Genomic DNA, 55,643 nt, shown 5'->3' on the forward strand with positions numbered 1-55,643 from the left:
GTCGCCGGTGTAGCCGGCGTCGCGCACCCAGGTGCCGATGGTGGCGAAGTCCACCACGCCGTCGCCCATGTAGCCGCGGGACAGCAAGGGATCGGCCGCGATGGGCATGTTGAAGTCGCACACCTGGTAGGAGGCAATGCGGTTCTCCCGGCCGGCACGCTCAATCTGCGCCTTCAGTTCCGGGTCCCACCAGACGTGGAAGGTATCGACGGCGACCCCCACCGTTGAAGCGTCGAAGGGCGCTGCGAGGTCCAGGGCCTGGCCCAGGGTGGAAATGAGCGCCCGGTCCGCGGCGTACATCGGGTGCAGGGGTTCCAGCACCAGGCGGACGCCGTGGTCCCGTGCGAAGGGAACCAGGTCGGCCAGCCGGTCCGCCACGCGCTGCCGTGCCGCCACCACGTCCTTCTCCCCCGGCGCCAGGCCGCCAACCACCAGGAACAGTTCTGTGGTGTCCAGTGCCACCGCCTCGAGGATGGCCGCGCGGTTGTCAGCGAGCGCGGCGGCCTGGCCTTCGGCGTCCGCCGCCGTGAGGAATCCGCCGCGGCACAGGGATGAAACCCGGAGCCCGGCGTCCTTGATCAGGCGGGCGGCCTTGTCCAGGCCGGCTTCCTCCACCCGGTCCCGCCAGGGGCCGATGGCCGGAATACCGGCGTTGACGCAGCCCTCGACAACCTGGGCAAGCGTCCACTTCTTGGTGGTGGCACTGTTGATGGAAAGGCGGGAGAAGTCGCTCATACTCCCACCCCGTTGATGCGCAGATAGTCGGACATCCGGAATGCAGCCAGTGCGGGGTCCTTCAGCAGGCCGGCCTGATCGGCCAGTTCGAAGGTCCTGGCCAGGTGGCAGACCGAGCGGCCGGAGTGCAGCCCGCCCACCATCTGGAAACCCGGCTGTTTGCCGTTGAGCCAGGACATGAACGCAATGCCGGTCTTGTAGTAGAACGTGGGGGCGCTGAAGATGTGCTTTCCCAGTTCGCGCGTGGAGTCCAGGATTTCGCGCGCCTTGGCGGCGTTCCCGGCCTCGTAGTTCTGCAGGGCCACCGAGGCTGCCGGGTAGATGGCCGCGAAGATGCCCAGCAGGGCGTCCGAGTGGTGGGTGCCGTCGCCGTCGATCAGCTCCGGATAGTTGAAGTCGTCGCCCGTGTAGAGGCGCACGCCCTCGGGCAGCACCGCGCGGAGGGCAACCTCGTGGCTTGCATCGAGCAGCGAGACCTTGACGCCGTCCACCTTGTCCGCGTTGTCCCTGATGAGTCCCAGGAAGGTTTCGGTGGCCGCGGGAACGTCATCCGAACCCCAGTAGCCGGCGAGGGCGGGATCGAACATGGTGCCCAGCCAGTGCAGGATGACCGGCTGGTCCACTTCCTGCAGCAGGGTGGAGTACACCTTCAGGTAGTCCTCGGGACCGCTGGCAACCCTGGCCAGGGCGCGGGAAGCCATGAGGATGACCTTGGGTCCGGCTTCGGTGATGACGGCGATCTGCTCACGGTACGCCTCGAGGACGGCCTTGATGCCCGCTTCGCCGGAGGGCAGGGCGTCCATGTCCAGCTGGTCTGTGCCGGCGCCGCAGGCGACCAGGTCCCGGACGGATTTGCCGGCGGTGGCAGGGTTGTTGGCGGAAACCACCGAGGCTGCCTCCACTCCCGTGCGTTTGATGAGCTGCTGCGTCGCGGCCCAGTCCAGGCCCATTCCGCGCTGGGCGGTGTCCATGGCGTCGGCTACGCCCAGCCCGTAGGACCACAGTTCGTGGCGGTAGGCCATGGTGGCGTCCCAGTCCAGGCGGGCGGGAGCACCGGGAGTGTTGTCTGCCAGGACCTCGGGGATGACGTGGGCTGCTGCGTAGGCGCGCCGTGCGGTCAGGGGTGCGGTGGGCCGGGTCCAGCTGGTGCCGCCCTGGAGGCGGTATTCCCGGGTGCCGCCGTCTTCGGAGGGAAGGATGAGGGAAGTCATTAGAGGGTGATCTCCGGGATGTCGACGGTGCGGCGTTCATCGCTGGACTGCAGGCCGAGTTCGGCGAGCTGGACGCCACGCGCCGCGGACAACAGGCCGAAGCGGTGCTCCCGGCCAGCCACCACGTCGCGGAGGAACTCTTCCCACTGCAGCTTGAAGCCGTTGTCCAGTTCTGCGTTGGCCGGAACTTCCTGCCACTGGTCACGGAAGGATTCCGTGACGGGCAGGTCCGGGTTCCACACCGGCTTGGGGGTGTGCGCGCGCTGCTGGGCCACACACTTGTTCAGGCCGGCGACAGCGGAACCGAGCGTGCCGTCCACCTGGAATTCCACCAGTTCGTCACGGTACACGCGGACAGCCCAGGAGGAGTTGATCTGGCCGATGACCTGGTCCCCTGCGGGTGTTTCGAGTTCGAAGATGCCGTAGGACGCGTCGTCGGCGGTGGCCTTGTATTCTTTGCCCGCCTCGTCCCAGCGGGCGGGGATGTGGGTGGCGGTCTTGGCGTTGACGCTCTTGACCTTGCCGATGATGCCCTCGAGGACGTAGTTCCAGTGGCAGAACATGTCAGTGGTCATTCCGCCGCCGTCTTCCTTGCGGTAGTTCCAGGACGGACGCTGGGCCGCCTGGATGTCGCCTTCGAAGACCCAGTAGCCGAACTCGCCGCGGATGGAGAGGATGCGGCCGAAGAAGCCCTCGTCCACCAGGCGGCGGAGCTTGACCAGGCCGGGGAGGTACAGCTTGTCGTGGACCACGCCTGCCGTGACGCCGGCTTCCCTGCCGATCCGGGCCAGCTCAATGGCTTCCTCGAGGGTTTCGGCCGTGGGCTTTTCGGTGAAGATGTGCTTGCCGGCCCGCATGGCCTTCTTCAGGGTGGCAGCGCGCAGGCTGGTCATGGAGGCATCGAAGACGACGTCGACAGTGGGGTCGCTGATCACGGCGTCCAGGTCGGTGGTCCATTCGGAGACCTTGTGCTTTTCCGCAAGTTCGCGGATCTTGGCCTCATTGCGGCCCACCAGGATGGGTTCAACCTGGACCCGGGTGCCGTCCTCCAGGGTGAAGCCGCCGGCGTCGCGGATGGGAAGAATGGAGCGCAGCAGGTGCTGGCGGTAGCCCATCCGGCCGGTAATGCCGTTCATGGCGATGCGGATTGTTTTGGTTTCGAAGCCCATGTGTCCTCCACGGTGAGTGAGCAGTGTGTTCAAGCTGACTGGGAAAGCGCGTTCCCACTGCTTCAATGATGCACGGCGGGCTTTCACTTGGCAAGCGCTTTCCGGAAGTAGTTTGAACTGCCATAATGTGCTTAGCCTTTGAGCCCGTTCGACGACCAGGAGATGCAGTGGCTGCAAGTACCCTTACCGAGGTGGCGCGCCTGGCCGGCGTCTCGCCCGCCACCGCTTCGCGCGTGCTGAACGGCTCGGCCCGGAAACCGGGCAAGGACATCGCCGAACGCGTGCGGCAGGCAGCGGATTCCCTGGGCTACATCCCCAACGCGCAGGCGCAGGGCCTGGCAAAGTCCAGTTCCGGCCTGATCGGGCTGATAGTCCACGACATCGCCGACCCCTATTTCGCCGCCATCGCCAGAGGCGTGCAGGAAGCCGCCCGGGAACAACGCAAAATGGTGCTGCTCGCCACCACCGGCGGCGGCCCGGCCGAGGAGAAGGAAGCGGTGGCCGCTTTCGCGGCGCGCCGCGCAGACTCCATTGTGATCGCCGGCTCACGTTCCTGTCGTGACGAGGACCGGGACGGCAACGCCGAACTGGCCGCCGAACTTGACCGGTACTGCCGCAACGGAGGGCAGGTTGCCGTGGTGGGACATCCGGTCGTGGGTGCAACCGCAACAGAGGGGTACCACGTCGTCAAAGTCCCCAACCAGGAGCTTGCCCGGCAGCTTGCCGCGGGACTTGCGGAGGGCTGGGACGGTGACTTCGTCATTGTGGGCGGCCCTGAAGGACTCCTGACCTCGGATGACCGGGTCCGGGGCTTCCAGGAGGGACTGGAGCGCGCCGGGCGCCGGCCGGCAGAGGTGCTCCGGACAGGGTTCAACCGGTCCGGCGGATACGACGCAGGACTTCAACTGGCCGCCAGGATCAAGGCGGACCGGTCCGGGGACGCCCCGGCACCCAGGCTGTGCATCTTTGCCGTCAACGACGTCATGGCCATTGGCGCCGCGGCGGCGCTGCGGTCCGAGGGGCTGCGGATTCCGCGCGACGCCGCCATCGCCGGCTTTGACGACATTGAAACCCTCCGGGACTTCCGGCCGGCGCTTTCCACGGTCCGGCTGCCCCTGGAGGACATCGGGCGCATTGCCACCCGGGCCACCGGCCCGCAGGCCCACGCCGAAGAGGCGGAAGGTGCCGCTGCGGACGGCATCACCGGCGAAGTCACCCTGCGGCGCAGCACGGAAGCGGCAGCCTGATGGCACCACGGGGGCTGACAACGGTTCCGGCGTGCCGGGAAGCCGATGGCGTACGTCCCGCCATCCTGGTGCTGCCGGGCGGGGGCTATGCCCGCCAGGCCGACCATGAAGCGGAGCCGGTGGCGCAGTGGCTTGCCTCGCTGGGGATCCATGCCTTTGTGCTCCGCTACCGGGTGGCCCCGGACCGGCATCCCGCTCCACTGGAGGACGCCAAAGAAGCCATGCTGCATATCCGGAACGGGCAGCACGGGCTCGCCGTGGACGCGGGCCGCGTTGGCGTCCTGGGGTTCTCCGCCGGCGGTCACCTGGCCGCTACCCTCAGCACGGCGGCGGCCACCGGAAACCAGGACCTTGACGTTCCCGCGGCCGTGCCGGACCTTTCGGTACTTTGCTACCCCGTCGCGTCCCTGACGCACGAAACGCATGAGGGATCGGTTCTGAACCTCCTCGGCGACGCACCGCCGTCGGCCCTCCTCACGGCACTCTCCGCGGAGTTGAACGTCACGCCCGGCACCCCGCCGGCGTTCCTCTGGCACACGGCCGACGACGAGGCAGTCCCGGTCAGTAACAGCCTCAACTACGCCAGGGCGTTGATTGCCGCGGGGGTTCCGGCGGAACTGCACGTCTTCCCGGAAGGACGGCATGGGCTGGGACTGGCGGCCGGCGAACGGGGGCCGGAGCAGTGGACGTCACTGTGCGCAGCGTGGCTGGAGCGTGCAGGGTGGGCGAACTCCCCCGGCGGAGCAGCAGGGAACTGAAGCGGGCCCGGCCGGCTGGTTACCCGGCCTGCGGGGTCAGTGCCCTGATGGTCCACTCCGCTGAATGTGATGCGCCGGGCTGCAGGTGGACCAGGTCGGTGCCTGAATGCAGTGCGTCCGGCGGGCAGGTCATGGGCTCGACAGCCAGGCCCAGGCGGTCCGGGCCCACCGGCTTGTCCCCGGTGTGCACCTGGACCCAGGGCCACTCCGCCCCCCATTCCAGTTCCACTCCCGTTCCCGATGGATCCAGCACCCGGACCCGCGCCAGGCCGTGGCCATCGCGGGAGATGTCCGTAAACGCGTGGTCGATCTTCACGTCTCCCAGCCGCCGCGGCGAGCGGAAGTCGAAGGCTCCCCCGCCCACCTGCCGCATGCCCACGGGAAGCAGCCGGTCCGGCGTGACCTCAAGATAGGCATCGGCCGGAAGTTCCAGGGACCAGTCATCCAACGGGGACGGACCGGCCACCAGGTAGGGGTGCGGGCAAACCCCGTACGGCGCGGCGGCGGAGCCGGTATTGACGGCCCGCACCGTGCCGCGGAGCCCGTCACCGGAAAGCGAATAGGTAACGGTAAGGTCCAGCTCGCCCGGGTATTCCGGCCCGGCGGGGATGCGGCAGCCCAGGACTGCCCGGTCGGCCGCTTCCTCCAGCACTTCCCAGGGCTGATGGATGGCCAGCCCGTGCAGCGCGGCCCCACGTTCGGGTTCGTTGACTGTGGCGGCGTAGGGCTTGCCGGCGTAGGCGTAGGTGCCGTCGGCGAGCCGGTTGGGCCAGGGCGCGCAGATGACTCCACGGTAATCGGGAATATTGCCTTCGGGCGCAAAGCCCACCACCAGGTCCCGGTTCCCGTGGCGCAGTTCGCGCAGCGCCCCGGCACGCCGGGTGACGACGGCGGAATAGGGTCCGTGGGCCAGATGGACGTCGGTGCCGGGCATGGATTCCCCCAGGTTCGGTATGTGTGTTAGCGCTCACTAGCGTACCGCACCTTCACCTGTCGCGGGTGGCTAGAGTTGCCTCATGGAAACGGCCGCCGACCAGGACCTCATCGCGGCCGTCGGCGCCCAGGCCTACATGAAGTCCGCGATCCCCTTCCTGGGCGTCCGGGTTCCTGACGTGCGGCGCATTGTGGCGCGTGCTGCGGCAGACTTTCCGCCCGCCTCGCCTGCGCAGCTGCGCGCCACAGTGCTGGAGTTGTGGCGCACCTCCGCGTTCCGGGAGGAGCGGTATGCGGCCATAGACCTGACGGGAATCCGGTTGGTTGCCCGGGATCTGGAGATGCTGCCCGTCTACGGGGAAATCATCCGCTCAGGGGCGTGGTGGGACTTTGTGGACGGCGTGTCCGGACGCATCTGCGCCCTGCTGCAGGCACACCCGGTGGCGGTGTCAGCCACACTTAGGGAGTGGAGCCGCGATCCGGACCTTTGGATCCGCAGGGCCGCCATCACCTCCCAACTGTGCGCGAAAGGGGCCACCGACACCGCACTGCTCGCCGCCGTGATCGAGCCGAACCTGGCGCACCGTGGGTTCTTCATCAGGAAGGCCATCGGCTGGGCTTTGCGTGAATACGCCAAAACGGATCCCGGGTGGGTGGAAGCTTTCGTGGTCCGTCACTGGGACGCCTTGAGCCCCTTGTCCCGCAGGGAGGCCTTGCGCAGGATCACCTCCCCGCGAGAGCCGCAGTAGGTACGCCGCGGGCTGTGCCGGGTACGGCTAGATCACGGGGCGTTCGACGACGGGCTCGTGCGTTTTCCGGAACAGCGTCCGGGTTCCGGGGTCCCAGAAGATCAGGTACAGGGCGAACAGGAGGGCTGTCAGCGCCGCGGCGATCCTGGCCAGGGCAAGGGCGAAACCCAGATCCTGGGTCTGCAGGTAGGGGAAGACGTCCAGCTGGTCCGAGATGGCGTAGATCATGAAGAACGACACTACGAAGTACAAGGCCTTGACCTGCCAGTCATTGCGGATCCCGGTCACGGCGAAGAGCGGGATCAGCCAGACAACGTACCAGGACTGGATGATGGGGGCCAGCAGCACCACGGCGGCGAAACCGAGGGCCAGCCGGCGCATCAGCCGGTCGTAGTCCCCCTTGAAAATCTGCCAGGCGACGATGCCCACGGCAAGCAGCTTCCCGGCGTCGAACACCCAGCCTGCAGGCACGGAGCCGTCCAGTCCGAACGCATTGGCCAGGGACCCCACCACCATGCCGAGCAGTCCCACCGGGGCGTACCAGATGGAGATGCTGCCTGGAGCGGACAACCCGTTGATCCAGCCGAAGCCGAACCCGTTGACCATGCTCATCGCGGTCAGGAGCGCCAGGCTGATGCCGGCCGTCAGGGCCCAGAAGGCACCCTTCCGCAGCCAGCCTGCGCTCTTCCCTGCCCACAGGAGGCCGATGAACGGCAGGAAGACGATGGTGATGGGCTTCACGGCGATGGACAGGGTCACCAGCACGATGCCCCGGACCTCCCGGCGGGTGGCGGAGTAATAGAGTCCTGCCAGGGCCAGCCCGATCATCAGGGAATCGTTGTGGACGCTGGCGATGAAGTTGGTCAGGAACAGCGGGTTAGCCACGGTCAGCCAGAGGGCCCGGTGCGGGTTGACCCCATGCAGCTCGGCCAACCGGGGCACGTAAATGACGCACAGCACCACACCGGCCAGTGCCACCAGCCGGAACAGCATGACGCAGGCCTCCGGCTGGACATTGGTGGCCCACACCACGAACTGCTCGATCCACAGGAACAGCTGCCCATAGGGAACCGGGGCTTCGGTCCACATTTTGTCTGCGCCGAGCTGGAAGTAGTTGGACAGGGCGGAGATGCCGTTCTCGTAGGGGTTGAAACCCTCCACCATCAGGCGGCCCTGCCCGATGTAGGCGTAAACGTCGCGGCTGAAGAGCGGCACGCTGAACATCATGGGGAGCCCCCACGCCATCACTGCGGCCAGGGTGGCGCGCCGGGCCTGCGGTCCCCATACACGGACCTTCTGGCCGAGCCGCAGCCAGGCGCGGACCAGCAGCATGCCCCCAGCTGCCACCAGGACAATGGACAGAGCCACGCCGGGGGCCTCAGTGCGCATCCAGATGAAGAGGGGCATTCGGCGCAGTTCCGAGACAGGGGCCAGCCAGCCCACGCCGAAGGATCCAATGACCATGAACATGGAGCCCAGGAAACCGGCGAGCAGGGATGAGCGTGGATTGTCCACCTCGGCACTGCCCGTTCCGGCAATGCCGGCCGCCGCCATCTCCCCCGTTGCGGGCACAGGCGCCGTCATCTCAGGATCGTCCAATCTTCTTTGCGTTTGCCGCGGTTTGCCCGGCGGACCGGGCGGTGCCGGCGGAGGGTGGTTCAGGGCGGAGGGGCGACCCGCCGCGTACCCGAAATCCTAGCATCGGCAAGGCGCCCGGAGGTGTAACGGTAGGCTGGTCCGGTGCCTATATCTAACGAACGAATCGTCTGGATCGACTGCGAAATGACCGGTCTGGACATCAAGAACGACGCCCTCATCGAGGTGGCAGCCCTGGTCACCGATTCGGAACTGAACATCCTGGGCGACGGCGTTGATGTGGTCATCAAACCCGACGACGCCGCGGTGGCCCAGATGTCCGACTTCGTCCGGGACATGCACACCAAATCCGGGCTCCTGGCGGAGCTTCCGCACGGCAGGACCATGGAGGAGGCGGAGGCCGCGGTCATGGAGTACATCTCCGCCTGGGTTCCGGACCCGCGCAAAGCACCGCTCGGCGGCAATTCGGTGGGGACGGACCGGGTGTTCCTCTCGCGGGACATGCCTGCCGTGGTGGAACACCTCCACTACCGGGTCATCGACGTCAGCACCATCAAGGAGTTGTCGCGCCGCTGGTACGCGCGCGCCTACTTCCAGTCCCCGGCGAAGAAGGGCGGCCACCGCGCCCTCGGGGACATTAAGGATTCGATCGATGAACTGCGGTACTACCGGGAAGCCGTGTTCGTTCCCGCGCCCGGGCCCGACAGTGCCACGGCCCAAAAGATCGCCCGGGGGATCACCGCCGGCGGGCCGGTTGAAGAGCCGGGCAAGTGATCTGCGCCATGTTCCCGTGAAATTTTGCTTCAAAAGGCTAAAAGTGGACAAAGCACCCCTTTCGAGCAGGTACGCTATTTGAGTTGCGTTTCCAGGGAGCCGGTAAAGCGGATTTCCCTTGAGGCACATGGTGGGCGTAGCTCAGTTGGCAGAGCGCCTGGTTGTGGTCCAGGAGGTCGCGGGTTCAACCCCCGTCGCTCACCCTCACGGGGCGGCACATGCAGCCGTCAACAAAGGAGGCCGCACCGGATATCCGGTGCGGCCTCCTTTTTTGTGCCCCACCGGGGTACGTGCAGGAATACCGGGGACACCGCGAAATTTTGAAGGACAACTGATATGACCGTTCTGCCAATCACCATATGGGGCGAGCCTGTCCTGCACCGGCGCGCGGCCGAGGTCGAGGTCTTCGACGATGAACTGCGCACCCTGATTGCCGACATGTTCGAAACCAACGAGGCTGCCCATGGTGTGGGCCTCGCCGCCCCGCAGATCGGCGTGGGCAAGAGGATCTTCGTGTACAAGTACGCCAACGACGACGACGCTCCCCCAAGCGGCGTACTGGTGAATCCTGTCCTGACCCTGTCGAAGGTTTCCGGCGCCGCTCCCGACCCCGACGAGGAGGAAGAGGGCTGCCTGTCCTTCCCCGGTGAGCAGTATCCGCTCAAGCGGGCCGAGTGGGCACGGGTGGAAGGGTTTGACGGCTTTGGAAACCCGGTCAAGTTCGAGGCAACAGGCTGGTTCGCCAGGGTGATCCAGCACGAATACGACCACCTGGACGGCAAACTGTATGTCAACCGGCTGATCGACCGCTATTCCCGCAGGGCCATGAAGCAGGCCAAGAAGAACGGCTGGGGCGTGCCGGGGCTGACGTGGATGCCAGGAGTGGACCCGGACCCGTTCGGCCACTGACACCTTCCCGCCGCTGAACCCGTTCCGGGCCGGACCGTCAGCGGGCCGTGATGGTTTCCTGCCCGGGGCAGGAGCCGAGCACCTTCTTCATGGCGTCCTTCTCAGCTGCCGTCACCCATAGCCCGTAGGCGGCCTTCACGGAAATCTGCCGGGCCACGTAATGGCAGCGCAGCGCAGTGTTCTTCGGCAGCCAGGTGGCGGCGTCACCGGCACTCTTCTGCTGGTTCGCCGCCCCGTCCGCCGCAATGAGGTTCAGCGGATCATTGGCCAGGCTCTGGCGCTCCTTCGGCCCCAGGCCCTGGGCTCCCTTTTGCCAGGCGTCACCCAGCGCCACCACATGGTCGATCTGGACGGCACGGCTGCTTTCGGAACCGCGGCGGAAGTCCACGTCCTGGCCGGTATAGGGCTCCCGCAAGTGGCCCGCCGTCACCTTGCACGTGGAGCCTTCGGAGAACACCACGTCGGCAAGGTCCCTGCGAAGGATGTCGTTGCGGGTATCGCAGCCGTTCCGGTCAACGTCCAGCCACGCCTGGCCGAAGGCCTCCCGGCTGTAACCGGTGTTCGGTGCACGGCCCTTCACAGCCAGGCCGTCCAGGGCGGCGAGGGCTGTGCCCGCCGGCACGGGGTTGGGTTCCTGGACCGGTTTCATCCAGGCGGCGTTGAAGACGGGCGCCTCCGTCGGTCCCTCCGGCGCCGGCCCGCCGGCCGCGAACTGTCCCGCGGTAAAGAACCAGGACAAGGCGGCGACGACGCATACAGCCGCCGTCACGAGCAGCGCCCACGCCTGGCGGGAACGGCGGCGGGCGCGTCGGTAGGCGGACCAGCTGACGGTCATGGCGTTGACGCCGGCAGGGGAAATTCAGGCACCCCAAGAGCCTAGGACAAAGGGCTTGCCCGTCCTCTGATATCCACACTGTTGAGGACGAGTGATGTCTCACACGTCCATGGCCACCGCCGTCGGGTTACTGCTCCCTGGTGACCCTTCGAAGGTCTTCCTCGGCAATGGCAAGCAGTCCCTCGAGCTGGCGCACGCGGTCCTCGCTGACATCCCCGGCCTTATGGGCGGCGCGGGCACGTTCGAGCAGCCGGACTGCTTCCTTATGGTTTGCCTTGGCCACGTCCAGGGCATGTTCGAGGGTGGTCTCGTGCTGAAGTGTCGATTCGTTGTCCATGCCACCAGTGTGGTCCCGTTTCCCGGCTGATTCCAGAGAACCAGCCGGGAATTCCCGGGACGGCTGCGGAATTGGTCAGACGGCGATGGCGGCCAGGGCGGCGGCGCTTTCCTTGGCGGGGAACGACGGCGGGTTCACGCCGGCCATTTCCTCCATGACGCGCACCACCTGGCAGCTGTAACCGAATTCGTTGTCGTACCAGACGTAGAGGACCAGGTTCTTGTCGGTGGAGACCGTGGCGAGTCCGTCGACGATACCTGCGCGGCGGGAGCCGACGAAGTCGGTGGAAACAACCTCGGGTGAGTCGATGTAGTCGATCTGCTTGCGGAGGTCCGAGTGCAGCGACATTTCACGCAGGTAGTTGTTGACCTCGTCCTTGGTGGTGCCGTTTTCCAGGCTGAGGTTCAGGATGGCCAGCGATACGTCCGGGGTGGGGACGCGGATGGAGCTGCCGGTCAGCTTGCCGAGCAGTTCGGGCAGGGCCTTGGCCACCGCCTTGGCGGCACCGGTTTCCGTGATGACCATGTTCAGGGCTGCGGAGCGGCCGCGGCGGTCACCCTTGTGGAAGTTGTCGATCAGGTTCTGGTCGTTGGTGAAGGAGTGGACGGTTTCCACGTGCCCGTGCACCACGCCGAACTTGTCGTTGATGGCCTTCAGCACCGGGGTGATGGCGTTGGTGGTGCAGGATGCCGCGGAGACGATCCGGTCTGAATCGTTGATGTCGCGGTGGTTGATGCCGTGGACGATGTTCTTGAGTTCGCCCTTGCCCGGTGCGGTCAGGAGGACCCGTGCCACGCCCTTGCTCTGCAGGTGCTGGGAAAGCCCCTCGGCGTCGCGCCAGCGGCCGGTGTTGTCCACCACCAGGGCGTTGTTGATGCCGTAGGCGGTGTAGTCGATCGTGGCGGGGTCGTTCGAGTAGATCACCTGGATCTGCACGCCATTGGCGGTAATGGTGTTGGCGTCCTCGTCAATCCGGATGGTGCCCTCGAAGGATCCGTGGACCGAGTCGCGGCGCAGCAGGCTGGCACGCTTGGAGAGGTCGTTGTCGGAGCCGCGGCGCACAACGATGGCGCGCAGGCGCAGTCCGTGGCCGCCGCCGGCCTTTTCGATGAGGATGCGTGCCAGGAGCCGGCCGATGCGGCCAAAGCCATAGAGTACGACGTCGGTGCTGGTGCGGTCATCGCCGCCCCGCTTGCCCACGATCTCGGCGAGCTCAGCGCGGAGGAATTCCTCCAGGGTGGCGCCGTTGCCTTCTTCCTTGAACTTCTGGTTCAGGCGGGCGATGTCGATCGCGGCGGCGCCCAGCTCGAGGTTGGCCAGCGTGTTCAGCAGGGGCGCAGTGTCCTCCAGGAGCAGTTCGTCCTTGCTCATCCGGCGCGCAAAGCGGTGTGCCTTGAGGATGTTCATGGTGGACTTGTTGATCAGGCTCCGGCCGTGGATGCTGGTCACCACGTTGTTTTCGCGGTACAGCCTGCCGATCACCGGGATCATGGCCTCGGCGAGGGCCTCCCGGCCCATCCACGTATCAAGACAAGAATCAGACGTCTGGCTCACAGAAATACCTTCCTCGGTTCAGCCGTGTACGTCCTCGTACACGGATGTAGGCCACCTGATGATGTCCAGGGGCACCGGCGCCTGCAGGGATGGCCCCCAGGCGCCTGGATCGCGTGCAAAGAAAAACCGCCGGCTGCGGACGCAACTTTCGGCGGTAGAACTCCTGCGTCCGTGAACCATTCTAATTTGGCCGGCTGCAGGGAACACGCTTGCGCTGCGTGAAATCACTCACATGGCCGCGGACCCGCACAGTCGTGTCGTTGCCGGGCTTTAGTTGTGGACGGCTGAATAGAAGTTCAGGCTGGCGGAAAAGACGATCCAGGAAAAGTACGGCAGCACCAGGAAACCGGCGAGTGCGTCCACAGGCCCGAACCGCAGGACCAGGAAGGCCAGGGTTGCGGCGAGTGCGCAGATGACGAGGAAGGCGGCCCACAGGGCGGCAGCACCAAGCATCGGGTACAGGGCGAAAAAGGCAAGCGGCCACGCCGCGTTGAGGAGGAGCTGGACGACGTACCCTGCACGGGTGCCTCCGGTCAGGCCGCCCTTGCGCCAGACCAGCCATGCTGCTGCCGCCACTCCGGTGTACAGCAGCATCCACGTGGTCCGGAACATCCACGCCGGCGGCATCCACGGTGCTTTCGCCGAACCGGCATACCAGCCATCGGAATTGAGGATGATCGGAACCGACGCGAGAAGCCAGGCAAGGCCGGACAGTGCAAGAAACCCACCAAGTGCAATGATCTGGGAACGGATGCCGGGGACGCCAGCCCGGGCAGCACGACGGGGATCAGGAGTTGCAGGCACGGTCCAGCATCCCCAACACGGCGGCCCGTGGTCAAACCGGGTGTGCGGATGGGACAGCCGGTACGCCGGGTTCTGTTCTCCCCTCCCGTTGCCGGAAAGGGAGCGACGGCCATCCATCTACGAGTACCGTTGCCGGCACCCTCCAGCGGCCTACCCGGACACTCGGGCGGGCAGCCCTCGAACGTGTCCTGTCTGGCCTTGCTCCGGGTGGGGTTTACCTAGCCTTCCCGGTCACCCGGGAAGCTGGTGGTCTCTTACACCACCGTTTCACCCTTACCTGCCCTGCCGGCCAAGCCGGACGTGCAGGCGGTCTGTTTTCTGTGGCACTGGCCTGCGGGTTACCCCGAGTGGGCGTTACCCACCACCCTGCCCTGCGGAGCCCGGACGTTCCTCGAGTCACTTGCGTGGCGCGCGGCCGTCTGGCTGTCCCATCCACGACCAGTCTACCGGCGCCCGCAGGCCGCTTTGGTCGCCGGTAGGATCGGACGGTGCTGATTCTGCTTCCCCCTTCCGAAGGCAAGACACCTGCGCTCCGTGGGCCCGCCGTCGACTGGTCCTCGCTGGGCTTCCCGGAACTCAACCCGTACCGCGCGAAGGTCCTGGAGGCGTTGGGAACGGCCAGCGCCCACCAGGACGCCCTGGCCCTGCTGGGTGTGGGGGCCTCGCTGCGTGAAGATGTTGAACGCAATACGCGCCTGCATGCCGAACCGGCCGCGCCGGCCCACAGCATCTACTCGGGCGTCCTTTACGACGCGCTGGGCTACCGGAGCCTGACACCGGCCCAGCGGCGCAAGGCGGATGCGTCCGTCCTGGTGATTTCCGCACTGTGGGGAGCCCTTCGCTTCGGCGACAGCGTCCCCGCATACCGGCTTTCCATGGGCACATCCCTGCCCGACGTCGGCCGGCTGGCTCCATTTTGGAAGGCACAGCTTGGGCAGACTCTGGGCGGCGTGGCCCAGGGACACCTGCTGGTGGACTGCCGGTCCAGCACCTACGCGGCCGCCTGGACGCCGCCACCGGAACAAACCGTGACGGTGAACGTTTTCACCGAAGCCGGTGGAGTCCGCAAGGTGGTGAGCCACTTTGCCAAGCACACCCGGGGCGAACTGGCGCGGCACCTGCTGTCGCGGCGCGGCAAAGCCCCCGCGGCGCCGTCGGACCTTTTGAAGGCCGCCCAGGAGAAATGGGATGCCGAACTGGTGCCGGGCACAGTCCGCAGGCCGCATGCCCTGAACATCATCCTGCTGGGCTGATCACCCGGTCAGGACCATTCATCGGAACGGACCAGGATGGCGCCTGAATCCGGGCAGAACACGATGTCGTCCGCGGCCGCGGCCTTGATCTCTGCGAGATCGCCGGGACTGAGCTTCATGCCGGAGGCTTCGGAGGTGCCGTGGAACAGCCGCGCCGCACCCACACCCCGTTTTGCCAAGGTCTTTTCATAGACCGCCAGCATGCCCGCATCCAGGGCCGCGGCGAATTCAGCACGCTGGGCGCGAAGGCCTGCAGCTTCGGTTTCGACCTCGGCGAGGGCAGCGTCAAGCTCTGCCCTGATGGTGGCGAAGGAGCCCTGGATGTCGTCGACAATCTGCTGCTGGGCGGCCTGCCGTTCCCGAAGGCTGTCGAGCCGCTCCATCACCTCGAGTTCGATGTCCTCCAGGTCCGAGCGCCGTTTGTTGAGCGAGGCGATGTCCTTCTGGAGGGCCACCAGGTCCTTGGACAGGCCCGTACCGCTGTTCAGCCGGGCTTCATCGCGCTGAATGCGCGAGGCGACCTGTTCCACGTCCGCCTCAGCCCTCTTCAGCTCAGCCTCGGCGTCGTGCACAGCCACCTTGGCCGCGCCCAGTTCACCGTTGGCAACGGACAGGGCGGCCTCAAGGTCCGTGATGCGGGGATCGTTTTCCAGCGTGCGGCGGCGGTTGGCGAGGCCCTTCAGCCGGGCATCCAGCCCCTGCAGTTCGAGCAACTTCAACTGTTCCGCCGGTGCTGCCTTGGCCACTGTTACCTCCGCTAGATCCCTTCCGGCCGCAGCCGGGCACCGAACCGGCGCTTCCTAGACTCTAGCGCGTGGCCTGCTCCCCCGTTGTGCCGCGTCCTCACCGCCCGTTTAGCCGGGGGTCAGGATGAAGTCCCACGGATCGCTGTTGGTGGTGCTGACATGGATCTCCACCTCATGGCCCTGGTCGGCCAGGACGTTGCCCAGGGCTGCAGCGGCCGCGGGGAGCCACAGCCATTCACTGGCAAAGTGCGAAACATCCACCAAATAGGGCCGTCCGTTCAGGGCGGCCTCGCGTGCCTCGGAGGCCGGGTGGTGGCGAAGGTCCGCGGTGACGTAAACGTCCGCGTTGCTGGCCCGCACCTCATTAAAGAGGGAATCACCGGCGCCGCCGCAGACCGCAATGCGCCGCACCAGACCGTCTTTGTCGCCGGAGACCCGCACTCCCCCGGCCACGGACGGAAGGATTCCGAAGACCCGGGCCGCGAAGTCACCCAGGCTCATGGCGTCCGCCAGGTCGCCCACCCGGCCGATGCCTTCCTCCGGCAGTCCGTTGGCCGCCACCGTCAGCGGGGCCACGTCCTGGAGGCCCAGGGCGTCGGCCAGGACATCGGAAACGCCCCCGACGGCGGAGTCCCCGTTGGTGTGCACCGTCAGCAGTGCCGTCCCCGACTCGATGAGCCGGTGGACCGCGCGTCCCTTCGCCGAGGTTGCCGCGACCGAGGTGACGCCCTTCAGCAGGAGGGGGTGATGGGTGATGAGCAGCTCCGCTCCCCACTCCACGGCTTCGTCGATGACTTCCAGGGTGGGATCCACCGCAAACATCACCTTTGTCACCGGGGCGGACGGATGGCCTGCAACAAGCCCTACTTCATCCCAATTCTCCGCCAGCGACTCCGGCCACAGTTCCTCCACGGCCAGAAGCAGTTCGGCCAACGTGGGCGCGTCCGCGGAACCGGCCGGAGCCGGCGTGTCCGGGGAGGCTTCGCCGTCGTGATCTGCCTGGCCGGTAACGTCGGTGTCCACAGGTTCCATAGTCTTAGTTTTACCCCATCGGCTTCCGGCCGCCGCAGTTTATGGCGCCGGTCCCGGCCGCCGGGGAATGATCCGGGGCCGTCAACCATTGAAGAGGTCATGAAAACTTTTGTTCTTGGCGGAGGCTGCTTCTGGTGCCTTGACGCCGTCTACCAGAAGACCAGGGGCGTCACCTCGGTGGTGTCCGGCTATACCGGCGGGCACGATCCCCACCCGGACTACTACTCGGTCTGCAATGGAACCACCGGTCATGCCGAGGTGGTGGCGGTGACCTTCGACGAGGAGGTCATCCCGGGGGAAGTCATCCTGGACATGTTCTTCGCCCTGCATGACCCCACCACGCTGAACCGGCAGGGATACGACGTGGGTACCCAGTACCGTTCCTCGATGTTCTACGAGACCACCGAGGAGAAAATCCTGTTCGAGGAAGCCATCGAACGCAACCAGGCCCTGTGGCCGCACCCGATCGTCACGGAGGTCAGCCGGCTGCCGCGGTTTTACGTGGCCGAGGAATTCCACCAGGACTACTACGCCAAACACCCTGAGCAGGGGTACTGCCAGGTGATCATCAACCCCAAGCTGGCAAAGGCCCGGAAATATTACTCTGCGTGGCTTAACGCTTAGCCTGTCGTTACACGGCCTCGTTAGGCTGACCTCAGTATTCACCCCTTAGAGATAGGCGTATGTACATGGCACGGATCTATGACGATGTGACGCAACTGGTGGGCGGGACTCCGCTGGTCCGGCTTAACCGGCTCAGCGAGGGGCTGGACGCCACCGTTGCCGTGAAGCTGGAGTTCTACAACCCGGCCAACAGCGTCAAGGACCGCATCGGTGTTGCCATCATCGACGCCGCGGAAAAGTCAGGTGCTCTCAAGCCCGGCGGGACCATCGTCGAAGGCACATCCGGCAACACGGGCATCGCTCTGGCCATGGTAGGTGCCGCACGAGGGTACAAGGTCATCCTCACCATGCCCGAGACCATGTCCACCGAGCGCCGGGTCATGCTGCGCGCCTTCGGTGCGGAGATCGTCCTTACCCCGGGCTCCGAAGGCATGCGCGGCGCCGTGGAAAAGGCCCAGGAGATCGTGGCCAACACCGAAAACTCCATCTGGGCCCAGCAGTTCGCCAACGAAGCCAACCCGGAGATCCACCGCAGGACCACCGCCGAGGAAGTCTGGGAAGACACCGACGGCGCCGTGGACATCTTCGTTGCGGGCATCGGCACCGGGGGAACCATCACCGGAGTCGGACAGGTGCTGAAGGAACGCAAGCCCGGCGTGCAGATCGTGGCCGTGGAGCCCAAGGACTCCCCCATCCTGAACGGCGGCGCCCCCGGCCCGCACAAGATCCAGGGACTGGGCGCCAACTTCATCCCGGAACTGCTGGACACCAACATCTACGACGAGGTCATCGACGCGACCCTTGAGGACTCGGTCCGCGTGGCCCGCGACCTCGGCATCAAGGAAGGCATCCTGGGCGGCATCTCCTCCGGAGCAATCGTCTGGGCCGCCCTGGAACTGGCCAAGCGCCCCGAAAACGCCGGGAAGCTGATCGTGGCGGTCGTGTGCGACTTCGGTGAGCGTTACATCTCCACCGTGCTCTATGACGACATCCGCGGCTGATCAGACCGCCGTCCGCCCGTTTCCTGTAGAAAGAACTTTGTGGGCTTTTTCGCAAGACTGAAGGAAGACCTCGACGCCGCCCGGTCCCACGACCCGGCGGCTCGAGGTTCTTTTGAGAACTTTTTCGCCTATTCCGGCCTTCATGCCATCTGGATCCACCGGCTGACGCACCGCATGTGGCAAAACCCGTCACTGCGGTTTCCGGCGCGCCTGTTGTCCCAGCTGGGCCGGTCCTGGACCGGCATTGAGATCCATCCCGGTGCGACCATCGGCCGGAGGTTCTTCATTGACCATGGCATGGGGGTGGTGATCGGTGAGACAGCCGAGATCGGCGAGGACGTGATGATCTACCACGGTGTCACCCTTGGCGGGCGTTCATTGGCGAGGATCAAGCGCCACCCCACCATCGGGGACCGGGTCACCATCGGCGCGGGCGCGAAGATCCTGGGGCCCATCACCATCGGCCGGGACAGTGCCGTGGGCGCCAACGCCGTGGTGGTCAAGGACGCGCCGCCGGAATCGATCCTTACCGGTGTTCCTGCCAAATGGAGGCACCGGGACGCGCAGCGGGAAACCAAACCCGCCGTGGACCCGGCCGAGTACGAGATCGAATACCATCTCTAACCGTGCTGTTCAGGCCTCAGGCCGTCCAGCAAGCGCATGACAACAAAAAGGCGGGCAGTTCCCGGATCACCGGAAACTGCCCGCCTTATTCGTACCTGCAGCGGAACCTAGTGGGTGTCCACCGCTTCGATTTCGGATTTGTCCTCGCCCCAGAGGGTGTGGAAGGTCCCGTCAGTATCGATGCGGCCATAGGTGTGCGCACCGAAGAGGTCGCGCTGGCCCTGGATCAGGGCAGCGGCCACGCGCTTGCGGCGCAGGCCGTCGTAGTATGCCAGTGATGAGGAGAACACCGGCACCGGGATGCCGAGCTGGACCGCGGTGGCAACAACGCGGCGCCAGGCCGGCAGGGCGTCGGCGATGGCCTTGGTGAACGCCGGGGCGAACAGCAGGTTTGCCGGCTTCTCGTCCGCGGCGTACGCCTTGGTGATGTCCTTGAGGAGCTCGGCACGGATGATGCAGCCGGCGCGCCACAGGGAGGCGATCTCGTCCAGCTTCAGTTCCCAGCCGTATTCCTTCGCGGCCGAGGTCAGCATGTCCAGGCCCTGGGCGTAGGAGACCAGCTTGGAGGCGTAAAGCGCCTGGCGGACGTCCTCAACGAACGTCTCCGGGATCTCGACGTCGGCCTCGTTGCCTGCCAGCAGTTCCTGGCCCAGCTTGCGCTGCTCAGCCTGGGAAGAGAGGGCCCGGGCGAAGACCGATTCGGCGATGCCGGAAACCGGCGAGCCCAGTTCCAGGGCGGAGATGACGGTCCAGCGGCCCGTGCCCTTCTGTCCGGCAGCGTCGACGACGACATCGACGAACGGCTTGCCGGTCCTGGCATCCACATGGCCCAGGACCTCGGCGGAAATCTCGATCAGGAAGGAGGACAGCTCGCCCTGGTTCCATTCGGAGAAGATCTTCGCCTGCTCGGCGGGCTCGATGCCGGCGCCGGAGCGGAGCAGGTCGAAGGCCTCACCGATGACCTGCATGTCCGCGTATTCGATGCCGTTGTGGACCATCTTGACGAAGTGGCCCGCGCCGTCGGTGCCGATCCAGGCGCAGCAGGGCTCGCCGTCGACCTTTGCGGAGATCTTTTCCAGCAGCGGGCCGAGGGCCTTGTAGGACTCCTTGGAGCCGCCGGGCATGATGGAGGGACCGTTCAGGGCACCCTCTTCGCCCCCGGAGACGCCGACGCCCACGAAGTGCAGGTCCTTTTTGGCCAGCGCGGCTTCCCGGCGGCGGGTGTCCTCGTAGTGGGAGTTGCCGGCATCGATGATAATGTCGCCCGGCTCCAGCAGCGGCTCGAGCTGCTCGATGACCGAATCCACCGGCTTGCCGGCCTTGACCATGATGAGAACCCGGCGGGGCTTCTCCAGGGAGTCCACCAGTTCCTGCAGGGTTTCGGTCCGGATGAAGTCTCCGTCGGAGCCGTGCTTCTCCAGCAGCGCGTCCGTCTTCTCCACCGACCTGTTGTGCAGGGCAACCGTGAATCCGTTGCGGGCAAGGTTGCGGGCAAGGTTGGCGCCCATGACGGCGAGGCCGGTGACACCGATGTGTGCAGACATCAATAACTCCAATTCATTGTTAGCCCCGGGTGCCGGCTTCCACAGGCGGGAAGACTCCGGGACGTATCAGGGGGTCGGAATAAAGCATATATATTCTCGCGGTGACGCGAAAGTAACGGCGGCGTAATGGAACATATTGTGTCGGTGCCAGTTTAGGACTGGGCCCTCCGATATCCCGCCGGCAGCGGTACAGGCGCAGCCGGACGCGTGCCAGCAACTAGGCTTAGCAGCATGACCAGCAGCCTCCACCACCGTGCCATCGACAACCTTGGCACCCGCATTATCTCGGGGGATCTCCCTGCCGGCCACGTCATGCTCGCGGAGCAGTTGGAGGATGAGCTGAAGGTTTCCCGCTCCGTGATCCGGGAGGCCGTGCGGGTCCTCCAGTCACTTGGCCTGGTGGAAACCACCAAGCGGGTGGGCATCCGGGTGCTGCCGGCAAGCCGCTGGAATCCGTTCGATCCGCAGGTCATCCGTTGGCGGCTTGCAAGCGACGCCCGCGGCGCCCAGCTGCGTTCCCTCGCCGAACTGCGGGCCGCCGTGGAACCCGCTGCCGCTGAACTGGCCGCCCAGAATGCCCCGGCCGCGCTGCGGATGGAACTGGTGGACGTCGCCCGTGCCATGCGCGAGGCCGGCAACAACGGCGAGGTTGCGCGCTTCCTGGAACTGGACATCCGGTTCCATTCCCTGCTGCTTTCCGGTTCCGGCAACGAGATGTTCGCCAACCTCATGGGACAGGTGGCAGAGACCCTGACTGGCCGCACTGTCCATGGGCTGATGCCGGACCATCCGCACCAGGCCGCCCTCCAGTGGCACGAGGACGTGGCTCAGGCCATTGCCAGCGGTGATGCCGCGTCGGCGCGTGAGGGCTCGGACCGGATCATGCGGCGCACCATGTCGCAGATGGCCGATACCTGGACGGAACAGCCGCGGGTCTTCATCCCCGTCCGGCAGTGATCAGCTGCCGCCAAAGCTGAGGAGGACTTTGCCGGAGGATCCAATCACACGGCGAGGGCTCCGACGGGATGACTTTTTGTTTCCGGCAGTTCACGGTATATTCATCCCAGGCCCTCCACCGCGGCATCCCCCAATAGTCGCGGTGGAGGGTTTTCCAATGCCCGAAAACAGCACCATCCGAAAGACACGGTGACCCGGGCGAAGCCGTCCTGCAGCGGTTGTTCAGGCTGCACCCGCTGCCGTCTCCCTGAGCCGCCAGCCCCCACCGGCTCCATCACGCTCCAGGTACAGGGTGGTCAGGGCCGACTTGCTGTTGTTGCCCAGCCTCACCTGCAACTGCAGGACCTCGACATCCACTCCGCTGTTGCCCTTCGGCATCCGCCGGCTGGTTTCCCACCAGTTGATGCGTTCGAACCATCTGACCGGTTCGGCACCCACTGACCATTCCCCGCCCCGGCTCAGCACCGCCGTCGGCCTTCCACTGTTGTCTGTCCGCACTTCGACGTGTTCCATTCCTGCAACGTATGGCAGGGGTCCGACAATGGGGCAGGAGGTGCCCAACAAAAAACCCGCCGCCCCTGCCTGGAAGGCTGGGACAGCGGGGTGTATTTTGGTGGGTCCTACCGGGATCGAACCGATGACATCCACGGTGTAAACGTGGCGCTCTACCAGCTGAGCTAAAGACCCAAAACACGCGGTTTCCGGCGGTAATGCCGCAACCAACGAACATAAACTCTACCCGACAGTGGACCTGAAACGCGAATCCGCGCCCTGAGCAGGCCCGGGCGCACCTACAGGGAGGGAAGTTCACTGGCGAGGTACCCCAGCGCCTGGCTGACACCGGTTTCGAGCTTGATGGCCGCCCTGTCATCACCCCGCGTTTGGCCCCGGTTGATGATCACCACCGGCTTGGGCTCCCTGGCGGCATGCCGCACGAACCGAAGGCCGCTCATGACCGTCAGCGATGAGCCGGCCACCACCAGCGCGGCTGCCCGGTCCACGATTGCGTAGGAACGTTCCACCCGGTCCTTGGGCACATTCTCCCCGAAGTACACAAAGTCCGGCTTCAGGGTCCCGCCGCAGGCAGGACAGACCGGCACCACGAAGCTGCTGATGAGGGCCTGGTCCTCCACGGTAGCGTCGGCGTCCGGGGCCATTTCCACCAGCCCGGAGGCCGCTGCCCGTTCCAGGAATCCGGGGTTGAGTTCCTCAAAAACGCCGGCCAGGAGGCGCCGGGTGTAGGTCCGCCCGCAGTCCAGGCATATCACCTGGTCATACCGGCCATGGAGGTCGACGACGTTGGAGCTGCCCGCGTCCTGGTGCAGGCGGTCAACGTTCTGGGTGATCAGGCCGGTGAGGTAGCCGCGGCGTTCCAGCTCCGCCGCCGAATAATGCCCCTGGTTCGGGTCCGCGTGCCGCATGTGGGACCATCCGATATGGTTCCTGGCCCAGTAGCGCCGCCTGTTGCCCGCATCCCGGACAAACTCCTGGTAGGTCATGGGCCGCCGGGGCGGCGAGTCCGGGCCACGGTAGTCCGGGATACCGGAGTCGGTGCTCAGGCCGGCGCCTGTCAGCAGCGCGAACGGGGCGCCGGCAAGAAGGTCACGGATCCTGGCGAGGACTTCCAGGTCATCGCTTGAGGGCGGAGCAGGGGCTACGGGCGGCATGCTTGCAAAGCCGGTAAGGCCCGTCCTCCGCCGCTGCTCCGCCATCTGCCCGGTCCTGTCAGTCCTGCTTCAAATCCGCCAGGGCTGCGCGGTATTCGCCAAAGTCCCGGGCCTGGCCGCGGGGATTCACGACGCTGTAGCGGATTCTGCCGTCAGTGTCGATGATGAAGGTGGCCCGCTTGGCCATGCCGCTGTCGGCGTCGAACACACCGTAGGCGCTGGCCACGGCTCCATGGGGCCAGAAGTCGGCAAGGAGGTCGAAGGTGTAGCCTTCCTGCGCGGCATAAGCACGGAGGCTGAACTTGCTGTCCACCGACACCGCCAGGACCACTGCGTTCGAACCCTCGAATGTGGCCAGGTTGTCCCGTATCTCGCACAGCTCGCCGGTACAGATCCCGGAGAACGCAAACGGATAGAAGACCAGCGCAACGTTTTGGCCCCGGAAGGATGACAGCTTCACCGGCTCGCCGTACTGGTTGGCAAGATCAAAGTCAGGGGCTGTTGCCCCCAGCGCAGGGACAGCTGCGGAAGCGGCCTCAACCGCTGCCGTCATTTGTTCTTCCTGCTGACCAGGCGGGTGGCGCTCCAGTCCTTTGACACTCCCGCTGATGTGGTGACGTGGAGGCCGGCCGTGGGTGCAGCTTCCTGGATGTCAGCGGGCGAAACGTAGCCGTCCCTGCCCGACTTGGGGGTGAGGACCCAGACAACGCCCGTTTCGCTCAGGGTAGTGAGGGCATCCATCAGGCTGTCCACCAGGTCGCCGTCGCCGTCGCGCCACCAGAGGATGACGGCGTCCGCTACCTCATGATCATCCTCGTCCAGCAACTCGGAACCGGTGAGGTCCTCAATATCGTCACGCAAGTCGAAATCGACATCGTCGTCGTAACCGAACTCCTGAATCAGATCCCCGTTTTTGAAACCCAATTTTTCCGCCACATTTACCGATGTGGCGGCGTCGGCCTCGCTCACGTGTTCCTCCAATACCTCATATATGCGCTGTGCATAGTGATTTCCATTACTCCCCAAGCCAACACCCTTTGTGCCTGCGCTTCAAGCTGCCGCCCCCGGGACTGCGCATATTCTGCGTCACATCCCGCTGCGGCATCCCGGCGGAAGGGGCTTTTTGCCACACAACCAGTATGACGAACGAAATACAACTGCAGCACCTGGCCCGCAGCTACGCATCGTGCAGCGGTCAGGGCTAGAGTGGCTGATGACAACTATGGCTGCGGGACGACAACCTTGTGACTTTCGTGCAGGCATAGGAGCGCTAGGAAGCTGCCCGGCACACATGCCCGGGCTGTTGTAACCGATACGTCGCACACGGCGTATGTACGCCGGGCAGTCACCCTGCCTGGCCTGAGTGCGCCGATTCATGCGCGCAAAGAGAGGTTGGACGTGGCTGCAGGAGAAGATACCTCCCATATCCTCAGCGGGTTGACTAACCAGCTGCCTGATCGTGATCCGGAAGAGACTGCCGAGTGGGTTGAGTCCCTGGACGCGTTGATCAGGGAACAGGGCACCGAGCGTGCCCAATACATCATGCGGAGCCTGCTGCAGCGCGCGGGCGCGCAGAGCGTCGGGGTGCCGATGGTGACCACCACCGATTACGTGAACACGATCCCGGTGGACCAGGAAGCCGAATTCCCGGGCAACGAGGAGTACGAGCGCCGGTACCGGGCGTACATGCGGTGGAACGCCGCGGTCATGGTCCACCGGGCGCAGCGGCCCGATATCGGGGTCGGCGGGCACATCTCCACCTACGCCGGGGCCGCGACCCTGTACGAGGTCGGGTTCAACCACTTCTTCCGCGGCAAGGACCACCCCGGCGGCGGGGACCAGGTCTTCTTCCAGGGCCACGCCTCCCCCGGCATGTACGCCAGGGCGTTCATGGAAGGACGCCTGTCCGAGGAGGACCTGGACGGGTTCCGGCAGGAAAAGTCCCGCGAAGGCCACGCCCTGTCCTCCTACCCGCACCCGCGGCTGATGCCGCACTTCTGGGAATTCCCCACCGTGTCCATGGGCATCGGGCCGATGAACGCGATCTACCAGGCCCAGAACAACCGCTACCTGCACAACCGGGGCCTGAAGGACACCTCCGACCAGCAGGTCTGGGCGTTCCTGGGCGACGGCGAAATGGACGAGCCCGAGTCCCGCGGCCTGCTCCAGCTCGCCGCGAACGAGAACCTGGACAACCTGAACTTCGTGATCAACTGCAACCTCCAGCGCCTGGACGGCCCGGTGCGCGGCAACGGCAAGATCATGCAGGAACTCGAAGCGTTCTTCCGCGGCGCGGGCTGGAACGTGATCAAGGTCGTCTGGGGCCGGGAGTGGGATGACCTGCTCACCCGCGACACCGACGGGTCCCTGGTGAAAATCATGAACGAGACCGTCGACGGGGACTACCAGACCTACAAAGCCGAATCCGGCGGGTTCGTCCGCGAACACTTCTTCGGGAAGACCCCGCAGACCAAAGACCTCGTCGCGGACCTGACCGATGACCAGATCTGGAACCTCAAACGCGGCGGCCACGACTACCGCAAGGTCTACGCCGCCTACAAGGCCGCCACCGAATTCAAGGGCAAACCCACCGTCATCCTCGCCCACACCGTCAAGGGCTACGGCCTGGGCCCGCACTTCGAGGGCCGCAACGCGACCCACCAGATGAAGAAACTGACCCAGGATGACCTGAAGAAGTTCCGCGACCACCTCCGGATCCCCGTCACCGACGAACAGATCGAGAACGACGCCTACCGGCCGCCGTACTACCACCCCGGTAACGACGCCCCGGAAATCAAGTACATGATGGAACGCCGTGCCGCCCTCGGCGGGTCCGTCCCGGAGCGCCGGAACACCCACGCCGAAATCGCCTTGCCGGACGCGAAGTCCTACGAGGTGGCCAAGCGCGGTTCGGGCAAGCAGCAGGCCGCCACCACCATGGCCTTCGTCCGGCTCCTCAAGGACCTGATGCGGGATAAGAACTTCGGCAAGCACATCGCCCCGATCATCCCCGACGAAGCCCGCACGTTCGGGATGGATGCGTTCTTCCCAACCGCGAAGATCTACAACCCCAAGGGCCAGAACTACCTGTCCGTGGACCGCGACCTGGTCCTGGCCTACAAGGAATCCCCCGCCGGGCAGCTGATCCACCCAGGCATCAACGAAGCCGGGGCCGTGGCAGCCTTCACCGCCGCCGGGACCTCCTACGCCACCCACGGCGTGCCCCTGGTCCCGGTCTACGTGTTCTACTCCATGTTCGGCTTCCAGCGCACCGGCGACGCCTTCTGGGCAGCAGCGGACCAGATGACCCGCGGCTTCATCATCGGCGCCACCGCAGGACGGACCACCCTCACCGGCGAAGGCCTCCAGCACGCCGACGGCCACTCCCCCCTGCTGGCCTCCACCAACCCCGCCGTCATCACCTACGACCCCGCCTACGGCTACGAAATCGGGCACATCATGCGCTCGGGCCTGGAACGGATGTACGGGCCGGACTCGGACGACAAGAACGTCATGTACTACCTCACGGTGTACAACGAACCCATCGTCCAGCCCGCAGAACCGGAAAACCTCGACGTCGAAGGCGTCATCAAGGGCATCTACCTGCTCGCCCCGGCAAAGATCGACGGTCCCCGCACCCAGATCCTCGCCTCCGGCGTCTCCGTGCCCTGGGCCATCGACGCCCAACGCATCCTGGCCGATGACTGGAACGTCTCCGCCGACGTCTGGTCCGTCACCTCTTGGAACGAACTGCGCCGCGACGGACTCGCCGCCGAAGAAGAAGCCTTCCTCAACCCCGGCCAACCCGCCCGCACCCCCTTCGTCACCCAGCAACTCGAAGGCGCCACCGGCCCCATCGTCGCCGTGTCCGACTACATGAAAGCCGTCCCGGACCAGATCCGGCAATTCGTCCCCAACGAATTCGCCACCCTCGGCGCCGACGGCTTCGGCTTCTCCGACACCCGCGCAGCAGCCCGCCGCTACTTCAAGAACGACACCCACTCCATCGTGGTACGCGCCCTCGAAATGCTGGCGCGCCGCGGCGAGGTGGACGTTGATGCGCCGGTCAAGGCGATCGAGAAGTACAAGCTGCTCAACGTCAATGCCGGCACCACCGGCAATGCCGGAGGCGAAGCCTAGGCCTTTCGGGCTGTAAAGCAGGACCCAGCCAGCAGCATCACACGACGGCGGCCCCCACCCATTCGGTGGGGGCCGCCGTCGTCCTGTCAGGGACGGGTGGGACCGGGGGGCAGAACTAGTTGTGATCCGCGACAAGGCGGATTGTAGCCTTCGCACAAATGGAGCTTGCGTGACCGTGGCCGTATGCTCAAAGAATGCCAGCACCAGCCAGCCCGTCTGCCAAGCGAAAACCGACCCCGCCAAAGGTCACGCCGGAGAAGTCCGAAACCCTCAAGCAGCTCCGCGCAAACGTCGGCCAACTCTCCACCAGCACCATGCGCAAGCTGGAGCAGTCGCTGCCCTGGTACAGCCGGCTCAGCGCTGATGAGCGATCGGCACTGGGCATGGTGGCCCAGAACGGTATCGCCGCCTTCGTTACTTGGTACGAGCGGCCGAGCTCGCCGTCGTGGATCCTCACGGATGTATTCGGGACAGCGCCCACGGAACTGACCCGTTCGATCAGCCTTCAAAAGGCGTTGCAGCTGATCAGGATCGTGGTGGAGGTGGTGGAAGACCAGGTACCTGTCATCGCGCCAGAAGCCGACCAGCCATCCCTGCGCGAGGCTGTCCTGCGATACTCACGGGAAGTGGCCTTTGCCGCCGCGGACGTCTATGCACGCGCTGCCGAATCCCGTGGTTCCTGGGATACCCGCCTGGAAGCGTTGATTGTTGACGCGATCCTGCGGGGCGAAAACACTGACGCCCTGCGCTCACGGATCGCAGCGCTTGGCTGGAAGGCACAGGAGCGCTTCACCGTGATGGTGGGGAACTCGCCGTCCGAACCCAGCGCCAGCTATGTCAGCGAACTGAGGCGGATGGCCGGGCGCTACGCCGAGGATGCACTGGTGGGGATCCAGGGCGACCGCCTGATCCTCATCCTTGGCGGTGTGCAGGACCGCGAAACGGCGTATGTGAAGCTGAGCGACATGTTCGCCCCCGGCCCCGTGGTGTACGGCCCCGAAGCCAGCTCGCTCCTGGAAGCCAGCAGTTCTGCCCAATCCGCCTTTGCCGGACTGACGGCAGCCCGCGCCTGGCCCTCCGCCCCGCGGCCGGTGGCCGCCGACGACCTGCTGCCGGAACGGGTTATTTCCGGCGATGACGCGGCCCGCCGCTCACTTGTGAAAAACATTTACCGGCCGCTCCTGGCAGCATCCAACGGCCTGGTGGAAACGCTTGGAACCTACCTTGAGCTGGGACATTCGCTTGAGGCCACGGCGCGCGAACTCTTCGTCCACGCCAACACCGTGCGCTACCGGTTGAAGCGGGTCTGCGACGTCACGGGCTGGGACCCGCTGCTGCCGAGGGAGGCATTCGTGCTGCAGGCCGCGCTGGTGGTGGGCCGCCTCTCGGCCCCGCCGAAGGTCGCCACGGAGCGGCAGGCGTCCCGTAACCAGCCGTGAGGCATTGTAGACTTCCTACAACCTGACCCCGTGAGCTTGGTGCGGTGAAACACCGCTGGATCACACAGTAATTTGGAAAGCTGGTTACGTGCTTGCAATAGTCTGCCCTGGACAGGGCTCACAGACCCCGGGTTTTCTGGCCCCCTGGCTGGAACTTCCCTCGGTGGCAGGCCAGCTGGCCTCCCTGAGCGACATCGCAGGCATTGACCTGATCGCCCATGGGACCACCTCCGATGAGGAAACCATCAAGGACACTGCCGTGGCGCAGCCCCTGATCGTTGCCGCGGGCCTGGTCACCGCCGCCTCCCTCTTCGACGTCGAACTCAACTCCCTGCCCGTGATCCTCGCGGGCCACTCCGTGGGTGAGATTACTGCTTCCGCCCTTTCCGGAGTGCTCACGGAGCAGGAAGCCATGACCTTCGTCCGCGAACGTGCCAACAGCATGGCCGCCGCGGCCGCCGTCACCCCCACCGGCATGAGCGCCGTGGTGGGCGGCGACCCCGCCGAGGTGCTGGCTGCCATCGAGGCCGCCGGCGCTGCACCTGCCAATGTCAATGGTGCCGGGCAGACAGTCGCGGCCGGAACCTTTGACCAGTTGAAGGCCCTGGCCGACAACCCGCCCGCCAAGGCGCGCGTCATCCCGCTCAAGGTGGCCGGCGCCTTCCACACCAGCCACATGTCGCCCGCCGTCAGCGCGCTGGAGAAACTGAAGCCGCAGCTGAACCCGGTGGCGCCCAAGGTGCCCCTGCTGTCGAATTTCGACGGCGGCGAAGTCACCGACGGCGATGCCGCCGTCGAAAGCCTGATCGCACAGGTGTCCCGGCCCGTCCGGTGGGACCTCTGCATGGAAACCATGGTCAACCGCGGTGTTACCGGCGTGATTGAACTCGCCCCCGCCGGCACGCTGGCCGGGCTGGCCAAGCGCGGCATGCCCGGCGTCAAGACCGTCGCGGTCAAGACCCCCGATGATCTCTCCGCCGCACTGGCACTCTTTGCAGAACTGGAGGGCAACGCATGAGCGTTCCCACGCTGAAACAGGTTCCGGTCCAGGAGCACAGCCGCATCCTTGGCCTGGGCGCTTACCGGCCCGACGTCATCGTCACCAATGAGGATGTCTGCCAATGGATCGATTCCTCGGACGAGTGGATCCGCCAGCGCACCGGCATCATCACCCGCCACCGTGCGGCCGCCGACGTCAGCGTGATCGACATGGCAGAGGGCGCCGCCAGGGAAGCCATGGAGAAGGCCGGTATTGAGGCCTCCCAGCTCGGGGCAGTCATTGTTTCCACCGTGACCCACCCCTACGCCACCCCTTCCGCCGCTGCCAGCCTGGCCGACCGGATCGGCGCCACGCCCGCTCCTGCCTTTGATATTTCCGCCGCCTGCGCCGGTTACTGCTACGGAATTGCACAGGCCGACGCCCTGGTCCGTTCCGGCACCGCAAAGTATGTCCTGGTGGTTGGTGCCGAAAAGCTTTCCGACGTCATCGACAACCGGGAACGCACCATCTCCTTCCTGCTCGGTGACGGTGCAGGCGCCGTCGTCATCGGCCCTTCCGACACCCCGGGTATCGCCCCGTCCGTGTGGGGCTCCGACGGCAGCAAGTGGGACGCCATCGGCATGACCCGCTCCCTGCTTGACGTCCGCGACCTCGGCCTGGCCGCCCGGCAGTCCGATTCCACCGGGGACCTGGCCCTCCTGGAAGAGGCACAGGAGCTGTACCCCACCCTCCGGCAGGACGGCCAGACGGTGTTCCGCTGGGCCGTGTGGGAAATGGCCAAGGTTGCCCAGCAGGCGCTCGATGCTGCCGGCATTGAGGCTGAGGACCTGGTTGCGTTCATCCCCCACCAGGCCAACATGCGCATCATCGACGAGATGGTGAAGAAGCTGAAGCTGCCGGAGACGGTTACAGTGGCACGGGACATTGCCGAAGCCGGCAACACCTCCGCTGCCTCCATCCCGCTGGCAACGCACCGGCTCCTGCAGGAGAACCCGGAGCTGAGCGGCGGCCTGGCCCTGCAGATCGGTTTCGGTGCCGGGCTGGTCTTCGGCGCACAGGTAATTGTCCTTCCCTAGATACGCCCAAGGGCCGCAACCGCGGCCCTGACCGTTTCCGGCAGCCCCTGCCGGCAATACAAGAAAAGGAGCCACCAATGGCTAGCAACGAAGAGATCCTGTCCGGGTTGGCTGAAATCGTCAACGAGGAAACCGGCCTGGCCCCCGAGGCCGTGGAGCTGGACAAGTCCTTCACCGAGGACCTGGACATCGACTCCATCTCCATGATGACCATCGTGGTCAACGCCGAAGAGAAGTTCGGCGTCCGCATTCCGGACGAAGAGGTCAAGAACCTGAAGACCGTCGGCGACGCCGTCAGCTTCATCGCCGGAGCACAGGCCTAGCCACAGGCTTCTCGCCGTCCCACGGCTTGGCAGGGCTGCCGGTCCGGACTGACCGGACCGGCAGCCCGCCGCATTTATCCGGCACAGCACCCCCCAACCGGGACTGGCCGATCAACAAACTGTGCGGGACCCTGCGACATCCGCAGGCGGATACCCCCACCGACGAAAGAGTGATCCCATGACACGCAAAGTAGTCATTACCGGTCTGGGTGCCACCACGCCCATCGGCGGCGACGTGCCCACAATGTGGAACAACGCCCTCAAAGGGGTCTCCGGTGCCCGCACCCTGGAGGACGACTGGGTAGCCAAGTACGAACTCCCCGTCCACTTCGCCGCCCGGTGCAGCACACCGGCCCTTGAGGTCCTCAGCCGCGTTGAGGCCAAGCGGATGGATCCCTCCACGCAGTTCGGCGTCATCGCCGCCCGTGAAGCATGGGCGGACTCCGGCATCACCGAATTCGACCAGGACCGGCTGGCGGTTGCCTTTGCCACCGGCATTGGCGGCGTCTGGACGCTGCTGGACGCCTGGGACACCCTGAAGGAAAAGGGTCCCCGCCGGGTCCTTCCCATGACGGTGCCCATGCTTATGCCCAATGGTGTTGCCGCGGCCGTCAGCCTGGACCTCGGCGCCCGTGCCGGCGCCCATACCCCGGTGTCCGCCTGCGCATCAGGCACGGAGGCCATGCACCTCGGCCTGGAGCTCATCCGCTCAGGCAAGGCAGACGTGGTCATGTGCGGCGGCGCCGAGGCTGCCATCCACCCCATGCCCCTGGCGGCCTTTGCCTCGATGCAGGCACTGTCCCGCCGGAATGACGAACCCGAGCGCGCCTCACGCCCGTACGACACCGCCCGCGACGGCTTCGTCATGGGCGAAGGCGCCGGCGCGCTGGTGCTCGAGGCCGAGGAACACGCACTGGCCCGCGGAGCCCGCATCTATGCCGAGCTCGCCGGTACCTCCGTCACTGCCGACGCGTACCACATCACCGCCCCGGACCCCGAGGGCCTTGGCGCCACCCGCGCCCTGAAGGCGGCGATGTTCGACGGCCGGATCCAGGCTGAGGACGTGGTGCACGTCAACGCCCACGCCACCTCCACGCCCGTGGGCGACAAGCCTGAATACACGGCCCTGCGTGCCGCCCTTGGCGCCCATGTGGACAACGTGGCAGTCTCCGCCACCAAGTCGCAGATGGGCCACCTCCTGGGTGCTTCCGGCGCGGTTGAGGCCGTCCTCACCGTGCTGGCCGTCCATGAGCGGAAGGCGCCGGTCACCATCAACCTGGAAAACCAGGACCCGGAGATCCCGCTCGACGTGGTCACCTCCGCCCGTGACCTCCCTGCCGGAAGCATCGTGGCACTGAGCAACTCGTTCGGTTTCGGCGGCCACAACGCCGTCGTGGCCATCCGCAGCATCTAGGCCTGGCCCGGGGAACCACCCGGAATGGCAAAGGAGGCCCCGCCGCCAGGCGGGGCCTCCTTTTTGCGCTATGGAGGTGATGTGGTTTCGTCGCGGTGGGAACGGACGACGGCGGTCAGCCCACCTGGTGGAGCCAGCGGACAGGAGCGCCTTCAGCAGCGTGGCGGAACGGCTCAAGTTCTTCGTCCCAGGCCTCACCCAGGGCAAGGGACAGCTCGTGGTAGACGGCGGCAGGGTCACCGGCTCCGGATTCGTAGGCATACCGGATGCGGTCCTCGGACACCATGATGTTGCCGTGGACATCCGTGACGGCATGGAAAATTCCCAGTTCGGGGGTGTGCGACCAGCGGCCGCCATCCACACCCTGGCTGGGCTCCTCCGTCACCTCATACCGGAGATGCGCCCAGCCACGGAGGCAGGACGCCAGTTTTGCTCCCGTGCCGGGGGCTCCGGTCCAGGACAACTCCGCCCGGAACATTCCGGGCGCAGCAGGCTGTGGGGTCCACTCAAGGTCCGTCCGCTTGTCCACGACGGCGCCGACTGCCCACTCAACGTGGGGGCACAGCGCCGTAGGGGCCGAGTGAACGAACAGCACACCGCGGGTCATTGCAACAGACATTCCATCCTCCATAGCTCTAGGTACGTCTTCCCCAACGACCTCTGCCTGGATGGAACTGCCGTGCCTGCACTGCGGCGTGGTTCCCTGCCTGTATTCAGATGTATCAGATTAAGCTGTGTCCGGGCTCGCCGTGCGGTTCGAGGCCTTGTGAGCTTCAAGCCGCACTTGAAAGTTGCCGGACGTGACTCTTATTGTGCCGTACCCCATGGAATTACGCCAGTGCGATTAGCAGGTCGAATCAGGCACGGGGATGGGCCTGCTGATAACTCTTCCGAAGCCGGTCAACCGAGACGTGCGTGTAGATCTGGGTGGTGGCCAGGCTGCTGTGCCCTAGAATCTCCTGTACGGCGCGGAGGTCCGCGCCGCCGTCGAGCAGGTGCGTGGCGGCCGAGTGCCGCAGGGCGTGGGGCCCGGACGCGGAGGTATCACCCAGCGCCTCGAACAGTGTGTTGACCAGGGCGCGGACCTGGCGCTGGTCGATCCTTCCCCCGCGTGCGCCCAGGAAGAGCGCGGGCCCGCTGTTGTCCTTCGCCAGGACCGGGCGCCCCCGCCGGAGCCAGTCATCGACGGCCACGGCGGCCGGCACTCCGAACGGAACCGTGCGCTCCTTGTTGCCCTTGCCTATGACGCGCAGTGTCCGGCGGTCCGGGTCCAGGTCGTCGACGTCCAATCCGGTGAGTTCGCCTACCCGGATGCCCGTGGCGTAGAGGAGTTCCACGATGGCGCGGTTCCGCACGGCGAGCGGTTCGCCCTCCCCGGCTGCCCCCTCCAGGCCCTCCAGGATGCGTGTAAGTTGGGGTGCCTGCAGGACCGCCGGAAGGGATCCTTCGCGTTTGGGTGCCTTCAGCCGCAGGGCAGGGTCCGCGTCGATGAGTTCTTCGCGGACAGCCCACGCGGTGAAGGCCCGTGCGGTGGCAGACCGGCGGGCGAGGGTTGCCCGCGAGGCGCCTGCGGAACTTTGGCTGCCAAGCCACCGCCGGAATGTTCCGAGTTCGAGATCCTGCAGTCCTGCGGCGCCTTCCGAGGCGGCGTGGGCAAGGAGGCTGCGCAGGTCGCCCAGGTACGCACGCCTTGTGTGGGCGGACACCGCACGTTCCCCCGACAGATGGCCGGCGAATGCGTCCAGTGCCTTGTGCAGTTCCCCGGGCAGTTCTTCATTGTCCACTCCCCTACTTTCCCAGTTGCCCGGCCTGTACCGCCGGTGGACACGGTCATGGCTTGCCGCGTTTCCAGCCGCCCCGCTCCGAGACTGCAAGTCCCAGCAGTCCGAGCCTCCCAAGTCCAGCCCGTACCGAGTCCTGGCCGAGACCCGCCACGGCTGAGAGCTTTTCCACGGACGTGGTGGAGCGAAGCGGCAATGCGTCCAGCAGGATCAGGTCTTCCAGGGTCAATCCGTCCTGCACTGCCGCCTCTGCGGTGCGTTGCGCAGGCAACTCCGTTCCGCTGGGTGATGCCAACTCGGCCACTTCGGCTGCATCGGTGACGCAGACAGCTCCCCCGTCGCGGAGGAGGCGGTGACAGCCGGCGGAATTGGCGCTGTGGACAGAGCCGGGAACGGCGCCCACGGCACGGCCCAGGGTTTCGGCATGATGGGCCGTGTTGAGTGCACCGGAGCGCCACCGTGCCTCCACCACCACCGTCACCCCCGCCAGGGCGGCAATCAGACGATTCCGCTGAAGGAAGCGGTAGCGGGTAGGGGCCGATCCCGGCGGTACCTCGGCCAGCACCGCTCCCTGGTTTGCCACGGCCCGCAGCAGGTCGTCGTTACCGGATGGATAGAACCTGTCCACTCCCCCGGCCATGACGGCGATGGTGGGGACAGCCGAGGAGCCGCCGGCAAGGGCGGCCCTGTGCGCATGCGCATCGATCCCGTAGGCCCCGCCCGACACCACCGTGAAGCCGCGCTGCGCCAGCGAGTAAGCGATGTCCCCGGTTACCGCCGCCCCGTAGCTGGTGCTGTCCCGGGATCCTACAAGGGCGATGCATTTCTCCGGCCCCGGCAGCGGTTGTTCCTGGCCGCGCCACCAGAGGCAGATGGGCTCCTGGATTCCCAGGTCCGCCAGCTGGGCGGGCCACAGCTCATCACTGGGAATGATGAGGCGTCCACCAAGCCGGGCCATGGTGGCAAGGTCGCGTTCCGGAGCAAGGTCAGGCAGCCGCGGCTGCCAGCGCTTCAAAGCGGCAGCAAGTCCGGCCCAGCTGCTGGCGGCCCCGCTCTCAGCCAGCAGCGATGTCATGCCGCGCTCCAGGTCAGGCCCTGCCGCCACCTGTCCGGTGGCGATGCGCAGGGCATCGGTTGCCCCTGCCAACTGGACGAGGGCCAGTCCCGCGGTGTCCTGGGGCTCCATCAGCCGTGAAAGGGCTGCCCGGGCCAGCCGCTCGGCATCGGTGCCCCTTGCCTTCTTCGTGCCCTGTTCCGTCACCACAACCTGTTCCTTCGCCACAAACTGTTCCGTATCCACGCCCGTTTCCTTCACGTTGTTCCGCGCATCCTGGTGTCTCATGCCGCGGCCGCCGCAGCCTGGCGCAGGCCCAGAGCCTGTCCGATGTCGTTTGGGTCCGGCGTCTCGCGGTGCCCCAGGTCCGCCAGGGTCCAGGCGAGCCGAAGGACGCGGTCATAGCCTCTCGCGGTCAGCACGCCCCGCTCGAGGGACTGGTCGAGGATCCGCGTTGCGGCCGGTGGAAGCCGCAATTCACCGCGCAGGATGCGCCCGGGCACCTGGGAATTCGTCTCAAGGCCGTAGGGCTGCAACCGTTCCGCCTGCCGCGCACGCGCGTCCAGGACCCGCCGTGCCACTGACGCGGTGTCCTCTTCCGCGCCCGCCTGACCGAACTCGGCCAGGGACACCCGCTCCACCTGCAACTGGATATCCACCCGGTCCAGCAGGGGTCCGGACATCCTGGCGAGGTACCGGCGGCGCATCATGGGGGTGCAGGTGCAGTCCAGCCCCTTGCCCGATGCTTTGCCGCAGGGGCAGGGGTTGGCCGCAAGTACCAGTTGGAAGCGGGCGGGATAGGCCGCTGTCCCGGCCGACCGGTGGATGACCAGCTCCCCGCTCTCCAGCGGCTGCCGGAGCGCGTCCAAGACACGCCGTTCGTATTCGGGCGCCTCATCAAGAAACAGCACGCCCCGGTGGGCACGTGATGCCGCGCCAGGCCGGGGCAGCCCAGTCCCACCGCCGATAATGGCTGCAGCGGTGGCTGAGTGGTGCGGGTTCTCGAACGGCGGCCGGCGCAGGAGCTGCACTGAGGATGCGGGCAGGCCGCACAGCGAGTGGATGGCCGTGACTTCCATGGACTCGTGGTCGCCAAGGTCCGGCAGGAGGCCGGGGAGCCGCTCCGCCAGCATGGTCTTGCCGGCACCCGGCGGACCGGTAAGGAGCAGATGATGGGCGCCGGCAGCTGCCACTTCCAACGCCCGGCGCGCTTCCCCCTGCCCGGAGACATCTGCCATATCCGGACAAGGGCCGGGCAGGGCAGGGCCTTCACCGGCATCGTCGGCCTCCTCAGGTTCGAAGTCCAGGGCAAGCTCCTGCGGATCGGCCCCAAAGTCGAGGGCGAGCCGGGCCAGCGTACGGTAGCCTCGCACCTCCGCGCCCGGGACCAGGGAGGCCTCGGCAAGGTTGGCCTGCGCCACCACGATCTCCGGATAACCCGCCTGGACGGCCGCCATGACCGCCGGCAGGATGCCCCGCACCGGCCGCAGCCTCCCGTCGAGTCCCAGTTCAGCGATAAAGACTGTGCGCCCGGTGGGCTTGATGTCGTTCGCTGCCCGGAGCACGGCCATGGTGACGGCGAGATCGAAGCCCGAGCCGCGCTTGGGCAGCGAAGCAGGAATGAGGTTGGCCGTGATCTTCCTGCGGCTGAGCGGAATCCCCGAGTTCTTCGCGGCTGACCGGATGCGCTCCCTGGCTTCATTCAGGGATGCGTCCGGCAGCCCAAGAATGACAAAGGCCGGAAGAGTCTGGCCGATGTCCGCCTCGACCTCCACCATGTAGCCGTTAAGCCCAACGAGGGCAATGGAGTAGGTCCGCCCGAGTGCCATCACCCCACCCCCTTGAGGTGTTCGACCACGGGTTCCCCGACGCCGTCGTCCACGACGGCGACAACGTCAACGCGGCGAAGGGGCATCCGCAGCTCGCGGTCCCGGCACCAGGCAGCACCGAGACGGTGCAGCCGGGCCAGCTTTTCCGGGCCCACGGCTTCAAAGGGGTGGCCGTAGTCCAGCGAGCGGCGGGTTTTGACTTCGGCGATGACCAGGGCGTCACCGTCGAGGGCAACGATGTCGATCTCGCCCTCTGCGCACCTCCAGTTGCGCTCCACCACCAGCATGCCCAGTGCTTCAAGATAGTCCACGGCAAGGTCTTCGCCCCGCCGGCCCAACAGGTCTTTGGATTTCATTTCTACCTCCGCAACAAGCCTGGCGGCGGATGGCGGCGGACGGCAGGAGGCCCCTGCCGTATGTGGACAGGGGCCTGTGTGGAGGGGAAGTCAGGGTTCCCGGAGGGTCCTAGTTGCCCAGGTCGACGTCCTTGGGCAGGGCCAGTTCCTCGTTGCGGGGCAGTTCCTCCACGTTCACGTCCTTGAAGGTCAGGACCCTGACGCTTTTGACGAACCGTGCCGAGCGGTAGACATCCCATACCCAGGCGTCCTGGAGGGTCAGGTCGAAATAGACCTCACCATCGGCGCTGCGGGCCTGGAGGTCCACATGGTTGGCCAGGTAAAAGCGCCGCTCGGTCTCGACCACGTAGCTGAAGAGGCCGACGACGTCGCGGTATTCACGGTAGAGCTGAAGCTCCATGTCGGTTTCATAGTTCTCAAGATCCTCAGCACTCATGCTTCCATCTTGCACCATGTCCGGCACGGCTGACGCCGGGCGGCGGAGTCAGTCTTCGCAGGGCTCTTCGCCGTCGGGCACCTCCACGTCCTGCAGTTCGCCGCCGAGCAGCCGCCAGCTGACCCGGTGGTAGGGAGTGGGGCCAGCGGCACGGAGGACGTCCCGGTGCGCTGCCGTGGCGTATCCCTTGTTGAGGTCCCAGCCGTAATGGGGAAATTCGCAGTGCAGCTCCCGCATCATCCGGTCGCGTTCCACCTTGGCAATGACGCTCGCGGCCGCGACGCTGAGGCACTGCATGTCAGCCTTGACCTTGGTATGGACGGGTGCGTTACAGGAAGCCTCAAGAACGGGCTGGTCGAACAGGGACAGCTGCTCCGCGGGGGAAAGCCAGTTGTGGCTTCCGTCCAACAACACAGCGTCCGGAACGACGCCGGCAGCCAGGATGCTGCCCCAGGCCCGGGTTCCGGCGAGCCGAAGGGCAGCGATGATGCCGAGGGAATCAATCTCGCCGGCGGAGGCGTGCCCCACAGCTGAAGCGACACTCCAGCGCCGCACGAGGGGATCCAGCCGTTCCCGTTCCGCCGGGCTGAGGAGTTTGCTGTCCCGCACGCCGGCAAGCGGCTTTTGGCGTTCCAGGTCGACGACCGCGATTCCCACGCTGACGGGACCGGCGAGGGCACCACGGCCAACCTCGTCCACCCCGGCCAGGAGCCGTATCCCCTGGGCCTTGAAGGTCCGTTCGTGCCGCAGGGTGGGAGCCTTACCGCCGCGTACTGCCGGTTTTGACCTGGAACGTCCCTTCACCGCGGGGGAAGCCTTCACTGCTGCCGAAGCCTGTACTGCTGAAGGCACGGTCAGCGGGCCCCCGGGACGGCACGGAACACGTCCGGGTAGTTGTCCAGGGTCTTGATCCTGTTCAGCGGCCAGGCGATGACCGCAGCCTTGCCTTCGAGGTCCTTGAGGTCGATGAATCCCCCGTCAGTCTCCATGTGGGCACGGGAATCGGCAGAATGGTTCCGGTTGTCACCCATCACCCACACCTTGCCTTCCGGTACGGTGACGTCAAAGTTGCGGATCTGCGGGACTTCCGCGGGATTGATGTACTTCTCGTCGATGGCGGTCCCGTTAATGGTCAGTTTACCGCCGGCGTCACAGCAGACCACGTGGTCACCAGGGAGCCCGATGACACGCTTGACCAGGTGCTGCTCCGAATTATCCGGCAGGAGGCCAACAAAGGTCAGGCCGTCCTGGACCCAGGTGAAGGGACCCTGCTCCTTGGCCGGGGCTGGGGGCAGCCAGCCCTTGGTGTCGCGGAACACCACAATGTCCCCGCGGCTGAGCGCAAAGGGCTCCGGAACCAAGAGGTTGACGAAGATCCGGTCATCCACATCCAGGGTGTTCACCATGGACTCCGACGGGATGAAGAAAGCCCGGAACAGGAAAGTCTTGATCAGGAAGGACAGCACCACGGCAATGACCACCACTGTGGCGATTTCCCTCAGCCAGCCCAGCAAGGGATTGCCGCTGGACTTGCCGGCCTCCTTGGACGCCGTCCTGTCCCGCCGATGGACGTGTGCAGGTTCCGGGGACCCGCCGGGCACCGAGGAAGCTTGAACGGCGGGCGTCTCTGATGCGCCGTCGTGGCGCGGTTCAGGTTTCCGCGCGTGGTTCTCGGGCATTTACCGTCCGTTCTGTGTTGTTGGCCTCGATGCGGGAGGCCGTGATACTGGAGCAAATCTATCAAGCGGCCAAAGGATCTGGACCGGCCGGCCAATCACCCGGTCCAGCGGAACCAGCCCGCCGCCGGGGGCGCCCAGCAGGCTGCGCGAATCCGCGGACACGGAGCGGTGGTCCCCCATCAGCCACAGCCTCCCCTCCGGAACCAGCGTGCTGAACTTCTGCGTGCTGGGTGCATCCCCGGGGAAGATGTAGGGCTCATCCAAGGGTTCGCCGTTGACGGTAACCTTGCCACCGGCGTCGCAACAGACCACGGTATCGCCGGGGAGGCCGATGACCCGTTTGACGTAGGTGGTGTCACTGCCGGTGAGGCCAAGCCACTGCATGGCTGCCGCTGCCCCATCCACCACCGGACCCTTGCCGCTGTTCAACGGCGCAAAGCTGCCCCGCCCGTCGAAAACAACAACGTCCCCGTGCCGTATGGGTTCGGACTGGAAGTCCGTGCGTGACACCAGGATCCGGTCCCCGCCTTCGAGAAGCGGCTCCATGGACTCCGATGGAATGAAGTAGACATCAAGCCAGAGGGACCGGACCACCCCGCTGATGGCCACGGCGAGGACCACTGCCAGTAAAACAAAACGCCAGCCCGTTTTGCGGGGCTGGCGTTTTGTCTGGTGCATGGTCCGTATCCTGGCGCTCGGGCATTGCTCCGGCCCGTGCCGGCTACGGCCGCGCTCCGGCCTGGCGGTAAATCCGGGAAGGACTTACTTGGCGGAGCTGAAGTCGCGCTTTTCCTTGATCTTGGCAGCCTTGCCGCGCAGTGCACGCATGTAGTACAGCTTGGCGCGGCGGACGTCACCCTTGGTGACAACCTCGATCTTTTCGATGATCGGAGAGTGCACCGGGAAGGTACGCTCCACGCCAACACCGAAGGAGACCTTGCGGACCGTGAAGGTTTCGCGCACGCCGTCGCCCTGGCGGCCCAGGACGAAGCCCTGGAAGACCTGGACACGGGTGTTCTTGCCTTCGATGATGTTCACGTGCACCTTGAGCGTGTCGCCGGCGCGGAATTCGGGAACATCGTTACGCAGCGAGGCTGCATCGACGGAGTCGAGAATATGCATGATTGCACTCCTGGTGAACGCCACAGGTCATTCACTTTGGGTCACGGCAGGCAAGTCCGGCCGCCGCAAGGCGTGCCGGGTCTCCCCGCCGAAAGTAAAATGGTCCGGCCGCTTCAAGGCTTGATGGGGCCGGTTGTCCAGCTGTTGGCCGCGCTACCCCCTGTGGCAGGTGCGGACCCAGCAGACACAAGGCTTAATTTTGCCACAGTGGCAGGGCTACGCCAATTCGCCGGGCACTAATCCTGCTGCCGGGCCGCCGGCTCCGGCCGCCGGCTCCGGCCGGCGGGCCAGCCTGCCGTCCACAATGTCGTACCCCAGGTTATGCAATTCCGTGCGGTCGGCACGCGGCAGGCTGCCGGCGTCGAACCCTTCCAGGAGATCCGGCCGCCGCTCTGCTGTCCGGCGGTACTGCTCGTGACGCCGCCATTGGGCGATCCTGCCGTGGTTGCCGCTCAGGAGCACCGGCGGCACCTCCCGGTCGCGCCAAACGGAGGGCTTGGTGTAGACCGGATACTCCAGGAGCCCGTCGGAGTGGGATTCCTCCACCAGGGACTCCGGGTTCCCCACCACGCCGGGCAGCAGGCGGCCGATGGCTTCCACCATGGCCAGGACGGCCACTTCGCCACCGTTCAGCACATAGTCGCCCAGGCTGACCGGCCGGACCATGAAGTGCTCCTGCGCCCATTCGACGACCCGTTCATCGATGCCTTCATACCGCCCGCAGGCAAACGCCAGGTGCTGCTCCTCGGCCAGTTCATAGGCGAGGGCCTGCGTGAACCGTTCGCCCGCCGGCGATGGAACGATCAGGACCGGCCTGCTTTCCGGATCCGGACGCCCCTCTGCCACTGCCGAGAGGGCCTGCGCCCAGGGCTCAGGCTTCATGACCATGCCGGCGCCGCCCCCGTACGGGGTGTCATCGACGGACCGGTGCTTGTCCGTGGTGAAGCTGCGGAGGTCATGGACGTGCAGGTCCAGGATTCCGTCCTGGCGGGCCTTGCCGATCAGCGAGAGTTCGAGCGGGGCGAGGTATTCAGGAAAGATGCTGACGACGTCGATCCGCATCTAGTCCGTGCCTTCCGGCTCAGGGGCGGCGGCTTCGTCGGAGTTAAGTTCGAAGAGGCCGTCCGGCGGGGTGAGGAGGATGAAACCTTCCTCGATATTCACCTCGGGCACAATCTGCTCCACGAACGGGATGAGGATTTCCTTGCCGTCCGGGGTGGTGACCATGAGCAGGTCCTGCACGGGCATGATGTTCAATGCTGTCACCTTGCCCACCACCTGCGCCCCTACACGGGCCTCGAGGCCGACAAGCTCATGCTCGTACCATCCCTCGTCGTCGTCCATGTCCAATTCTTCTGTGTCAATGAACAGCTTGGCGCCGCGGAGGGTTTCGGCCTGGTTGCGGTCCGCCACCTCCTCGAAGCCGAGCAGCAGGATGTCCTTGTTCCACCGCGCACTGGACACGGTCAGGGGACCCGAAGCGGCAGGTTCAACGACGAATTCCGTTCCCGGAACAAACCGGTCCTCCGGTGCGTCGGTCAGCACCTGGACGGTGACTTCCCCGCGAATACCGTGCGGCTTGCCAATCCGTGCCACCTGAAGCTGCATCTGTTCCTCTGTTCCCGATTGTGGTGGTTCTGGTGAAAAGCAGTGTGTTGATCAAAGCACTCCGGCCCCTCCACCTGACGGTGAAGGGGCCGGAGCAAAGCTGAATGTTGCCGAGCGCTCAGCGGCGGCGGTCGGTATCGACGACGTCGACCCTCACCGGTTCGCCGCCGGCCAGTGCTGCCACCACGGTGCGCAATGCGCGGGCCGTGCGGCCCTGGCGGCCGATCACCCGTCCCAGGTCCTCCTGGTGAACGCGCACCTCGAGAGTGTCCCCGCGGCGGTTGTTCTTGGAGCTGACCTTGACGTCATCCGGGGAATCGACGATTCCGCGGACCAGGTGTTCCAGCGCTTCTGCCAGCAATTTACTCAGCCTCGGTGGTCTCAGCTTCGGCGTCGGCCGGGGCCTCGGCAGCGTCAGACTTGGAGGCCTTCTTGGTGATGGCTTCCGGGATGATGACCGAGCCCTTCTCCGGGGCAACGAAGGCTTCCTTCTCGACCTTGGTCTTGAGGGTACCTTCCTGGCCCGGCAGGCCCTTGAACTTCTGCCAGTCACCGGTGATCTTGAGGATCGCGGCAACCTGCTCGGACGGCTGGGCGCCGACGGAGAGCCAGTACTGCGCACGCTCGGAGTTGACCTCGATGTACGAGGGCTCTTCGGTGGGGTGGTACTTGCCGATTTCCTCGATGGCACGGCCGTCACGCTTGGTGCGTGAGTCCGCGACGACGATGCGGTAGTACGGGGCGCGCATCTTGCCGAAGCGCTTAAGGCGAATCTTTACGGCCACTTTTGTGGTCACTCCTGTTTCAGAAAAAGGGGTGAACCCGGCTTTCTGCACCCGTGGGGCGGGCCATACTTGCGGGTTCGAAGGACAGGATCCGGACGCGGAGAGAGGGGCCACGCAGATCGAGTACCTGTTTATTGTGCCAGATGGGCGGCGTTATTTCGACTTGGCCCGCCGCGCGGGCCGCCGCAGCCGGCCCCTGGCGCACTGCAGGGTACCGAAACGGGCACCACCGGGCTCAGGCGGACCAGACGTACAGTCCCGTCCGCTCGGAATCGTCGAGTGAAGCCGCCAGTTCGGCCACTTGCTGCACATAGCTTCTGGCCTGTGCGGCGTCGAAGGGCATGTCCTCCTGGCCGGCCCACTGTTCGGCGACGTCGTCAAGGACATTGCCTTCGCCTTCGGTTTCATAGGAGAGCAGATCAGCGAGGGCACGGACCATGGCCGGCGGAACGGCAAGGAGGGAATCGCTGCCGACGTCCACCATGGTGAGTTCATAGTCGGCGCCGCCGGCATGTACCGCCGTCCCGGCAAGATCGCCCAACTGTTCGACTTCGAAATCGCTGACGCCCTGGATCCGGACCGCCTGACCCGAGGGCCCGCTGTCCGCCGCGGAGCCGCTTCCTTCGTCGAGGATGCCGGCGCGTTTCAGCGCGGCGTCATGGGTGGCGACAAAGATCTCGGTGAAGCCCATGGCGGGTGCCCTTCCGTTGGCGGAGCTGCGTGCCGGGCGCTGCCTGCACCCGGCCGTACGGAATCAGCCTAGTAGTTGCGGACCTGCCCGCGCATACCGGCGGGGCGGGAGGAACCGGTCAGCGGACGGCCACCCGGAGCCGGTTGCGCCATGGATCCTCGAACCGGAGCTCCGCACCGGTGTGGTGGGCAGGCACCCCGGCGACCTTGAGGCGGTCAGCCAGCGCCCCGACGTCGTCCCCGGCCGGAACTTCGATGAGCACCTCCCCCAGCCCAAGGGTGTCTTTTCGTGGGCCGGCGCCGCGGCTGTTCCAGACGTTCATGGCCATGTGATGGTGGTAGCGGCCCGCGGAAACGAACAGTGCCTGGCCATGCCAGCCCGCCGTTTTTTCGAAACCGAGGGTTCCCACGTAGAAGTCCCGGGCCGTCTGGACGTCGCCCACCTGAAGGTGGACGTGCCCTACCCCGGCGGACGTCTGCCGCTGGCCCTCGAGGGACTTCTCGGTGAGGTGCTGCTCCAGGTAGCGCTGCGGCGGAAGCGCGAGGCTGTCCATCACCACGTCCGCCCCGTTCCAGGACCAGTTGCTGCGCGGCCGGTCCCAGTACAGCTCGATGCCGTTGCCCTCGGGATCGGTGAAGTAGAAGGCCTCACTGACCAGGTGGTCGGCACTGCCGGTGAAGGAGCGGGGCTCGTATTGGGCGGCCGTGGCGATGGTGGCGGCGAGAGACGCCTGATCCTCGAACAACAGGGCCGTGTGGAAGAGGCCCGCCTCTCCCCTGTCGGGAAGGTGCAGCCCGGGGGCCGGCGCCAGGTGGACCAACGGCCTGCCGAGCCTGCCGAGATACAGGCCGCCGTCCTGGTCGGCCACCACCTCGAGACCCAGGGCGCGCTGGTAGTAGTCGGTCATCACCTTCATGTCGCCCACCTTGAGCATCACCGTGCCCATGGCGAGGTCGGCAGGAAGAAGATCCTGGCTGCTGGCTGCTGCGGTCATGTGAAGGCTCCTTGTGTTGGCGGCCGTCCCGTTGGCGGCCTGTCACACATTAAAATTACTTGAAGCTTCAATTTATTCCAAGTCCCGTGCTCATCCTGCTCAGCGGATGATGCGGCCGCCCAGCACCACATGTTCCAGGGCCGAGATAGCTTCCGGGACAGCCCGCGGGTCCTCCCGGCACACCACGACGTCGGCCCGGGCACCTTCCGCCAGGTTCTCCGCTCCCAGCCAGGTGCGGGCTGACCAGCAGGCAGCGTCCAGCGCCGCCTCCATGGGCAGGCCTGCGCCGTGCAGGGCGAGGATCTCGTCGGCGATCCTGCCATGGCGGATCACGCTGCCGGCATCCGTGCCGGCAAAGATGCGCACTCCGGCGGCATGGGCTTCGGCCACGCGTTCCAGCCTGCGTTCCCAGAGGGCGCGCATATGGGCTGCGTAGCGCGGGAACTTGGCGTCTGCCTGGGCAGCGATCCCCGGGAAGGTGGCGATGTTGATGAGGGTGGGCACGATCGGCACATCCTGCTGCGCGAACCGGGGCAGGTGCCGCGGCAGGAGCCCCGTTGCATGTTCAATGCAGTCAATTCCGGCATCCAGCATCTGGTCCAGGGTGTCCTCGGCGAAGCAGTGTGCGGTCACCCGGGCGCCTTCGTCGTGGGCTGCGCTCACGGCATCGCGGACGACGGCGGCGGGAAACGACGGCGCCAGGTCGCCGGCGCCGCGGTCGATCCAGTCGCCCACGAGCTTGACCCAGCCGTCGCTGTCGCGCGCCTGCTTCCGGACGGCTTCTACCAGGCCGTCCGGTTCCACCTCTGCCGCGAAGCCCCGCAGATACCTGCGGCTGCGGGCAATGTGGCGTCCGGCGCGGATCAGCAGCGGGAAGTCCCGGCCGCCCTGCATCCACCGGGTATCGGCTGGGGAACCTGCGTCCCGGACCAGCAACGTGCCTGCCGACAGGTCCGCCCGGGCCTGGTCTTCGGCAGTTGTTGGGTCCACCGGGCCGCCCGGTCCGAGTCCGATATGGCAGTGGGCGTCCACGAAGCCGGGCAGCACCCAACCGTCCAGAACGCGGTCCGGCGCCTGGCGGGGACGGGTGTACGTCAGCTTTCCGTCGACGGACCACAGGCCCCGCTGCTCTGTGTCCGGCCCCGTAAGCACAGGGCCGCTGAATTCGATGATCTCCGGCATTGGACTCCCTCTTTGTCGCCAGTCAGGCTAGCACCGGCCATGTGACAAGGCCCTTCCGGAGGGCTGTGGTAGCTTCGTTCCTGACCACACGGGTGCCCCTGCAGGGGCTGAGATCGGGCTGACGCAGCCTGCGACCGTTGAACCTGTCCGGGTAATGCCGGCGAAGGAAGTGAGTATTCCTTGAGTACACCAAATGCACAGCTAAGCCCTGCCCAAAACCAGTCCGGGAAGGCCATGCCTGAAGACAGCGCCGTAACGCAGTCCCTGAAGTCACATTCGCTGGCGTTCCTCGAGGACGCGGAGCCAGGCATCCGGGTCCCGGTGACGGAGATTGCCCTGGAGCCCTCCCCCAATGGAGCGCCGAATGCGCCCTTCCGGACCTACCGCACTGCCGGGCCGGGCAGCGATCCTGTCCGCGGCCTTCCCCCTTTCCGCACTGAATGGATAGCCGCACGGGGAGACTCGGAAGCCTATGGCGGCCGGGAACGGAACCTGCTCGACGACGGCCGGTCGGCAGTCCGGCGCGGCGCGGCGAGCGCAGAGTGGAAAGGAGCGCGGCCGGTGCCCCGCCGCGGCGTCGAAGGTAAAACCGTGACGCAGATGCACTACGCGCGGCAGGGCGTCATCACTCCCGAGATGCGCTTCGTGGCGCTGCGGGAGAACTGCGATGTGGAGCTGGTCCGCAGCGAGGTGGCCGCCGGCCGTGCCATCATCCCCAGCAACATCAACCACCCCGAGTCCGAACCGATGATCATCGGCAAGGCGTTCCTGGTGAAGATCAACGCCAACATCGGCAACTCGGCCGTTACCAGCTCCATTGCCGAAGAGGTGGACAAGCTGCAGTGGGCCACCCAGTGGGGCGCGGACACGGTGATGGACCTTTCCACTGGCGATGACATCCACACCACCCGCGAATGGATCATCCGCAACTCTCCGGTGCCGATCGGCACCGTCCCGATCTACCAGGCCCTGGAGAAGGTCAACGGCGAAGCCAATGCGCTGACGTGGGAGATCTTCCGCGACACGGTCATTGAGCAGTGCGAACAGGGCGTGGACTACATGACCGTCCACGCCGGCGTCCTGCTCCGGTATGTTCCCCTCACGGCCAACCGGGTGACGGGCATCGTCTCGCGCGGCGGTTCGATCATGGCCGGATGGTGCCTGGCCCACCACCAGGAAAACTTCCTGTACACGCATTTCGATGAGCTCTGCGCGATCTTCGCGAAGTACGACGTCGCGTTCTCCCTGGGCGATGGACTGCGGCCGGGAGCGACGGCGGACGCCAATGACGCTGCGCAGTTCGCGGAACTGGACACCCTGGCTGAGCTGACACAGCGCGCCTGGGAGTATGACGTACAGGTGATGGTGGAAGGGCCGGGCCACGTGCCGTTCCACCTGGTCCGCGAAAACGTTGAACGCCAGCAGGAACTGTGCAAAGGCGCGCCCTTCTACACCCTGGGCCCGCTCGTCACCGATGTGGCCCCCGGGTACGACCACATCACCTCGGCCATCGGCGCCACGGAAATCGCCCGGTACGGCACGGCCATGCTCTGCTACGTCACCCCGAAGGAACACCTGGGCCTGCCCAACAAGGACGACGTCAAAACGGGGGTGATCACGTACAAGATCGCTGCGCACGCCGCAGATCTCGCGAAGGGACACCCCGGCGCCCATGAACGGGACGACGCCCTGTCCAAGGCGCGGTTCGAGTTCCGCTGGCGCGACCAGTTCGCACTGTCCCTGGACCCGGTGACGGCGGAGGCCTTCCATGACGAGACACTGCCCGCAGAACCGGCCAAGACGGCGCATTTCTGCTCCATGTGCGGTCCAAAGTTCTGCTCCATGAGGATCAGCCAGGACATCCGGGACGAGTACGGATCAGCAGAAGCACAGGCTGCCCTGGCGGACGCTGCAGCCGGCATGAGGGACAAGAGCCAGGAGTTCCTGGCGGCGGGCGGAAAGGTTTACTTGCCGGAGCTGACCGTTCCCGCCCAAAATTAGGGGTTCAGGAGGCCCGGGCTGACTGCACGCGGCTGACGTCCCTGATGAAGGAGCGGATGATCCGGTCCCCTTCCACGGAGTCATGGGGCCGGTGCCCTCCCGCCGCGGTGCGGTGGAGGGCGCCGGTCTCGCGCAGGTAGCCTGCGATCTCCTCGTAGAGCGGCTCCCATCCCCCGGTCAGGACCAGGGTGGGAACGCCGGGAACGATGTGCAGCGGAGCTTCCCAGGCCGGCGCCTGCAGCCGCAGCCGCCGGGCAGAGCGCTTTTCCTCGGCCGTGGCCGGTTGCTGCAGATCGGTGGCATAGACGCGCCGGACGAATTCGCGCTGGAAATCCTCATCGCTGAGCTGGTGCCGGACGTCGAACAGCGGCTGCATCAGCTTGATATGCGCCGCCGTGGCGGGAAGCTCGGCAGTCAGCGACAGGCAGGCCGGCTCCACCAGCGTCAATGAAAAAACGAGGTCGGGACGTTGGACGGCGGCCATCATCGCCGCGATGGCGCCCTGGGCGTGTGCCACGACGTGCCCTCCCGCGGCGCCCCTGCCGTCGTCGGCCAGAGACCGCAGCACAATGGCAGTGTCCTCATCGAAGGACGACTCCACGGGCTCAGCCACGGGATCAAACCCGTGGCGGCGCAGGAACAGTGCGTCGTAGGACAGTGCCATGCCGTGCTGGCGCGGCCATGCGGCGGCGCCGAAATTCCCGGCGCCGTGCACGAACACTACCCTCTGCTTGAACATGACCCAACCCTATTCCACGGCACCGGTATCCCGCCGGACCCCATCCCAAGTGACTCGCAGTTAACGCACTGAAAGGCGTGTTTCGGAGCGTTAATTGCGAGTTACTTGGGTTGGGCTGTTATTTGCCGAGGAACTTGTCGAAACCCTTGGGAAGGTTCAGCTGCGAAGGATCGAAGTCTCCCGACTGCTGCCCGAACGCGGCACCCGTAGGCAGTGCCTTGGCGGCGTTGGCACGCCGGGCTTCGGCGTCCTTGCGCTCCTGGGCGGCCTTGGCCGGGTTGCCCGACTTTGCCTTCTTCTTGGGCGCGTTCTTGGCATTCTTCCGCGCGCCGCCGCCGGCTCCGGGCATTCCCGGCATCCCGGGCATGCCCGGCATTCCGCCCTGTGCCATCTTCTTCATCATCTTCTGGGCCTGGGCGAAACGCTCCAGCAGGCCGTTGACCTCCGAGACGTGCACGCCGGAACCGCGGGCGATGCGGGCGCGGCGGGAGCCGTTGATGATCTTCGGAGCCACGCGCTCGTGCGGGGTCATGGACCGGACGATGGCCTCGACGCGGTCGATTTCGCGCTCGTCGAACTGCTCAAGCTGCTGCCGGATGTTCTGCGCGCCAGGCATCATCATGAGCATTTTCTTCATGGAGCCCATGTTGCGGATCTGCTGCATCTGGGCCAGGAAGTCATCCAGGGTGAAGTCCTCCTGGTCGGCGAACTTCTTCGCCATCCGGGCGGCTTCGTCCTTGTCCCAGGACTTTTCGGCCTGCTCGATGAGCGTGAGGACATCGCCCATGTCGAGGATGCGCGAGGCCATGCGGTCCGGGTGGAAGAGCTCAAAGTCGTCCAGGCCTTCACCGGTGGACGCGAACATGACCGGCTTGCCGGTCACAGACGCGACCGAGAGGGCGGCACCGCCGCGGGCATCGCCGTCGAGCTTGGACAGCACGATGCCGGTGAAGTTGACGCCCTCGTCGAAGGCAAGCGCCGTGTTCACGGCGTCCTGGCCAATCATCGAGTCGATGACGAACAGGACCTCGTTGGGCACGATGGCGCGGCGGATCTGCCGTGCCTGCTCCATCATGTCGGCGTCGACGCCGAGCCGGCCGGCGGTGTCCACGATGACGACGTCGTGCAGCTTCTGGCGGGCTTCCTCGACACCGGCGCGGGCCACCGCTACGGGGTCACCTGCGGGGTGCTCAAGTTCAGAGGACGTGGCGCCCGGGTGGGGTGCGAACACCGGCACCTTGGCGCGCTGGCCCACGACCTGGAGCTGGGTAACGGCGTTGGGGCGCTGCAGGTCGCACGCCACCAGCATGGGGCTGTGGCCCTGGGCCTTCAGCCACTTGGACAGCTTGCCGGCAAGGGTGGTCTTGCCCGCACCCTGGAGGCCCGCCAGCATGATGATAGTGGGGCCGTTCTTTGCCAGGCGAATCCGGCGGGTCTCGCCGCCGAGGATCTCCTGCAGTTCCTCGTTGACGATCTTGACGATCTGCTGGCTGGGGTTCAGCGCGGCGGAAACCTCAGCGCCGAGGGCACGTTCGCGGACCCGTCCGGTGAATTCACGGACCACTGGCACGGCAACGTCGGCGTCCAAAAGGGCGCGGCGGATCTCGCGGACTGTGGCATCAACGTCGGCCTCAGTGAGGCGGCCTTTGCCGCGGAGATTCTTGAAGGTTGCTGTCAACCGGTCAGAGAGTGAATTGAACACGCGCCGTGCACTTCTTTCAGTGGATGATCGGGACTCGACTATCTAGGGTACCAAGTCAGGCACGCAAGGTGGCATGCTGGCAAAATGACGAGCCAAACAACTGTGAAGACTTTGCTCATCCTCGGCGCTTCCGGCGACCTTACCGGCCGGCTGCTGCTGCCGGGCCTTGCGCGTCTGGTCGCTGCAGGGCGCGCGGAGGGCCTCACCCTGGTGGGTGCCGGCTCGGACCCGTGGACGCCGGAACAATGGCGGGAGCGCGTCCAGTCATCGTTCGCCGGTGCAGCCGGCGCATCAGACAGGCCGGGGAAGGACGCCCTCGAGCTGCTGCAAAAGGAGACCGTGTACCACCAGGTGGACGTCACGGCCAAGGGTGCCCTCGCATCCCTGCTCAAGGGACTGGAAGGACCCGTGGCCGTCTACTTTGCGTTGCCGCCCAGGATCAGCCAGGCGGCCTGCGGGACGCTCCAGCCGGAAGAGGTCCCGGAAGGCACCCGCCTGGTGATGGAGAAGCCCTTCGGCTCCAGCGAGGAATCCGCACGGTCCCTCAACCGGACTTTGGCCCGCCTTGTCCCGGAGGACCACATCCACCGGGTGGACCACTTCCTCGGCAAGGCCACCGTCCTGAACATCCTGGGCCTGCGGTTCGCCAACAACTTCCTGGAGCCCGTGTGGAACCGGCAGCACGTGGAGAAGGTGGAGATCTTCTTTGACGAGGACCTGGCCCTGGAAGGCCGCGCGCGCTACTACGACGGCGCCGGGGCCCTCCGCGACATGATCCAGAGCCATCTCCTGCAGGTCATGGCGATCATGGCCATCGAACCCCCGGCCACCATCGGCGAGCGCGATCTCCGTGATGCCGTCTCCACCGTCCTGCGGGCCAGCAGCGTCAAAGCCCCCTTCACTGAATCAACGCGCAGGGCGCGCTATACGGCCGGTTCCGTGGCCGGCAAGGACGTCCCCGACTACGCCAGGGAGGAAGGCGTGGATCCCGGACGGGAAACGGAAACACTTGCCGAAATCCAGGTGGGCATCGACAACTGGCGGTGGCAGGGCGTGCCTTTCATCCTGCGCTCGGGCAAGGCCCTGGGGGACAAGCGAAAGGAAGCGGTGGTTACTTTCCTGCCGGTGCCGCACCTGCCCCAAGGCTTCACCGGGGTGGACTCCCCCAACCAGCTTCGGATCGGCTTCGGCCCCGACACGCTGGAGTTCGACGTCGACGTCAACGGGCCTGGAAACATCTTCAGCCTGGGCCGTGTGGCCCTGGAAGCAGAACTGAGTGCCTCCGACCTGCTGCCCTACGGCGAAGTGCTGGAGGGCGTGCTGACCGGCGACCCGTTGCTGTCCGTCCGCAGCGACACCGCGGAGGACTGCTGGCGGATCGTCGAGCCGGTGCTCAAGGCGTGGGAGCGGGGGGATGTCCCGCTTGAAGAGTACGACGCCGGTTCGGCCGGCCCGGCATCATGGCCCACCAACCGGCGCAGGGGCTGAATAGTTCCCGGCCCGGGGCGGCGAGGGCACCATTAACAACAAAGAGGACGGGCAGGAACCTTTCGGTTCCCGCCCGTCCTGCTTTGCCGTTCTGCATATGGGTCCTGGCTAGATGGCGGCTACTCCGCGCTCCCCGGTCCGGACCCTTACTGCTTCATGGACGTCCATGGTCCAGACCTTGCCGTCCCCGGCCCTGCCGGTATTGGAACTGGCAATGATCACGTCCAGGATGTCGTCGGCCTGCTCGTCCGTGGCCAGGACTTCCACCCGGATCTTGGGCAGGAGGTCCACGTTGTATTCGGCCCCGCGGTAGACCTCGGTGTAGCCGCGCTGCCGGCCGTATCCGCTGGCTGCGCTGACGGTGAGGCCCTGGACGCCGTAGGCTTCCAGTCCTTCCCTGACGGTTTCGAGCTTTTCCGGCCTGATGATTGCAGTAATCAGTCTCATGCCCCCACGCTTTCCTTACCTGTTGCTGACTGTGACTTCTGTGCACCCGGCGCCGCCTGGACCGGCTCGCCCTGGCCCTTGCCCGTGATCATGTCGTGCAGCGGCTGGAAGCTTCCGCCGTGGCCGCTCAGGCCGAACTCGTAGGCAGTCTCGGCGTGCAGGCTGAGGTCCACACCCACCGTTTCCTGTTCCTGCGAAACCCGGAAGCCCATGGTCTTGTGGATGGCCAGCGCAATGATGGCCGTCAGGACCGCGGAGTACGCGATGGCGATACCGGCTGCCGCGAGCTGCGCCCAGAGCTGGGTCAGTCCGCCGCCGTAGAAGAGTCCGCCGCCGGCACCGTCCGTTGGCAGTGCGATGAAGCCCAGGGCCACGGTGCCGATGATGCCCGAAACCAGGTGGACGCCGACGACGTCCAGCGAGTCATCAAAGCCCCAGCGGAACTTCAGGCCGACTGCCAGGGCGGAGGCTACACCGGCCACCACGCCGAGGCCGAGGGCTCCGACCGGGCTGACGTTGGCGCAGGCGGGGGTGATGGCCACGAGGCCCGCAACAACACCGGAGGCTGCGCCCAGGGAGGTGGGGTGACCGTCGCGGATGCGTTCGGTGACCAGCCAGCCGAGCATGGCCGCGGCCGGGGCTGCGAGGGTGTTGATCCAGATCAGGCCGCCCTGTTCAGCGGTGGTGGCAGCACCGCCGTTGAAACCGAACCAGCCGAACCAGAGGATGGCCGCGCCGAGCATGACGAACGGGATGTTGTGCGGGCGGTGGTTCGGGTCCTTGCCGAAGCCCTTGCGGTTGCCAATGATCAGTACGAGGACGAGCGCTGCCACACCTGCGTTGATGTGGACCACGGTACCGCCGGCGAAGTCGATGGCGGGGCCCAGGGCCTTGCCGATGGCTCCTTCGGGGCCGAAGAGACCGCCGCCCCACACCATGTAGGCCAGCGGGCAGTACACCAGGGTGACCCACACGGGGACGAAGACGGACCAGGCGCCGAACTTGGCGCGGTCGGCGATGGCGCCGCTGATCAATGCCACCGTGATGATGGCGAAGGTGGCGGCGTAGCCCACCTTGATCAGACCGTCGGGGGTGGTGATGCCCTCAAGGCCGAACGTGGCGAACGGGTTGCCCACGATTTCCAGGAATCCTTCACCGGAGCTCATGGAGGCGCCCCACAGCACCCAGACAACGCCCACCATGCCGATGGAGATGAAACTCATCATCATCATGTTCAGGGCTGCCTTGGCGCGGGTCATGCCGCCGTAGAAAAATGCCAGACCGGGTGTCATGAACAGCACAAGGGCTGCCGCCACCATGACCCAAACGTGACCTGCGGTAAGTTCCATGGTGCACGTCCTCTCTCATCGAATCTTGCGGAGTACTCCGCCTGCCAACGCCTTTTGCGTCCTGTAAAGAGTCTGTGGGCGGCGTGTTTCGCCCGCGGAGGATTTAGATTGCCGGCCTGTTACAACAACCTCTAGGAAGTAAATGGTGCATATCCGCCTTGTTACGGTTATGTTTCCGCACCCGCGCAGCCACCCGGCTCCCTTTCCTGCAAGGACTCCTGCATCATGACGGCAACACCCCGCGAAAGCGGCGCCACCTCGAGGTTTCTGGCCCGGCTTAGGCCGCAGCGGGAGAAGCTTCCCCGCGACATCAAGGTGATGCTGGCCGCCGCGTTCCTCATTGCGCTTGGATTCGGGCTCGTTGCGCCTGTATTGCCCCAGTTCGCAACAACCTTCGGGGTGGGGAACACCGAGGCTGCGGTCATTGTGGCAATTTTTGCCTTCATGCGCCTGGCGTTCGCGCCCGCCGGCGGCGCCCTGATCGGCAAGCGCGGAGAGCGTCCGGTCTATGTGGCAGGGCTGTTGATCGTCGCATTGTCCACGGCGGCATGCGCGTTCGCGCAGGACTACTGGCAGCTGCTGCTGTTCCGCGGCCTCGGCGGAGCCGGGTCCGTGATGTTCACGGTGGCGTCGATGGCCCTGGTGGTCCGGCTGGCGCCGCCCAAGAGCAGGGGGAGGGTGTCAGGAGCCTATGCGTCCGCTTTCCTGATCGGAAATGTGTGCGGGCCGATTGTGGGCGGGCTGCTGGCAGGGCTGGGCCTGCGGGTCCCGTTCCTTGCCTACGCGGCAGCCCTGCTGGTTGCCGCGTTCGTGGTGCAGACCCAGCTCAGCCATCAACGCCGGGACGGGGGCGAGGCCCAGCACCGTCCACCGGACATGCGCTTTGGCGAAGCCCTGGCAGCCGGAACCTATCGGTCGGCCCTCCTGTCCAGCTTTGCCAACGGCTGGGCCACGTTTGGCGTCCGGATGGCAACGGTGCCGCTGTTCGCCGCGGCCGCCTTCGGGGCAGGCCCACAGGCGGCCGGACTGGCGCTGGCCGTGTTTGCTGCCGGGAATGCAGCCGCACTCACCTTTTCGGGGCGGCTGGCGGACTCGCTGGGACGCAAGCCCATGATGATCTCCGGCCTGCTGGTGGCAGCCGTCTCAACTGCGGCGATCGGCTTTACTTCCGACCTGCCCTGGTTTCTTGCGGCATCGACGCTTGCCGGCGTCGGGTCCGGCCTTTTCGGTCCGGCCCAGCAGGCCGCCGTGGCGGACGTCGTTGGCAACACACGTTCCGGCGGCAAGGTGCTGGCCGTCTACCAGATGACGTCCGACGTCGGAGCGATCGTTGGCCCGGTGGCGGCCGGGCTGCTCGCGGACCGGCTGGGCTTCGGCTGGGCTTTCGGCGTGACCGGCGGCGTCATGCTCCTGGCCGCCGCCGGCTGGCTGCCCACGCGGGAATCCTTGCGGACGGCCGCTGCCTAGCCTTCCCCGCGGGCTTCCGGCTTCCGGGCCGCCCTGCTAATTCAGCAGGGCGTCGACAAAGCCTTCGGTGTCGAACGGGGCCAAGTCGTCCGCGCCTTCGCCCAGACCGATGAGTTTGACGGGCACGCCGAGGGTCTTCTGGATGGCGACGACGATGCCGCCCTTGGCGGTTCCGTCCAGCTTGGTCAGCACGATGCCGGTGATGTTGACCACCTCCGAGAAGACCCGTGCCTGGTTCAGTCCGTTCTGGCCGGTGGTGGCATCCAGCACCAGCAGGACCTCGTCCACCTCGGCCAGCTTCTCCACGACGCGCTTGACCTTGCCCAGTTCGTCCATCAGGCCCACTTTGTTCTGCAGGCGCCCGGCGGTGTCGATCATTACGACGTCCACTTCCTGCTCAATGCCCGCCTTCACTGCCTCATAGGCAACGGAGGCGGGGTCGGCGCCGTCGATGTCCGACTTCACGGTGGGAACGCCGACGC

57 protein-coding genes, 2 tRNA genes, 1 other RNA gene and 1 riboswitch (1 of these 61 running past the window's edge) are annotated in these 55,643 nt (G+C 66.0%); of the genes, 20 read left to right on the top strand and 40 right to left on the bottom strand.

Features of this window, described 5'->3' with window-relative positions; all coding sequences use genetic code 11:
- From FBY36_RS00005 to FBY36_RS00015, 3 genes are all read right to left on the bottom strand, one after another.
- Nucleotides 1–735: sugar phosphate isomerase/epimerase family protein (locus FBY36_RS00005; RefSeq protein ID WP_142116714.1), on the bottom strand; the 735-nt coding region annotated here is incomplete at its 3' end.
- Nucleotides 732–1,946, bottom strand: a complete 1,215-nt coding sequence (locus FBY36_RS00010; protein WP_142116717.1) for a dihydrodipicolinate synthase family protein — start codon at nt 1,944–1,946, stop codon at nt 732–734. The genes FBY36_RS00005 and FBY36_RS00010, both read right to left, overlap by 4 nt.
- Nucleotides 1,946–3,115 carry a Gfo/Idh/MocA family protein gene (locus FBY36_RS00015; RefSeq protein WP_142116719.1) on the bottom strand — a complete coding sequence of 390 codons (1,170 nt, stop codon included), beginning with the start codon at nt 3,113–3,115 and terminating at the stop codon, nt 1,946–1,948. Before FBY36_RS00015 ends, FBY36_RS00010 begins: the two co-directional genes overlap by 1 nt.
- A gap of 167 nt (nt 3,116–3,282) precedes the next feature.
- On the opposite strand from FBY36_RS00015, the gene FBY36_RS00020 reads away from it, so the two are divergent.
- Both FBY36_RS00020 and FBY36_RS00025 read left to right on the top strand, forming a co-directional pair.
- Nucleotides 3,283–4,362 (top strand): LacI family DNA-binding transcriptional regulator, encoded by a 1,080-nt coding sequence (locus FBY36_RS00020; RefSeq protein ID WP_142116721.1) that lies wholly within the window; start codon nt 3,283–3,285, stop codon nt 4,360–4,362.
- Nucleotides 4,362–5,120: an alpha/beta hydrolase gene (locus FBY36_RS00025; protein ID WP_142116723.1), complete on the top strand. Its 759-nt coding sequence runs from the start codon at nt 4,362–4,364 to the stop codon at nt 5,118–5,120. The genes FBY36_RS00020 and FBY36_RS00025 overlap by 1 nt, the downstream gene beginning before the upstream one ends.
- Nucleotides 5,121–5,139: 19 nt before the next feature.
- Here the strand turns inward: FBY36_RS00025 and FBY36_RS00030 are convergent, their stop codons facing one another.
- On the bottom strand, nt 5,140–6,054 hold the full coding sequence (locus FBY36_RS00030; protein WP_142116725.1) for an aldose 1-epimerase family protein: 915 nt from the start codon (nt 6,052–6,054) through the stop codon (nt 5,140–5,142).
- An 82-nt stretch (nt 6,055–6,136) separates the two neighbouring features.
- Between FBY36_RS00030 and FBY36_RS00035 the strand changes: the two genes are divergently transcribed.
- A complete protein-coding gene (locus tag FBY36_RS00035) occupies nt 6,137–6,802 on the top strand; it encodes a DNA alkylation repair protein (protein WP_142116727.1) in 666 nt (221 codons plus the stop codon).
- 27 nt (nt 6,803–6,829) lie between these two features.
- Here the strand turns inward: FBY36_RS00035 and mptB are convergent, their stop codons facing one another.
- Entirely contained in the window at nt 6,830–8,386 is a 1,557-nt protein-coding gene (mptB, locus tag FBY36_RS00040; protein WP_200830404.1) for a polyprenol phosphomannose-dependent alpha 1,6 mannosyltransferase MptB, read from the bottom strand.
- 156 nt (nt 8,387–8,542) lie between these two features.
- Between mptB and orn the strand changes: the two genes are divergently transcribed.
- The 3 genes from orn to def all read left to right on the top strand — a co-directional run bounded on the left by orn (nt 8,543) and on the right by def (nt 10,081).
- On the top strand, nt 8,543–9,172 hold the full coding sequence (gene orn / locus FBY36_RS00045; RefSeq protein WP_142116729.1) for an oligoribonuclease: 630 nt from the start codon (nt 8,543–8,545) through the stop codon (nt 9,170–9,172).
- 130 nt (nt 9,173–9,302) lie between these two features.
- A tRNA-His gene (locus FBY36_RS00050) sits at nt 9,303–9,375 on the top strand.
- Between the two features lie 133 nt (nt 9,376–9,508).
- On the top strand, nt 9,509–10,081 hold the full coding sequence (gene def, locus FBY36_RS00055; RefSeq protein ID WP_142116731.1) for a peptide deformylase: 573 nt from the start codon (nt 9,509–9,511) through the stop codon (nt 10,079–10,081).
- A 37-nt stretch (nt 10,082–10,118) separates the two neighbouring features.
- On the opposite strand, the gene FBY36_RS00060 is transcribed toward def, so the two are convergent.
- The 5 genes from FBY36_RS00060 to rnpB form a co-directional block, all read right to left on the bottom strand.
- On the bottom strand, nt 10,119–10,916 hold the full coding sequence (locus tag FBY36_RS00060; protein WP_142116733.1) for an HNH endonuclease family protein: 798 nt from the start codon (nt 10,914–10,916) through the stop codon (nt 10,119–10,121).
- 127 nt (nt 10,917–11,043) lie between these two features.
- Nucleotides 11,044–11,253, bottom strand: coding sequence for a hypothetical protein (locus FBY36_RS00065; RefSeq protein ID WP_142031511.1), 210 nt, complete (start codon nt 11,251–11,253; stop codon nt 11,044–11,046).
- A gap of 75 nt (nt 11,254–11,328) precedes the next feature.
- A complete protein-coding gene (locus FBY36_RS00070) occupies nt 11,329–12,807 on the bottom strand; it encodes a glyceraldehyde-3-phosphate dehydrogenase (protein WP_142116735.1) in 1,479 nt (492 codons plus the stop codon).
- Between the two features lie 270 nt (nt 12,808–13,077).
- Nucleotides 13,078–13,611: a TspO/MBR family protein gene (locus tag FBY36_RS00075; RefSeq protein WP_142116737.1), complete on the bottom strand. Its 534-nt coding sequence runs from the start codon at nt 13,609–13,611 to the stop codon at nt 13,078–13,080.
- Between the two features lie 45 nt (nt 13,612–13,656).
- Nucleotides 13,657–14,042: RNase P RNA component class A (rnpB, locus tag FBY36_RS00080), an RNA gene on the bottom strand.
- A gap of 57 nt (nt 14,043–14,099) precedes the next feature.
- Here rnpB and FBY36_RS00085 point away from each other — a divergent pair.
- Entirely contained in the window at nt 14,100–14,864 is a 765-nt protein-coding gene (locus FBY36_RS00085) for a YaaA family protein (RefSeq protein ID WP_142116739.1), read from the top strand.
- An 8-nt stretch (nt 14,865–14,872) separates the two neighbouring features.
- Here FBY36_RS00085 and FBY36_RS00090 read toward each other — a convergent pair whose 3' ends face one another.
- Nucleotides 14,873–15,610 carry a zinc ribbon domain-containing protein gene (locus tag FBY36_RS00090; protein WP_142116741.1) on the bottom strand — a complete coding sequence of 246 codons (738 nt, stop codon included), beginning with the start codon at nt 15,608–15,610 and terminating at the stop codon, nt 14,873–14,875.
- Between the two features lie 108 nt (nt 15,611–15,718).
- Nucleotides 15,719–16,642, bottom strand: a complete 924-nt coding sequence (locus tag FBY36_RS00095; RefSeq protein ID WP_200830405.1) for a Nif3-like dinuclear metal center hexameric protein — start codon at nt 16,640–16,642, stop codon at nt 15,719–15,721.
- Nucleotides 16,643–16,741: 99 nt separating this feature from the next.
- Between FBY36_RS00095 and msrA the strand changes: the two genes are divergently transcribed.
- The 3 genes from msrA to epsC all read left to right on the top strand — a co-directional run bounded on the left by msrA (nt 16,742) and on the right by epsC (nt 18,891).
- Nucleotides 16,742–17,266, top strand: a complete 525-nt coding sequence (gene msrA / locus FBY36_RS00100) for a peptide-methionine (S)-S-oxide reductase MsrA (protein ID WP_142116743.1) — start codon at nt 16,742–16,744, stop codon at nt 17,264–17,266.
- 65 nt (nt 17,267–17,331) lie between these two features.
- Complete coding sequence (gene cysK, locus FBY36_RS00105) at nt 17,332–18,267, top strand: cysteine synthase A (RefSeq protein WP_142116745.1); 936 nt, start codon at nt 17,332–17,334, stop codon at nt 18,265–18,267.
- Between the two features lie 39 nt (nt 18,268–18,306).
- Nucleotides 18,307–18,891 (top strand): serine O-acetyltransferase EpsC, encoded by a 585-nt coding sequence (gene epsC / locus FBY36_RS00110; RefSeq protein ID WP_142031517.1) that lies wholly within the window; start codon nt 18,307–18,309, stop codon nt 18,889–18,891.
- Nucleotides 18,892–18,998: 107 nt separating this feature from the next.
- Here the strand turns inward: epsC and gndA are convergent, their stop codons facing one another.
- A complete protein-coding gene (gndA, locus tag FBY36_RS00115; RefSeq protein WP_142116747.1) occupies nt 18,999–20,435 on the bottom strand; it encodes an NADP-dependent phosphogluconate dehydrogenase in 1,437 nt (478 codons plus the stop codon).
- Between the two features lie 231 nt (nt 20,436–20,666).
- Here gndA and FBY36_RS00120 point away from each other — a divergent pair, with 231 nt between their 5' ends.
- Nucleotides 20,667–21,392 (top strand): FadR/GntR family transcriptional regulator, encoded by a 726-nt coding sequence (locus tag FBY36_RS00120; RefSeq protein ID WP_142116749.1) that lies wholly within the window; start codon nt 20,667–20,669, stop codon nt 21,390–21,392.
- Between the two features lie 222 nt (nt 21,393–21,614).
- Here the strand turns inward: FBY36_RS00120 and FBY36_RS00125 are convergent, their stop codons facing one another.
- From FBY36_RS00125 to FBY36_RS00145, 5 genes are all read right to left on the bottom strand, one after another.
- Nucleotides 21,615–21,905, bottom strand: coding sequence for a hypothetical protein (locus FBY36_RS00125; protein ID WP_142116751.1), 291 nt, complete (start codon nt 21,903–21,905; stop codon nt 21,615–21,617).
- 98 nt (nt 21,906–22,003) lie between these two features.
- Nucleotides 22,004–22,079 (bottom strand) — tRNA-Val (locus FBY36_RS00130).
- 104 nt (nt 22,080–22,183) lie between these two features.
- Nucleotides 22,184–23,104 (bottom strand): NAD-dependent protein deacetylase, encoded by a 921-nt coding sequence (locus tag FBY36_RS00135; RefSeq protein WP_142116753.1) that lies wholly within the window; start codon nt 23,102–23,104, stop codon nt 22,184–22,186.
- A 13-nt stretch (nt 23,105–23,117) separates the two neighbouring features.
- The gene (locus FBY36_RS00140; protein ID WP_142116755.1) at nt 23,118–23,612 is read right to left on the bottom strand and encodes a peroxiredoxin; all 495 of its coding nucleotides are present in this window, start codon (nt 23,610–23,612) and stop codon (nt 23,118–23,120) included.
- Nucleotides 23,609–24,028 carry a DUF3052 domain-containing protein gene (locus FBY36_RS00145; RefSeq protein WP_142116757.1) on the bottom strand — a complete coding sequence of 140 codons (420 nt, stop codon included), beginning with the start codon at nt 24,026–24,028 and terminating at the stop codon, nt 23,609–23,611. The genes FBY36_RS00140 and FBY36_RS00145 overlap by 4 nt, the downstream gene beginning before the upstream one ends.
- Before the next feature lie 429 nt (nt 24,029–24,457).
- On the opposite strand from FBY36_RS00145, the gene aceE reads away from it, so the two are divergent.
- The 6 genes from aceE (at nt 24,458) to fabF (ending at nt 32,451) form a co-directional block, all read left to right on the top strand.
- Nucleotides 24,458–27,199 (top strand): pyruvate dehydrogenase (acetyl-transferring), homodimeric type, encoded by a 2,742-nt coding sequence (gene aceE / locus FBY36_RS00150; RefSeq protein ID WP_142116759.1) that lies wholly within the window; start codon nt 24,458–24,460, stop codon nt 27,197–27,199.
- 194 nt (nt 27,200–27,393) lie between these two features.
- Entirely contained in the window at nt 27,394–28,638 is a 1,245-nt protein-coding gene (locus tag FBY36_RS00155; RefSeq protein ID WP_142116762.1) for a PucR family transcriptional regulator, read from the top strand.
- An 88-nt stretch (nt 28,639–28,726) separates the two neighbouring features.
- Entirely contained in the window at nt 28,727–29,656 is a 930-nt protein-coding gene (locus tag FBY36_RS00160; RefSeq protein ID WP_200830406.1) for an ACP S-malonyltransferase, read from the top strand.
- Nucleotides 29,653–30,714: a beta-ketoacyl-ACP synthase III gene (locus FBY36_RS00165; protein WP_142116766.1), complete on the top strand. Its 1,062-nt coding sequence runs from the start codon at nt 29,653–29,655 to the stop codon at nt 30,712–30,714. The genes FBY36_RS00160 and FBY36_RS00165 overlap by 4 nt, the downstream gene beginning before the upstream one ends.
- Nucleotides 30,715–30,791: 77 nt before the next feature.
- Nucleotides 30,792–31,037, top strand: coding sequence for an acyl carrier protein (locus FBY36_RS00170; RefSeq protein WP_066292130.1), 246 nt, complete (start codon nt 30,792–30,794; stop codon nt 31,035–31,037).
- A 178-nt stretch (nt 31,038–31,215) separates the two neighbouring features.
- Entirely contained in the window at nt 31,216–32,451 is a 1,236-nt protein-coding gene (gene fabF / locus FBY36_RS00175) for a beta-ketoacyl-ACP synthase II (protein WP_142116768.1), read from the top strand.
- A gap of 115 nt (nt 32,452–32,566) precedes the next feature.
- On the opposite strand, the gene FBY36_RS00180 is transcribed toward fabF, so the two are convergent.
- From FBY36_RS00180 to FBY36_RS00260, 17 genes are all read right to left on the bottom strand, one after another.
- A complete protein-coding gene (locus tag FBY36_RS00180; RefSeq protein ID WP_142116770.1) occupies nt 32,567–33,070 on the bottom strand; it encodes a DUF3145 domain-containing protein in 504 nt (167 codons plus the stop codon).
- A gap of 238 nt (nt 33,071–33,308) precedes the next feature.
- Nucleotides 33,309–34,235 (bottom strand): tyrosine recombinase XerC, encoded by a 927-nt coding sequence (locus tag FBY36_RS00185; RefSeq protein WP_142116772.1) that lies wholly within the window; start codon nt 34,233–34,235, stop codon nt 33,309–33,311.
- Nucleotides 34,236–34,281: 46 nt separating this feature from the next.
- On the bottom strand, nt 34,282–35,418 hold the full coding sequence (gene dprA / locus FBY36_RS00190; protein WP_235008921.1) for a DNA-processing protein DprA: 1,137 nt from the start codon (nt 35,416–35,418) through the stop codon (nt 34,282–34,284).
- Between the two features lie 152 nt (nt 35,419–35,570).
- Nucleotides 35,571–37,115, bottom strand: a complete 1,545-nt coding sequence (locus FBY36_RS00195; protein WP_142122414.1) for a YifB family Mg chelatase-like AAA ATPase — start codon at nt 37,113–37,115, stop codon at nt 35,571–35,573.
- A complete protein-coding gene (locus FBY36_RS00200) occupies nt 37,115–37,471 on the bottom strand; it encodes a YraN family protein (protein ID WP_142116775.1) in 357 nt (118 codons plus the stop codon). The genes FBY36_RS00195 and FBY36_RS00200 overlap by 1 nt, the downstream gene beginning before the upstream one ends.
- 109 nt (nt 37,472–37,580) lie before the next feature.
- Nucleotides 37,581–37,907: a DUF2469 domain-containing protein gene (locus FBY36_RS00205; protein WP_056335405.1), complete on the bottom strand. Its 327-nt coding sequence runs from the start codon at nt 37,905–37,907 to the stop codon at nt 37,581–37,583.
- Between the two features lie 48 nt (nt 37,908–37,955).
- On the bottom strand, nt 37,956–38,711 hold the full coding sequence (locus FBY36_RS00210; protein WP_142122415.1) for a ribonuclease HII: 756 nt from the start codon (nt 38,709–38,711) through the stop codon (nt 37,956–37,958).
- A gap of 50 nt (nt 38,712–38,761) precedes the next feature.
- Nucleotides 38,762–39,586 carry a signal peptidase I gene (gene lepB, locus FBY36_RS00215; protein WP_142116777.1) on the bottom strand — a complete coding sequence of 275 codons (825 nt, stop codon included), beginning with the start codon at nt 39,584–39,586 and terminating at the stop codon, nt 38,762–38,764.
- Nucleotides 39,587–40,264, bottom strand: coding sequence for a signal peptidase I (gene lepB / locus FBY36_RS00220; protein WP_142116779.1), 678 nt, complete (start codon nt 40,262–40,264; stop codon nt 39,587–39,589).
- An 84-nt stretch (nt 40,265–40,348) separates the two neighbouring features.
- Nucleotides 40,349–40,708: a 50S ribosomal protein L19 gene (gene rplS / locus FBY36_RS00225; protein WP_018768283.1), complete on the bottom strand. Its 360-nt coding sequence runs from the start codon at nt 40,706–40,708 to the stop codon at nt 40,349–40,351.
- A gap of 216 nt (nt 40,709–40,924) precedes the next feature.
- A complete protein-coding gene (gene trmD / locus FBY36_RS00230) occupies nt 40,925–41,770 on the bottom strand; it encodes a tRNA (guanosine(37)-N1)-methyltransferase TrmD (protein WP_142116781.1) in 846 nt (281 codons plus the stop codon).
- Nucleotides 41,771–42,316, bottom strand: coding sequence for a ribosome maturation factor RimM (rimM, locus tag FBY36_RS00235; RefSeq protein ID WP_142116783.1), 546 nt, complete (start codon nt 42,314–42,316; stop codon nt 41,771–41,773). It abuts the gene before it with no gap.
- Nucleotides 42,317–42,434: 118 nt separating this feature from the next.
- Nucleotides 42,435–42,677, bottom strand: a complete 243-nt coding sequence (locus FBY36_RS00240; protein WP_142116785.1) for an RNA-binding protein — start codon at nt 42,675–42,677, stop codon at nt 42,435–42,437.
- Nucleotide 42,678: 1 nt separating this feature from the next.
- Nucleotides 42,679–43,101: a 30S ribosomal protein S16 gene (gene rpsP / locus FBY36_RS00245; protein WP_056335390.1), complete on the bottom strand. Its 423-nt coding sequence runs from the start codon at nt 43,099–43,101 to the stop codon at nt 42,679–42,681.
- Nucleotides 43,102–43,336: 235 nt separating this feature from the next.
- Nucleotides 43,337–43,792: a hypothetical protein gene (locus tag FBY36_RS00250; RefSeq protein ID WP_142116787.1), complete on the bottom strand. Its 456-nt coding sequence runs from the start codon at nt 43,790–43,792 to the stop codon at nt 43,337–43,339.
- A 118-nt stretch (nt 43,793–43,910) separates the two neighbouring features.
- Nucleotides 43,911–44,786, bottom strand: a complete 876-nt coding sequence (locus FBY36_RS00255) for a VOC family protein (protein WP_142116789.1) — start codon at nt 44,784–44,786, stop codon at nt 43,911–43,913.
- A gap of 99 nt (nt 44,787–44,885) precedes the next feature.
- Nucleotides 44,886–45,968, bottom strand: coding sequence for an amidohydrolase family protein (locus FBY36_RS00260; protein ID WP_142116791.1), 1,083 nt, complete (start codon nt 45,966–45,968; stop codon nt 44,886–44,888).
- Between the two features lie 78 nt (nt 45,969–46,046).
- Nucleotides 46,047–46,154, top strand: a riboswitch (TPP riboswitch).
- A 48-nt stretch (nt 46,155–46,202) separates the two neighbouring features.
- On the opposite strand from FBY36_RS00260, the gene thiC reads away from it, so the two are divergent.
- A complete protein-coding gene (thiC, locus tag FBY36_RS00265; RefSeq protein WP_235008650.1) occupies nt 46,203–47,969 on the top strand; it encodes a phosphomethylpyrimidine synthase ThiC in 1,767 nt (588 codons plus the stop codon).
- A gap of 4 nt (nt 47,970–47,973) precedes the next feature.
- On the opposite strand, the gene FBY36_RS00270 is transcribed toward thiC, so the two are convergent.
- Both FBY36_RS00270 and ffh read right to left on the bottom strand, forming a co-directional pair.
- Entirely contained in the window at nt 47,974–48,708 is a 735-nt protein-coding gene (locus FBY36_RS00270; protein ID WP_142116795.1) for an alpha/beta fold hydrolase, read from the bottom strand.
- Nucleotides 48,709–48,826: 118 nt separating this feature from the next.
- Nucleotides 48,827–50,410: a signal recognition particle protein gene (gene ffh / locus FBY36_RS00275; protein WP_142116797.1), complete on the bottom strand. Its 1,584-nt coding sequence runs from the start codon at nt 50,408–50,410 to the stop codon at nt 48,827–48,829.
- Nucleotides 50,411–50,494: 84 nt separating this feature from the next.
- Between ffh and FBY36_RS00280 the strand changes: the two genes are divergently transcribed.
- Nucleotides 50,495–51,898 (top strand): glucose-6-phosphate dehydrogenase, encoded by a 1,404-nt coding sequence (locus FBY36_RS00280; RefSeq protein ID WP_142116799.1) that lies wholly within the window; start codon nt 50,495–50,497, stop codon nt 51,896–51,898.
- Nucleotides 51,899–52,006: 108 nt separating this feature from the next.
- Here FBY36_RS00280 and FBY36_RS00285 read toward each other — a convergent pair whose 3' ends face one another.
- Nucleotides 52,007–52,345 carry a P-II family nitrogen regulator gene (locus tag FBY36_RS00285; RefSeq protein ID WP_056335370.1) on the bottom strand — a complete coding sequence of 113 codons (339 nt, stop codon included), beginning with the start codon at nt 52,343–52,345 and terminating at the stop codon, nt 52,007–52,009.
- Nucleotides 52,342–53,694 carry an ammonium transporter gene (locus tag FBY36_RS00290; RefSeq protein ID WP_142116801.1) on the bottom strand — a complete coding sequence of 451 codons (1,353 nt, stop codon included), beginning with the start codon at nt 53,692–53,694 and terminating at the stop codon, nt 52,342–52,344. The genes FBY36_RS00285 and FBY36_RS00290 overlap by 4 nt, the downstream gene beginning before the upstream one ends.
- Before the next feature lie 225 nt (nt 53,695–53,919).
- Between FBY36_RS00290 and FBY36_RS00295 the strand changes: the two genes are divergently transcribed.
- On the top strand, nt 53,920–55,161 hold the full coding sequence (locus FBY36_RS00295; protein WP_142116803.1) for an MFS transporter: 1,242 nt from the start codon (nt 53,920–53,922) through the stop codon (nt 55,159–55,161).
- A gap of 36 nt (nt 55,162–55,197) precedes the next feature.
- Here FBY36_RS00295 and ftsY read toward each other — a convergent pair whose 3' ends face one another.
- Nucleotides 55,198–55,643: the end of a signal recognition particle-docking protein FtsY gene (gene ftsY, locus FBY36_RS00300; protein ID WP_142116805.1), read on the bottom strand. The gene runs 760 nt beyond the window's last position; the window shows 446 of its 1,206 coding nt (coding positions 761–1,206); the start codon falls outside the window, past its right edge; its stop codon occupies nt 55,198–55,200.

Source organism: Arthrobacter sp. SLBN-122, from assembly GCF_006715165.1.
Lineage (GTDB): Bacteria > Actinomycetota > Actinomycetes > Actinomycetales > Micrococcaceae > Arthrobacter.

Excerpts from the sequence above, each read along its gene's own strand:
- FBY36_RS00010 (WP_142116717.1), bottom strand. The coding sequence starts at position 1,946 with ATGACTTCCCTCATCCTTCCCTCCGAAGACGGCGGCACCCGGGAATAC.
- FBY36_RS00015 (WP_142116719.1), bottom strand. The coding sequence starts at position 3,115 with ATGGGCTTCGAAACCAAAACAATCCGCATCGCCATGAACGGCATTACC.
- FBY36_RS00025 (WP_142116723.1), top strand. The coding sequence starts at position 4,362 with ATGGCACCACGGGGGCTGACAACGGTTCCGGCGTGCCGGGAAGCCGAT.
- FBY36_RS00030 (WP_142116725.1), bottom strand. The coding sequence starts at position 6,054 with ATGCCCGGCACCGACGTCCATCTGGCCCACGGACCCTATTCCGCCGTC.
- FBY36_RS00035 (WP_142116727.1), top strand. The coding sequence starts at position 6,137 with ATGGAAACGGCCGCCGACCAGGACCTCATCGCGGCCGTCGGCGCCCAG.
- mptB (WP_200830404.1), bottom strand. The coding sequence starts at position 8,386 with ATGACGGCGCCTGTGCCCGCAACGGGGGAGATGGCGGCGGCCGGCATT.
- def (WP_142116731.1), top strand. The coding sequence starts at position 9,509 with ATGACCGTTCTGCCAATCACCATATGGGGCGAGCCTGTCCTGCACCGG.
- FBY36_RS00060 (WP_142116733.1), bottom strand. The coding sequence starts at position 10,916 with ATGACCGTCAGCTGGTCCGCCTACCGACGCGCCCGCCGCCGTTCCCGC.
- FBY36_RS00065 (WP_142031511.1), bottom strand. The coding sequence starts at position 11,253 with ATGGACAACGAATCGACACTTCAGCACGAGACCACCCTCGAACATGCC.
- FBY36_RS00095 (WP_200830405.1), bottom strand. The coding sequence starts at position 16,642 with ATGGAACCTGTGGACACCGACGTTACCGGCCAGGCAGATCACGACGGC.
- msrA (WP_142116743.1), top strand. The coding sequence starts at position 16,742 with ATGAAAACTTTTGTTCTTGGCGGAGGCTGCTTCTGGTGCCTTGACGCC.
- cysK (WP_142116745.1), top strand. The coding sequence starts at position 17,332 with ATGGCACGGATCTATGACGATGTGACGCAACTGGTGGGCGGGACTCCG.
- gndA (WP_142116747.1), bottom strand. The coding sequence starts at position 20,435 with ATGTCTGCACACATCGGTGTCACCGGCCTCGCCGTCATGGGCGCCAAC.
- FBY36_RS00120 (WP_142116749.1), top strand. The coding sequence starts at position 20,667 with ATGACCAGCAGCCTCCACCACCGTGCCATCGACAACCTTGGCACCCGC.
- FBY36_RS00125 (WP_142116751.1), bottom strand. The coding sequence starts at position 21,905 with ATGGAACACGTCGAAGTGCGGACAGACAACAGTGGAAGGCCGACGGCG.
- FBY36_RS00135 (WP_142116753.1), bottom strand. The coding sequence starts at position 23,104 with ATGGCGGAGCAGCGGCGGAGGACGGGCCTTACCGGCTTTGCAAGCATG.
- FBY36_RS00140 (WP_142116755.1), bottom strand. The coding sequence starts at position 23,612 with ATGACGGCAGCGGTTGAGGCCGCTTCCGCAGCTGTCCCTGCGCTGGGG.
- FBY36_RS00155 (WP_142116762.1), top strand. The coding sequence starts at position 27,394 with ATGCCAGCACCAGCCAGCCCGTCTGCCAAGCGAAAACCGACCCCGCCA.
- FBY36_RS00165 (WP_142116766.1), top strand. The coding sequence starts at position 29,653 with ATGAGCGTTCCCACGCTGAAACAGGTTCCGGTCCAGGAGCACAGCCGC.
- FBY36_RS00170 (WP_066292130.1), top strand. The coding sequence starts at position 30,792 with ATGGCTAGCAACGAAGAGATCCTGTCCGGGTTGGCTGAAATCGTCAAC.
- fabF (WP_142116768.1), top strand. The coding sequence starts at position 31,216 with ATGACACGCAAAGTAGTCATTACCGGTCTGGGTGCCACCACGCCCATC.
- FBY36_RS00180 (WP_142116770.1), bottom strand. The coding sequence starts at position 33,070 with ATGTCTGTTGCAATGACCCGCGGTGTGCTGTTCGTTCACTCGGCCCCT.
- dprA (WP_235008921.1), bottom strand. The coding sequence starts at position 35,418 with ATGGAGCCCCAGGACACCGCGGGACTGGCCCTCGTCCAGTTGGCAGGG.
- FBY36_RS00195 (WP_142122414.1), bottom strand. The coding sequence starts at position 37,115 with ATGGCACTCGGGCGGACCTACTCCATTGCCCTCGTTGGGCTTAACGGC.
- FBY36_RS00200 (WP_142116775.1), bottom strand. The coding sequence starts at position 37,471 with ATGAAATCCAAAGACCTGTTGGGCCGGCGGGGCGAAGACCTTGCCGTG.
- FBY36_RS00205 (WP_056335405.1), bottom strand. The coding sequence starts at position 37,907 with ATGAGTGCTGAGGATCTTGAGAACTATGAAACCGACATGGAGCTTCAG.
- lepB (WP_142116777.1), bottom strand. The coding sequence starts at position 39,586 with ATGCCCGAGAACCACGCGCGGAAACCTGAACCGCGCCACGACGGCGCA.
- lepB (WP_142116779.1), bottom strand. The coding sequence starts at position 40,264 with ATGCACCAGACAAAACGCCAGCCCCGCAAAACGGGCTGGCGTTTTGTT.
- rplS (WP_018768283.1), bottom strand. The coding sequence starts at position 40,708 with ATGCATATTCTCGACTCCGTCGATGCAGCCTCGCTGCGTAACGATGTT.
- trmD (WP_142116781.1), bottom strand. The coding sequence starts at position 41,770 with ATGCGGATCGACGTCGTCAGCATCTTTCCTGAATACCTCGCCCCGCTC.
- rimM (WP_142116783.1), bottom strand. The coding sequence starts at position 42,316 with ATGCAGCTTCAGGTGGCACGGATTGGCAAGCCGCACGGTATTCGCGGG.
- FBY36_RS00250 (WP_142116787.1), bottom strand. The coding sequence starts at position 43,792 with ATGGGCTTCACCGAGATCTTTGTCGCCACCCATGACGCCGCGCTGAAA.
- FBY36_RS00255 (WP_142116789.1), bottom strand. The coding sequence starts at position 44,786 with ATGACCGCAGCAGCCAGCAGCCAGGATCTTCTTCCTGCCGACCTCGCC.
- FBY36_RS00260 (WP_142116791.1), bottom strand. The coding sequence starts at position 45,968 with ATGCCGGAGATCATCGAATTCAGCGGCCCTGTGCTTACGGGGCCGGAC.
- thiC (WP_235008650.1), top strand. The coding sequence starts at position 46,203 with ATGCCTGAAGACAGCGCCGTAACGCAGTCCCTGAAGTCACATTCGCTG.
- FBY36_RS00270 (WP_142116795.1), bottom strand. The coding sequence starts at position 48,708 with ATGTTCAAGCAGAGGGTAGTGTTCGTGCACGGCGCCGGGAATTTCGGC.
- FBY36_RS00280 (WP_142116799.1), top strand. The coding sequence starts at position 50,495 with ATGACGAGCCAAACAACTGTGAAGACTTTGCTCATCCTCGGCGCTTCC.
- FBY36_RS00285 (WP_056335370.1), bottom strand. The coding sequence starts at position 52,345 with ATGAGACTGATTACTGCAATCATCAGGCCGGAAAAGCTCGAAACCGTC.
- FBY36_RS00290 (WP_142116801.1), bottom strand. The coding sequence starts at position 53,694 with ATGGAACTTACCGCAGGTCACGTTTGGGTCATGGTGGCGGCAGCCCTT.
- FBY36_RS00295 (WP_142116803.1), top strand. The coding sequence starts at position 53,920 with ATGACGGCAACACCCCGCGAAAGCGGCGCCACCTCGAGGTTTCTGGCC.